This window comes from Aquimarina litoralis, assembly GCF_039523995.1.
GTDB classification, from domain to species: Bacteria; Bacteroidota; Bacteroidia; order Flavobacteriales; family Flavobacteriaceae; genus Aquimarina; species Aquimarina litoralis.
The window spans coordinates 2117451-2175121 of record NZ_BAAAGE010000001.1; the positions used below are offsets into that span (position 1 = coordinate 2117451).

The window sequence follows — 57671 nt, forward strand, 5'->3', positions numbered from 1 at the left end:
TTGTATTGGGTTTCCATTCATAGTTGAATATTCCGGAAGCATTTTGTTTGTCTAAGCCAATGTTTTGTTGGGTGTTGATACCGAAAATAAGATTGGTAGTCGGAGACATGTATTTAGGGATGATTCTCCTCGTTTGAAGTGGGAAAATAATTTTCGGAAATGATAATTTAAGATCGACCCCAATTTCGGAAATGTCAAAAAATTGCCCATTTGGATCTACGGGATCTTTAGAGGATCCAACACTACCTCTTCCTGAGATTTCAAAAATTTCAGCTCCACCAAAAACATTTCGTATTAAGAATGAACCACTAAAACCAATTCCGAATACCTGAATATTAGACGTGGATACGTCGAATTCTACATTAGTACTGTATTTTTTTCTGGGTGTTAATAATACATTGGCAATAAGGTCGGTTCCTTTTGGATCATCTGGATCTACAATGTATCGGATGTTTGGATATTTAAAAGTTTTTAAATTATTAATCTGATTATATGTAAGGGTTCGGTCTTTATCTCTAAAAATTTCTCCTGGTGTTATCAGTATAGAGTTGGCAATAGCTTTGCGAGTATATCTCAACTTGTCATAACTATAAATGTTATATCCATTGTATGAGGCACTGTCTTTTGGAGTTTCATTTCTGTTTTGATAGGAGTAATCCGTAAATACATTTACTTTGCTAATCTTATGTACCTGAAAAGGTACTCTTTTTGTTTCTTCATCTTCCGTAACTTGTCTGTCCTTAATAAGTAGATTTAGGTGTATTTTTTGATCTGTATTTACAGTATCGGCGTCAAATTTTATGTATTCTTTTTCGAAATGATATAGCCCAGAATTTCTGTATAAGCTGGTTAAGCGTTCTCTTTCGGATTCGATATCTAAGGTTCTATATTGTTTTCCAACAACGATTGCAGATTTGTCTTGATTTAGTTTGTAAATAGAATCAGCTACTTTAGAGTCGATTTTAGTATTTAATGTGTCTATAAAGTAAGGTTTGTGAGGTCTTACATAATAAGAAGCGGATGCTCTTTGATCTTCTTTATAATCGATGCTGTAGTCTGTTTTTACATTAAACCAACCATTATTCCAGTAATAGGACTGCAATCTTTTAACAGATCTTTTTGCTTTTGCACTATCAACTACAACTGGAGCTTCTCCAGCTTTTTTTAACCAATTATTAATTCCAGAATAGGCTACACCTAATCGATTAACCTGTTTTTTAGATAAAAAATTAACTAATTTTTGTTCTCTTTTAGGATTCTTATATAGCCAGTTTTGATAAGAGGAATCAGGATTTACCTTTGCCATATTATAGAGGTGAAGTCTAAAAGGAGTCCATGCAAGTTTTGAATTCGGTTTTTGGTATAGCTGATTGTAAAGTTTAGTATCATTACTTTTAATACTATCTACAAAAATTTCATTTTTAACCAATAAAGAATCTTCTTCAGATACTCTTTTAATTGCGTTACAGGAAATTAAAAAAATTGTAGATACTACAACAAATACTATTTTTGTGAACAGGTGTTTCAATCTAGATTCATTATTGTGTCAAAAATACATTATTTGTATGGTTAGCAAAAACCAAAAGAAATTAATAAATAGTTTACATCAAAAAAAGTACCGAAAACAACATGGATTGTTTGTTGCAGAAGGTAAAAAAGTGATTCAGGAGTTTTTAGATGCTGATTTAGAGCTTCATTCTCTTTTTTCCATGGATGAGTCTTTTTTTAATACACCCAAAGAAAAAACGTTTATTGTAAGTGAGGCTGAGTTAAAAGGAATTACTTTTCTTAAGACACCACAGTTTGCTTTAGCGCTTTTTTATATCCCTAATGCTAAGTTGATTGATACCAATAATTTGATTGTAGCTTTGGATGATGTTCGTGATCCCGGTAACCTTGGAACCATTATCCGTTTATGCGATTGGTTTGGGATCACTAATTTGGTATGTTCTGATCAAACTGTAGATTGTTATAATCCAAAGGTTATTCAGGCTACTATGGGGTCTATCACACGTGTTAATATAACGTATACTAACCTTTTTGACTTTTTGAGTTTGCATAAAGATACAGTATCAGTGTATGGAACGTTTATGGATGGTGAGGTTATTTACAAAGAATCGTTGTCTAAAAAAGGAATTATTGTAATGGGCAATGAAGCTAATGGTATTTCTGGTGAGATAGCATCACTGGTTTCAAAAAGAATAGCGATACCAAGATTTGGTGAAACCCAAATAACCGAAAGCTTGAATGTGGCCACCGCTACTGCAATAATTCTTAATGAATTTAAACGTTCTTAATTTTTTATTGAAATGTAAAGTTGATAAAAACTCCTCTGGAAGACATTTTATCAATAGCCGATGTATAAGGACTATTAGGATCAGTATCAGCTACTAATTCATCTGTCATAGCAAACACACCGCGTATCGAAGGTGTGAATTTGAAATAAAACAAGTAAAAGTCAACCCCAAATCCAAGTTCAAAATAATTGGTGTTTGTTTTTGTTCTAAACTGTCCTACACTATTGTCATCTGGATTACTCTCATTACTGGATAAATTTATAGAAGTAGATACTCCACCAACAATAAATGGTTTAAAATTATTAAGTCTCTTGGTGGAAACTTTTAATAGTAATGGTATATGAACATAGGTAGAAGTTACTTCTCTGAATCTTTGATTTTCATCGAAAAAAGGCCCCGTAAAAGTTAGGTCTCTCCTTACAAATGATACTTGGGGCTCTAATCTAAGATCTAGGTAGTCGTTGATTCTTAAATTCCCTAATAGACCTACATTAAAACCAATGGATTTAGCCACTTCTACATCATTGTCCAGTATTGGATCTTCACCTTCTGGAGTAGCTTTATAGTCAAAATTAAAGTCATAGGTGTTAAATCCAAGAATATATCCCCAACTTAATCTTGGCTTATCATAGTTTTGTAAATTTCTAACACGTTCTTTAGAAAATAACTGTGCACTCATATCTTGAGTACAAACGATCACAGCTATGGCAATAAAAATTCTTTTCATATTATTTTGTTGCTGTATAAATTGTAGCGACACCAAAAGTTTGTGGATGATCCTCGACTTCTATAAACCCAATTTTTCTCAAAATATTGTTGAAAGCATTTCCATAAGGAAAAGCTGCAGCACTTTCACTAAGATAAGAATACGCAGATCTATCTTTCGAAAAGATCTTTCCAATTAATGGTAGTATTGAGCTGGTATATAGTTTGTAACCTTGTTTATAAGGGGTTTTGGTAGGTACTGAGGTTTCCAGAACAACAAATATTCCTTTTGGTTTTAATACTCGATATATTTCTGATAATCCTTGTTCTAAATCTTCAAAATTTCTTACACCAAAAGCAACAGTGATAGCATCAAAATAATTATCCCCGTATGGTAAACTCTCACCGTCACCTTTCACCATTGTGATAATCTGGTCTAGTTTTTTTGCTTTGATTTTATCTTTTCCTACTTCCAACATCCCTGCAGAGATATCTAAGCCAACAATCTCGGTAGCTCCCGTTTCTGCTAGGTTAATTGCTAAATCTCCCGTTCCTGTGGCTACGTCTAGAATGTTTTTTGGTTGCGTTTTAGAAACTATTTTGACAACTTTTTTACGCCATTTCACATCGATCCCGAAAGAAATGACTCTGTTTAGGCCATCGTAATTACCAGAAATAGTATCAAACATTTCTGTAACCTGTTCTTTCTTGGTAGTAGTTTTATCCTTGTATGGCGTTATCTTTTCTGACATTCAAAAAAATTTAGGCAAATATACATTTTTGATAGGTATCGTAGGAAAAGAATGTCATTTAGTTACAGTAATGCGAAATGTTTTTTAATATCACTCTTATTGGGTAGCAATGAATTGTGAATGATTTTACTTTTTAAGATTAATGTTTAAAATGAGAAATCCAACAACCCTTCCTAATTTTATGACATTAAAAGTACTTAAGAAAGAATTGTTGGATTGTCTTTTAGGTTCTATTGGAAAGCTTATATTTTTGAGTTGTAAACTTTTTTTCTGATACCATTTTCAAAAAGAACAATAATAATTTGGTCGGTAGAATCTAGCGGAACTTCTTGTCCTAATAAATTATGGGCTTTTACGATTTTTTGATTTACTTCAGGAAGTTGAATGTCCTCTACTGATAATAAAGGGTCATCTGCCGTGCTTACAATTGCTCCATAGTCTCCGGAGGATAATGTCGGCATACTAAAAGAGTTTTCTGTTCCAGTATCTATACTGTATTTTAAAACTAAAGTTTCTGAAAAACCTATGATCTCTGAAGTTTCTGGACTGTAAGTTAAACTTTCTACAGCATCAAATCCTGGAAATGTAGCGGTATAGTCATAAGTGCTAATGACGCTGCCATCTGTCTGGTTTAATTCTACCAAAGAATGAATATAGTTATTAGGATCTGTGAAATCTCTTCTAGAAACATATAACCTATTATTTGCAATGACTACATCCTGATAATCCCCTGAAGTTAGCGATGGTAATGTAAACGATCCTTGATTACCTGTTTCTATGTTGTACTTCAAAATTAGATTATCGGAAATACCGAAAATTTCTGAGGTTTCTGAATTGTAAGTCAAACTTTCCACAGAATTGAACCCTGGAAATGTTGCAGTATAATCATATGCGTTAATAACGCTACCATCGGTTTGGTTTAATTCTACTAGAGAATGAATATAGTTGTTTGGATCTGTAAAATCTCTTCGAGAAACAAATAGTCTATTGTTGGCAATGATCACATCCTGATAATCTCCTGAAGCTAATGATGGAAGGGTAAAAGAGTCTTCTGTACCGCTTTCCAGATTGTATTTTAAAATCAAATCGCCAGAAATTCCGAAAACTTCTTTTGTTACTTGATTATAAGTTAAACTTTCTACTGCGTTAAACCCTGAGAATGTAGCGGTATAATCATAGGTGTCTAAAATAGTCCCGTTGGTTTCATTCAATTCTATAAGAGAATGTACGTAGTTGTTTGGGTCTGTAAAATCCCTTCTCGTGATTTGTAGGTTTTGACTTAAAAGGGTGTTTGTTGTGATAAATAATAATAGTAAAATAGTAGTTGTTTTTTGCATGTTTTAGGGTTTATTGTGAATATTAAGGTTGATTATTAATATCAGTAATCATGAAATTGTTACCCAATATTAATGTTTTTTGTTTTAAAATTATTAGGACTACTTTAGGTGCTGATATTATATTACTATTTGTAAAAGTTTTACATATATGTATTACCGTTATATTCCGGAAGATAGAAATTAGTTGATCTAATTTTTTTCTTTTAAAGTAATCGCTTGGTTCAAAACAGATGAATCTTTTTAATTAATATGTAAACATTCAGGACATGTTTTTTGCGGAGGTTATCTAATAATTTTACCAGTTTATTAAATTCCATTATCTTTGTAGACTTTTATTTTTTAGTAGAAATTTTTCACCTTTAAAAATAGGGTTTCTGCTGAAGTTTAATTTTATCTTTTGATGATAAATAATAAAAAACACCGATGAAAATTATTATTGCCGGAGCAGGCGAGGTAGGGTTTCATTTGGCGAAATTACTTTCATTTGAGTCTCAGGATATTACACTCATAGATCCTGATAAAGAATGTTTAAATTATGCGGATAGTCACTTGGATATACGTGTAATAAAGGGAGATGCAACTTCAATAAGTATTCTTAAAGATGCCAGAGTAGAAAATGTTGATATGGTAATAAGTGTTACCTCTAGTGAGACCACTAATATTACTGTATGTGTTTTAGCAAAACAATTAGGAGCAAAACGCACGATCGCCAGAATATCAAATACTGAGTTTATTGAAAATAAGGAAGAAGTAGGTTTTATTAAGTTTGGAATAGATGAATTAATTTCTCCAGAAGCATTAGCTGCTAGTGAAATTGAACTATTACTTAATCAGTCTGCTTTTAGTGATAGTTATGAGTTTGAAGATGGAGCATTAACCATGGTGGGGACTACACTTTCTGAGTCAGCTCTTTTTGTAGATAAGACGGTTAGGGAAGCAGCAGAGATTTTTCCAGAATTACATTTTATGCCAATTGCTATTCAGCGATCAGGAACTCAATATACTATTATACCTAGAGGAGATACTAAGTTTAAGGAAGGGGATCAGGTATATTTCGTGACTTCAAAAGGAGGTGTGGAAGAACTCTATAAGTTAACCGGTAAGGTTAAGGAGCAGATCAAGAAAGTGATGATTCTAGGAGGAAGTAAAATAGGTCATAAGACAACTTGTGATTTATGTGATCATAAATTTAGAGTTAAACTCATAGAAAGTGATAAGGACAAAGCTTTCGATCTAGCAGATGATCTTCCAAATGCTTTGATTATCAATGGTGACGGACGTAATGTAGAGTTGTTAGAAGAGGAGAATATAGATGATATGGACGCTTTTATTGCTGTAACTGGTAATTCAGAGACGAATATTATGTCTTGCTTAGTAGCAAAATCGAAAGGTGTTCGGAAGACGATAGCTTTAGTAGAAAATATGGATTATTTTCAATTATCACATTCTATAGGTATCGACACATTAATTAATAAAAAACTCTTAGCAGCTAACAATATATTCAGGTTTATTAGAAAAGGAGAAGTAGTAGCGATGACAAAACTGAATAACATGAATGCGGAGTTGCTAGAGTTTGTGGTAAAACCTACATCTGAGGTAAGTGATAATCTAATTAGAGATCTTGATTTTCCAAGATCTGCAATTATAGCAGGTGTTATTAGAGATGGAGAAGGAATGATTCCTCTGGGAGGTTTTTATATAAAAGCAGGAGATAGAGTAGTAGTGTGTTGTTTGCCAAAATCTATTAAGAAAATAGAAAAACTTTTCCTCTAAGATGTCTAAGCTCAACTTTAAAATTATTACTCATATTATGGGGCTTTTATTGCTCTGTAATGGAGGTTTTATGCTGATAGCAACTATCATTAGCTTTATCTATAAAGATGGCGTTACGATGCAAATCATGTTAGCAGCATTATCTACCATGTTTGTAGGAATAATTTTAATGTTTCTTACTCGTGAGCATCAAAAATCGATTAATAAAAGAGAAGGTTATATAGTCGTTACTTTTGGATGGATTTTCATGTCCTTAAGTGGTACGTTGCCTTATTTGTTTTCTGATGCCATTCCCTCGTTTACCAATGCATTTTTTGAGACCATGTCTGGTTATACTACCACTGGTGCTTCTATACTTAATGAAATAGAAATTGTGCCAAAAGGAGTGCTTTTTTGGCGTAGTCTTACCCATTGGATAGGTGGTATGGGAATTATTGTGTTAGCGGTAGCAATCTTACCATTATTAGGAATTGGAGGTATGCAGTTATTCGCTGCAGAGGCTCCTGGACCTAGTGCCGATAAGTTACATCCTAGAATTACAGATACAGCAAAAAGACTTTGGCTTATCTATTTTGGATATACAGCGGCAGAAACCATATTGCTTAAAGTAGCTGGGATGGATTTCTTCGATGCTATAAATCATGCGTTAAGTACTTTATCTACAGGAGGTTTTTCAACTAAAAATGCTAGTGTAGCTTATTGGAATGATCAACCACTAATTCAATATATTATTATTGTATTTATGTTTTTAGCTGGAATGAATTTTATTTTAAGCTATTTCGGTTTTAAAGGGAAGTTTGGTAAATTCTTAAAAGATGAAGAGTTTAAGTGGTATGTAATTTTTATGGTTGTGTTTACCGCAGTTTCTGCTATTATTATTTATTTGAAAGCGGATCCTGCAAATTCGGTTATAGATCACCCGATGGTGTTAGGAGAAGCTGAGAGTGCTTTTAGGCATGCATTATTTCAGGTTTTGGCGGTTGTAACTACAACGGGATTTGTCTCGGCTGATTTTACAGTCTGGACACCTTTCTTAAAAATAATATTTTTTGGTTTAATGTTCTTAGGTGGATCTGCTGGGTCTACAGCAGGAGGTATGAAAATAGTAAGACATTTAATTACTATTCGTAATGGTATTTTAGAATTTAAAAGAACATTGCATCCAAGAGCAGTATTGCCCGTACGTTATAATACTAGGGCTGTTTCTAAAGAGATTGTATATAATATACTTGCGTTTTTTATATTGTATATGTTATCTTTTATAATTGGTTCTTTGGTTTTAGGAATGCTAGGGTTGGATTTTGAAACCGCGATTGGAGGAGCAGCTTCCTCACTTGGAAATGTTGGACCAGCTTTAGGAAAACTTAGTCCTGTGAATAATTTTGATGTACTGCCAGCATTTGGAAAATGGTGGTGTTCCTTCTTAATGCTTATTGGGCGTTTAGAATTGTTTACTGTTCTTATACTGCTTACTCCTTTCTTTTGGAGAAATAGATAAATTGTGTGTTAAAACGCAGCTTCCCAGGGGCCTACAGCATAAGGATTGATATGCCAAAGCTCCGCAACTTTTTTAATGGTGTCTTTTACTTTGCCTTGTACACTCTGTAAATAAATAGGTTCTATAAAAAAGATATCAAGTATTGCTTCGTAATAGGATGTTGAATTATCGATATCCGAAGGGGTGTAATTTAGAATCTCATCATCTGAATGAGGGCTTTGAAAATTTTCTTTGAAAATTTGAAGCACATTTTTTTGAACAATACGTTCTTTTTCTAGGATGTCCATAAATACAAATACGGGTTTTAAGATTGTTATTTATGTCCAAACTACAATTATTTCTTTCTTCAGTGTTTTCCCCAAAACATTTTAGAATATCACCACTTATAACTCCAAAAACGGGAATTTATTTTGAAAAAAATAAAAACCGATGATTTTTACGGAATCATCGGTTTTTTAATAAAAGATATATGATTTTGATAAATTAGCTAACAGCTTTTTTGATTCTGTCTACAGCTTCAGTAATTTGCTCTGTACTTGCCGCATAAGATATTCTGATGCAGTTTCCGTTTCCAAAAGCATCTCCCGTAACAGTAGCAACATTTGCTTTTTCTAATAAGAACATAGAAAAGTCTGAAGCATTATTAATGGTTGTTCCATCGATTGTTTTTCCGAAATAATAAGAAATATCTGGGAACACATAGAAAGCTCCTTCAGGTTCATTGCATTCAAAACCGGGTATCGCTGCCAATAAATCTAAAATTAGTTTTCTACGGTTTTTAAACTCATCAACCATATATTGGATATTACTTACCGGAGCTTCTAAAGCAGTAATAACTGCTCTTTGGGCAATACAATTAGCTCCACTAGTTACCTGACCTTGCATTTTGTTACATGCTCTAGCAATAGCTTGTGGTGCTCCAATATAACCTATTCTCCATCCGGTCATCGCAAATGCTTTGGCAACGCCGTTTACCGTAACAGTTCTATCGTACATATCTTCAAATTGAGCCATAGAAGCATGATCTCCTACATAGTTGATGTGCTCATAGATTTCATCACTAACTACGATAATGTCTGGATATTTTTGTAAAACATCTGCCAATGCTCTTAATTCATCCTTGCTGTATATAGATCCGCTAGGATTACAAGGAGAACTGTACCATATCATTTTAGTCTTAGGTGTAATGGCGTTTTCCAGTTGCTCAGCAGTCATTTTAAAATCATTCTCTATAGAAGTTTTTACCTCCACAGGGACTCCTTCTGCAAGTTTTACAATATCACTGTAGCTTACCCAATAAGGACAAGGAAGTATAACTTCATCACCAGAGTTTAGGTATACCTGTGCAACATTGTACAAAGATTGTTTTGCACCCGTAGATACTACAATCTGAGAACGATCATATGTTAGATTGTTATCTCTTTTGAATTTTGTGATGATTGCGTCTTTTAATTCTACATATCCATCTACCGGTGTATATGAATTGTAGTTATCGTTAACAGCTTGAATGGCTGCGTCTTTTATAAAATCTGGAGTATTAAAGTCTGGCTCCCCCAAACTTAAACCGATAATATCTTTACCTTCTGCTCTTAATTCTCTAGCCTTAGCTGCCATTGCTAAGGTTGCAGAGGCCTTTAATTTGTTGATTTTGTCTGATAATTGAATACTCATTTCCGATACTTGTGTGCTCATTTTGGTAATTGATAAATAAAAGTTATGATCGCATAGCAGGTTTCATTCCCATCTGTTTTAGATGTTTAAAATGGGCGATAATCGCTTTGCGAGTAGTCTTGTACTCATTATACGGTAAATTAAACTCCTGTGCTGTTTGTTTTACAATCTTAGAAATTTTGGTATAATGAATGTGACTAATATGTGGAAAAATGTGGTGTTCCACTTGATGATTTAATCCTCCGGTAAACCAGTTTATTATTCTGTTTTTGGTTGAAAAATTTACAGTGGTAAATAATTGATGTATTGCCCATGTATTTTTCATAGTACCAGTAGTGTCAGGTAAAGGCATTTGAGCTTCTTCTACCATATGTGCCAACTGGAATATGATACTTAATATCAAACCAGCTACATAATGCATTACGAAAAAACCGATGAGGATTTTCCACCATGCGATGGACATAATCACCATTGGTACTACGATCCAAATTAGAAGGTAAATAATTTTTGTTATAACAATAGTGCTCCACTGTTTAATTGGACTAGGTAATTTACCATAAGCTAATTTTCGAGCTAAATATCTTTTAGTTTGTTTAAAATCCGTTGTTAATGCCCAATTAAAAGTGAGTAAGCCATATAAAAAAACAGAGTAGTAATGCTGAAATTTATGAAACTTCATCCATTTAGCATGTTTTGTAAAACGGATAATTCTACCAGCATCCATATCTTCATCATGACCGTGAATATTGGTATAAGTGTGATGTAAAACATTATGTTGTACCTGCCAGTTATATACATTTCCAGCAAGAATATACATGCTACTTCCCATTAGTTTGTTGATCCACTTTTTAGAAGAATACGATCCGTGGTTTCCATCATGCATAACATTCATACCAACTCCTGCCATACCAATACCCATTATAACGGTAAGCAAAAGCATCCACCATTGTGATATATCAAGGGTGAGTATTAGAAAATATGGGGTCAAGAATATAGAAAACATAATAATAGTTTTCAAATGTAGCTTCCAGTTTCCCGTTCGTTTAATATTATTTTCTTTGAAATATTGATTCACTCGCTTATTCAGAGTTCTGAAAAATTTTGCTGAATCAACTCTGCTAAATTTCACATTAGGTGTAGTCATGGGTTTCATATTTATGACTTAACGGTATTCGTCATACTTTATTCGGTAAAGTTAGGTATTTATATTTTTTTAACTTCTTAAAAAGTAGTAAAATATATCCAAGTTTAGATGTATTTTTGCGCTTTAAAAATTAGTCCATGGATATTCTACATAAATATTTCCCCAATCTAACTGATGATCAAAAAGAAAAATTTGAAAGGCTTGGTGATTTGTATAAAGATTGGAACGCTAAGATTAATGTAATATCCAGAAAAGATATTGATTTATTATATGAACGCCATGTTCTGCATTCCCTGGGTATAGCAAAAGTCGAACAATTTAAACCTGGTGCTAAAGTTTTGGATGTTGGAACTGGAGGAGGATTTCCAGGTGTGCCTTTGGCTATTTTATTTCCAGAAACTGAATTTTACTTAGTAGATGTGATTGCAAAGAAGATTCGTGTTGTAAATGAAGTAATAAAAGCATTGGGGTTGACTAATGTAAAAGCGGAACAAAGAAGAGCAGGAACCTTCGATGAACGTTTTGATTTTATCATAAGCAGGGCTGTAACTAATATGCCAGATTTTGTGAAATGGATTAGAAAGAATATCACTAAAAAGTCTAATCATCAATTGTCTAATGGAATATTGTATTTAAAAGGAGGTGATCTTACCGAAGAACTTTCTGCATTTCCAAAAGCTAATCAATACGATTTGTCAGATTATTTTGAAGAGGAGTTTTTTGAAACTAAAAAAGTGGTGTACATGCCATTAAAATATAAGTTATAATAAAAAGAGTAAACTTGGAGAGTTCCTTATCAATTAGTAATTGCTAAAAACTACCGAGAAAACATACTTAACCACTTAAGAATATGAGAAAAACGCTGAGTATACTTCTAATTATTTTTTGTTCATTAACTGTTTTAGGCCAAAAAATCAAAACAGCTTCTGGAGATATTTCTGTACTTGCGGGAGAAAAAGAACTGTCAGTTACTTTTGGGTATGATAATATCAAAGTGCATGGCTATGAAACAGAAGAAGAGTTTATAGAAGATAAGATGCGAATACGAGAAAGACATAAACCTGGATCTGGCGCTGGCGAAAGGTTCAAAGGTTCTTGGTTTGCTGATAGAGATACTGTATATGCACCAATGTTTATCGAAAACTTGAATTATGCAATACCTAAAAAAAGAAAAATCAAAGTTTCAGAAAATAATCCTGAGGCAAAATATAATTTACATGTAGAAACATTATGGGTTTATCCTGGGTATAATGTAGGTTTTTCACAGCCTTGTAAAATAGAAGTGGCACTTAAAATATATGAAATAGCCAATCCTGAGAACGTTGTCTGGGAGTCCAAATCACCTTTGCGTATTGAGGCTAAGTTAGCTCCGTATAAGAGAGAAATTAGAATAGGTGCTGCTTATGGTGCTTTAGCTATGAAACTGTCTTGGTTTTTAAGGAAAAAAGCAAAGTGAGGTTTCTTGTTTTTGTAAAGTCAAAGAAAATAAAAATTCATTTTTTTAATAGAAAATAAACAATAACTAATTCTGAGGGTCAATCTTTTAAATTCACTCTCATTTTTACAAGATATTTTTCGAAACCTGCTTTTTCATACGCCTTAATGGCTCGAGGATTTTGATCATATACATCTAAGTGGAGTTCATAGATGTTTTTTGATCGAAACCAATCAGATAAGTGTTTTATTATATTTTGACTTACTCCCATTCCTCGATAATCTTCCTTAACAAACATAAATCCTATATATCCCATCGCCGTTTCTTTAAAAAACACTTTTCGGTCTCTTATCTGTCCATAACCACTACCTACTATTTCTCCATTAATTTCTGCTACAGCTACCTCTGTATGATCGGCTTTAATGTATTCAGAAAGGTCATAGTAGTTTATTTTTTTTGAAGTTATCAAAGTTGGATCCATTGGGATTTCTGTTTTTATAATTTCTTGCTCAAAATCTAACAGAATAGGCAGATCTTCAATTTTTGCTGTTCTAATTTTTATATTCATTGTAAAAAGGTATAAAAAAAACAAAAGCGCCATTTGGCGCTTTTGTTTTTTAAGAATACTATAACTATTCTCCTAAAAATGGGTATCTATAGTCTGCTGGCGAAACAAATGTTTCTTTTATCGTACGAGGAGATACCCAACGTAATAGGTTTAGGTATGATCCTGCTTTATCATTAGTACCCGAAGCTCTTGCTCCTCCAAATGGTTGTTGTCCTACCACAGCACCAGTTGGTTTGTCATTGATATAGAAGTTTCCAGCAGCATTTTCTAACGCTTTAGTGGCTTCTGCAGCTGCATATCTATCTGTAGAGAAAATAGCACCTGTTAAAGCATATTCACTAGTTTGATCAACTAATTTTAAAGTTTCTTCCCATTGATTGTCATCGTATACATAGATTGTAATCACAGGTCCAAAAAGTTCAGTACACATAGTGGTGTATTTTGGATCTTCTGTAAGAATTACCGTTGGTTCTATAAAGTATCCTTTTGACTTGTCATACCCACCACCAGCAATAATTGTAGCATTATCATCTTCTTTAGCTTGATCAATATACTTAGCAAGTTTATCGAATGATCCTTCATGAATTACAGCAGTAATGAAATTACTCATATCCTCAGGAGATCCCATTTTGAAGGATTTGATGTCTGCCAATAAGAATTTTTCTACATCACTCCACAAGCTTTTTGGTATATAAGCTCTGGAAGCAGCACTACATTTTTGTCCTTGGAATTCGAAAGCTCCTCTAGAAATACCAGTTGCTACTTGTTTTGCATTCGCACTTGGATGTGCAACAATAAAATCTTTACCTCCAGTTTCACCTACAATTCTAGGGTAGGTTTTATAGTTGTGGATATTGGTTCCAATTTTAGCCCAAATGTCTTTAAATACATGAGTACTTCCCGTAAAGTGGATACCAGCAAAATCTGGACTTGCTAATACTGTATCTGTTATCATCACAGGATCACCATATACTACATTGATTACTCCATCAGGAACTCCTGCTTCTTTGAAAATATCAACAATTACTTTTGCAGAATATATTTGACTATCACTTGGTTTCCATACAACAGTGTTTCCCATTAACGCAGCACTCGCAGGTAGATTTCCTGATATTGCAGTAAAGTTAAAAGGGGTAATAGCATATACGAAACCTTCTAACGGTCTATACTCTAATCTATTCCAAGCTCCAGAAGTAGAGTCTGGTTGATCTTCATAGATCTGAGTCATAAATTCTACATTAAATCTCAAGAAATCTATAAATTCACAAGCTGCATCGATTTCAGCCTGAAAAATATTTTTTGATTGCGCTAACATCGTCGCTGCATTAATCTTTGCTCTGTAAGGACCAGCAATTAATTCTGCAGCTCGTAAGAATACAGCGGCACGTTGTTCCCAAGCAAGATTTGCCCATTTTGTGCGAGCTTCTAACGCTGTGTCGATAGCTTTTTGTATATGCTGTTTTTCAGCTTTATGATATGTTCCTAAAACATGTTTATGGTCGTGAGGAGGTGACATTGTTTCTGTGTCTCCAGTTCTGATTTCTTCTCCGTTTATATAAAGAGGTACATCAATAGTAGTATTATACATTGATTTATAGGTTGCCAGAACTTCTTCTCTTTCTGGGGTTCCGGGAGCATATGACTTTACAGGCTCATTGATAGCTGTTGGAACTTGAAAAAAACCTTTTCCCATGATCTGATATATTTAGTTTGTAAGATGAGTACGTTTACTTAAAGCGGCAAAGATAGGAAATTAAAAAGGGCAATATTGATTTTAACCTTTTATAAACATGAGTAAAGTATTGTATGTATTTTTTTCGTAAGTTGTACAAAATTTATCCGACCCAAAAGACCTATGTGTACAGTAACTTTGATCCCCACCCAAGAAAACGGTTTTATATTAACCTCTAATAGAGATGAGGCAATTAATCGAAAAACACTGGTTCCAGAGTTTTATCAGATTAATAAGACTAGAATGCTTTTTCCTAAAGATGCGGTGGCTGGTGGTACTTGGATTGGTATCAGTGATAAAAATACGATGATTTGTTTGCTTAATGGAGGTTTTAAAATCCATGAAAGACTTATTTCTTACAGGCAAAGTCGAGGAGTAGTGGTTAAGGACTTATTGGAAGCGGATGATTTGGAACAAGCAATAGAATCATATGATTACAAAGGAATAGAACCATTTACCATCGTTGCAGCAAATTGGAGTTCGGATTTGAAGTTTTATGAATTAGTTTGGGATGGAAAACAAAAACATTTTAAACAGTTAGAAAAACAAACGCATATTTGGTCATCTTCAACTTTGTATACTTCAGAAATGAAAAGTACAAGAGAAAATTGGTTTGATGTATTTGAGCAAGAAAATACGTTGACTTCCCAATCTCTTTTGAATTTTCATAAAAATGCTGGAATAGGTGATAAAAATATCGATTTACAAATCGACAGAGGCTTTCTTAAAACTCGAAGCATTACTCAGGTAGTAAAGGATAATGAAGAAGAGCTTTCTATGCGATACGAAGATCTTCAAAATTCCAAAGTTCATACCATAGCTTTTGGTGCTATTACTGCTTAGTTAAATAGTATCTTATTGTAATATAAAAGAATTAAGGTTATTAATATTAAAATGTGAAATCTGTGATGGATTACACGGGTAAAATAATTTCATTAGCATTTCCAGATACGTTTGTAAGATTTTCTGCGGAGGAAACAAAATCTACGAGTGTTTTGCAATTCTTTGGATTTGGAAAAAATGGTGTCATTAAGGCAGGGCATGCTGCTTTCGTATTGATTGAAAATAAAACTGGAAATGCCGAGTACTACGATTTTGGTAGATATATTACGCCTCATGGAAAAGGTAGGGTGCGTAGTGCAATTACAGACGTGGAATTAGAAATTCCATTTAAAGCTACGTTCTCTGATGATGGTGCTTTGACTAATCTAGATGAGTTTCTTATTTGGTTAGAGGCGCATCCCGAGAAAACGCATGGAACGGGAAGATTGGTCGCTTCTGTTTGCGATTATATTAATTATGAAAAAGCTAAGTCTTACGTAGTTGATATGCAGGATCGAGGAAGTATTCCGTATTCAACTTTTAGAAAAGAAGGTAGTAACTGCTCTAGAATTGTTACCGATACCATTCTGAATAGCACGGATAAATCTCGTATCAGGACACCTTTACTCAGAAATAAATTATTTACACCTAGTCCTTTAGGAAATGTAGAAAAAGGATCTTTGAAGAATCGGATATTTCAGGTAGAGAATGGAATTTTAATGGAGTATCCAAATTCCGTTTTAAAAGAAAATCTTACGAACTATTTTGATAAAAGAACTCCTGATATGGAATATTCTACTAATATAGAGTTGCCAAATTCTTTAAAAAATGCTCAGTATCTTTCTGGAATCGGGAGTAGTGCTTATTTTACGATAAAGAAGTCATCAGAAGTTTCAATGTTTGAAATTAGTAGATATACCGAATGTGGAATTGAGGATTTTAGAGGTGTATTCAAACCGAGAACTGTTTTTAATCTTGCCAAAAAATATAAGTTTGTATACGATTCTAATTGTAAGTATTGTCACGTACAACAAGAAGGGAATAAAATACGTTTTGATTTAGTTAAGAAACTTAGTTTAGAGCAAAAGGGGCACTTAGTTTAAAACTAGGAATGATGACTTTAAACTTTCTTGTAGAAGTGAAGTTTACCATGTTGTAGTGTCCTTTCATCGCTCCGAAAGGAGAACTTAAAAGGCATCCGCTATTATAAGTATGAGACTCTCCTGGTTTTAAGACTGGTTTTTTGCCTATAACACCTTCGCCTTCTACAATTTCAGTATTACTCAATGCATCTTTTATTTTCCAAAATCTGGAAGTAAGTTGAACCGAATCTTTACTTTGATTTTCTATGGTGATGCGATAACCAAAGGCAAAATGAATCTTGTAGTTCTTAAAGAACGTTCCTTCAAAGGTAGTATCTACCGAAATTTTTATACCTCTTGTTATTTGCTCAACCATTGTTAAAAAATAAATATAGATCCTATTATTGCAACCAAAGAACCGATACTTGCTAAGATAAAAAATAATATGTTTACTAACAGAAATTTAACAATAGTTTTGGCTCTTTTTTGCTGATAAAAGTTACGCATAGCCTTATACAGATAAAAAAGAAAAACAAACATAGCGATGCTAGAAGCGATTTCGCTATTTGTAATTTGATCTAGTAATATAGCTATCCCCATGAGAATAAAAAACATGGTTTGAGTATGAAAAGTAAATACCAGATGTTCCATGTAGTTAAAGGAGCGTCTAACGTAGATCAACCAAATGGTTAAAGCGAAAAAAGGAAGAAAGAAAAAAATGATAAATGGAAGTTTGTTAAATACAAATTTCAAAAGTTCCATTGGATTTTCATTAAGATCTCCGGTTCTAATACTTCTTCTATATAGGTATTTTGTGTATCCGCTTTTATTATGTTGTAAGCTGTCTAGTGCCAAACTAGCTGATAACTGCCCTGTTTTTTTATAATGAGACTTATAGGTTTTCCAACGGCTGTTCACAGCTTTAAACATATCCATGGTGTCTAATTGAGCTTCATTAAAGTATACAAAATCTTCTTGTTCTTTGTTTTGAGCAATAGAATCGATTTTGTTGCTTTCATCAGCCAATGAAGGGCTCGATATTTTGACTTGAAATGCTTCTTTTTTATCTCTTTCCTCATGGTCTTCAAGGATTAAAGTGTCAAAATCGATAAACAATCCACTAATGATAAAAAATATGATGGAGACGCTTAAATAAAACCTAAATGGATTGGCGTATTTTATTCGCTTTCCTTCTACATATTCTTTGGTAACGACTCCCGGTTTGAAAAGTAATCCTACGATGGTGTGTCTTAATCGAGAATCATAAGAAAAAATACTGGCAAAGAATTCATTAAAAAAATCTTTAAACGAAATTTTTTTGGTAGTGTTTATTTGACCGCAATTATGACAATAACGATCTATAACGTCCAGAGGAACACCACAGTTTAAACATTCGTTACCTCTATATTTTTTAAGAAATCTCCCCTTTTCTTTCATGGTTAGCAGATGGTTTGCATAATGAGACTAAAGTAGTTGTATTTCGTTACAAAATAAAACAATTTGCCATGTCTTTAAAACAAGGGGTATGGCTACAATATTTAAGTTCGAAATACGCAAACGATAGAATAAAAATGTAGGAAAAAATGATTATAACGTTTTAGTTAAATTTTGATAGTGTTTTTAAGCAATGTTTTTAGGTTTTTATCGAAAAAAATAATTTTAACTTTATCGATTTAGGGAGATTTAAGTGTTTGAAAATCATTGTTTTGTGTTGTATTTAAGCTTATGAAGAAGTAGTGTTTGGAGAAGATGAATGGTACTTTTGAGTAGTTGAATTACGGTTTAACAATAATACTTTTTTAACAACTTAATAAACCTTTCATATGATTAAATCTAACCTAGTCTTTAGCATAGCTTTATGGTTATTTATTTTTTTTAGAGTTACTATTGGAAATGCTCAATATAATGCAGATGCACCATGGATGTCTGAAATTGTTCAAAAATCAACATCCGATACTAAAAACACATTAAAATTTAATGACTTGGTCAATGCGTTTGATCGATATTGGGAGAATAAAGATTTTGATGTAAAAGGAAACGGACATAAGCCTTTTAAAAGATGGCAGGAGTTTCATAAGAACACAGTAATGCCAAATGGTACACTACCAACATCTGATTTTTTGTGGGATGTATGGGAAGAAAAACAAAATAAGAAGGCGTATAGCAATAAAATGACGGCAAGTTGGCTTCCGATTGGGCCTTTTGATCATGATCCTACAAATTCTTGGTCGCCAGGTCAAGGGAGAATAAATGTTGGGATCATTGATCCTAATCAATCTAATGTCATGTACGTGGGAGCGCCTTCTGGAGGAATTTGGAAATCTATAGATAATGGAGAAAATTGGGAGCCTTTATCTGATGATTTGCCTCAAATTGGAGTTTCTGGTATCGCAATTAACTATAATAATTCTAATGTAATTTATATATCCACTGGCGATGATGATGCTAGTGATTCTTATGGGATAGGTGTGTTGAAATCCACTGATGGTGGAGTTACTTGGAATAAAACTGGTCTTGAAGCTTCTGATCAATACGAAATTGGGAATGATATTTATATAGATCCTGATAATTCTAATAAATTATGGGTGGCAACTAGCAGAGGTGTTTATAAAACAGAAGATGCTGGGGTAAATTGGGTAAAAACATTAGTAGGGAATATTAAGGATATAAAGATAAAACCTGGTGATTCCAATACTATCTATGCAGCAACTTCTAATACTTTTTATAAATCTACTGATGGAGGTAATAGTTTTTATGTAGTACAAAGTGGATTACCCACCAATTCTTCGCGACTTGTAATAGATGTTACTCCTGCAGATCCGAATTATGTATATGTGTTAAGTGCTGCCATTGGAAACTCTTTCCAGGGTTTGTATAAGTCAACTGATGCTGGTTCAAGCTTTCATAAAACTCAGGAAACTGAAAATATTTTAGAAAGTACGCAGGCATGGTATGATTTGGCATTAGCAGTTTCGGATCAGGATCCAGATATGGTTTTTGTAGGGTGTCTTAATGTATGGAAATCGATTGATGGAGGAGATAATTTTATAAGAGTAAATAGGTGGAATAATCCAACGGAGCCTACTTATACACATGCAGATATACATTTTTTACGTTTTTATAATGGCCGACTTTTGTGTGGAAGTGATGGAGGGATTTATGAGTCTGTAAATAACGGGATATCGTTTACAGATTTGACAAAAGGTCTTCAAATTGGCCAGTTTTATAAAATATCAGTTGCAGAGAATAGTTCCTCTGATCATTTGGTTGGTGGTTTACAAGATAATGGAGGCTATGCTTTAGATGGTTCTCAATGGAATATTTATCATGGAGCAGATGGTATGGATTGTGCTGTTCAGGGTAATGATTCAAATACATATTATGGATTTATTCAATACGGAATTAGCTTGTATAAAACAGAAGATCGAGGTAAAACTCGTAGATATTCTGGAGGAGGACCTGAAAGAGGAAATTGGGTAACGCCTTTAGTATCGGATCGTAATGGAAATATTTATGCAGGATTTAAAAGCTTCTATAAATTAGACAATGTTTCTTTTAGAAAACAAACTGATTTTGATTTTGGAGGTAGTAATATAGATCATATAGAGTTAGATCCTACAGATATGAATATAATCTACGCTGCTGATTTTAGAGATTTATATAGAAGTAAAGATCGCGGTGTGAACTGGGAGAAGATATATTCATTTCCTTCTTCAATTACTTCTATCGAAGTTCATAATGATAATAATCAAATTGTTTATGTATCAACATCAGGATCTATTAGCGGAAAAGTTTTTAGATCAGAAAACCAAGGAGTTAGTTTTCAAGATATTTCTGGGGATTTACCACCAGATGCCAAATTCGTAGTGAGACATCACAAAGGAACAGAATCTATTTATTTAGGAACTTACTTAGGAGTATATTTAAAAAATGGAGAAGAACCGTGGCAAGATTATTCTTCCAATCTTCCTAATGTAGCTGTAAGAGATTTAGAGGTAAATCTAAAGGATAATGTGTTATTAGCAGCAACCTATGGTAGAGGAGTTTGGAAAGTTCCGTTAGCTATAGAAATTCCATTAGATGAAATAGCGCCGTCTAAGCCATTAGAAGTTGTGGCATCAGAAATTGATCAGGTTTCGCTAACATTAACTTGGAATGCGTCTATGGATAATATTGCAGTTACTAGTTATGAGATTTATGAAGGAGATGAGTTTGTGAAATCGGTAAATGGTACAACTACAAATATTACAGGACTATCTGCGAATACCAGTTATGAATTTAGAATTATAGCATTAGACAGAAAAGGAAATAAATCTATTCCAAGCGATGTTACTTTCGTTACGACAGAAATGGTTTCCGAAATTACTGTAAACTTTTATAAACCATGGGGTTGGAGTGATCAGGTTCAGGTTTACTTTTTTAGTGCTTCTTTAAATACAACACTTTCTGGAACTAATGAATGGCCAGGGCAATCCATGAGTTTGTTTCCAACAACAAATTGGTATTCTTATACAGTGCAGTTGCCTGCTGGTGTTCATGAAAATGATATACGTATGGTGTTTAATGCCGATGGTAATCAAACAGATGATTTGATGCGTTCATCAGATGGTTGGTATCATGAAGGTGTTTGGAGTGCTGAGTGTCCGATAGATTGTGATGGTTTAAATGCAACAGTTATAGATATTTATTTTAATACGCCTACCTACAGCTGGAATGGGCCTTCGAATATTTATGTGTTTGATAGAAATCGAAATATTACTTTAGAAAATACCGTAGCTTGGCCTGGTCAAGCGATGGCCACTATATCAGGAACTCCATGGAAGAAATGGTCATTCATCGTTCCTAATGAAGTGTCTCCTGATGATATAGGTATTGTATTTAATGATGGTAATGGAATGCAGACGGTAGATTTAGCAAGAAATAGGACAGGATGGTTTACAGCTGGATATATCGATAATGGAAAATATGTTGGTTTCTGGAGTGATTCTTGTCCGTCATCATGTGATCAGATACCGTCAATTGATGAGGTAGAAGAATCAATTTCGACAATAGCATCTACTTCGGAACATACCGTAAAGGCGATGATTATACCTAACCCGATTAAAGAGGATTCATTTTTAAGGCTAGACTTGCCAAGTAATGGAGTCTTAGAAGTTAACCTAATAAACATATTAGGGCAAAAAAGATCAATATTTAAGGGCAATGCTATTTCTGGAAGAATGGATATTCAGCTAAATCATTTAGATAATGAACGAAAAGGAATATACTTTTACGAAATCAAACTCAATGGAACTAGACTGCATACCATAAAAGCAGTTGTGCAATAAATTTTGCAAAGAGTTTAAAAAGGGTAAAGTTTCTATTACTTTACCCTTTTTTTTAGTTTGTAATATTCCTTGAATTTCCCATTCCTTTTCCAATCGCACGATCATAACGAGCACCAGGAGCACGATAATAAGGTATAACTACGTATTCATTTTCAGTTTCATCGAAATTACCGCTAATAAAACCAGGGTCAATGGTTCCGTCAGGACGTACCAGTACATATTTGTAATTGTTGAACCCCTGTTTAAATAATTTTTTACCTGTGTAAATTCCGTTCTCTTGATCATATGTTAAGCGAGTAGACTCATCGGTTATATAATTATTGAAATTTCCGAAAAGATGAATTTCGCCACCATCTAAAGGCTCATAGCACTGCAACGCAAAATGCATCCACACGTAATCCGCTTCTGTATTGCTGTTTTCTGCTCTTAGATTTCTAACAACAAAACTACCGTTGATATCAGGATAATAAGTATAAATTCTATTACCACGTACCACATCTGTATAGAGGTAATTGTGGTAAATATCTCGTAAATCGATTCCTCTGATGTTGGCTGTAGGAGATCGTACTTCTTTATTGTCAAAGAAAAGAAATTCATTACCTGCCCAGAAGCTAGATTCAGTATCATATTTGTATACTAGATTATTGGCAACGGTAAATTGTGGAATTAAATCTGTTATCGCATTTTTCAAATCATTATTCTGAATCACTAAGGTTTTTACGTTGCGTTTAGGATTCTTCAGAATTTCATTTGGTGAGCTTATTTCGAATTGTACAGATTGTCGTGTATCGATAAATTTTAAATCTCTGGATCTTTTGGTATACACTTTAACGTTAGTCAGATTTTCATAAACAATGAATTTTCTGGAAAACACAATTTCGCCGTCGTCATCATAAATTTCGATCATATAATTCCCGCTTACTTTTAACCCTCTAGTGTCTTCATTGGGTATTCTTAAGGTATAATGACTATACATCTGTAAGGTGTTAAAAGAATTTTCGTAGTTGACTATTCTAATATCATCAAATCCGTTTAAGTATTCATTTTTGTATAAGGGAGAAGGGGTCCAGTCAAAATTATAATAGGTGATTTTGTAATAATAATCCACTTCGTCTCCATTGATATCATCAAACCTAATGGTTAATGGATCACCGAGTTTTAAAATTGGTGTGCCCGAAAATTCTTCACTACCAAAAAGTTGAATCGTTTTTATATGGTCTGGAGGCGCAACCTCTTCTGTGGTTTCTTGAGCGACAATAATTGATGGAAAGGAGCTGAAAATTCCTAAAATCAAAAAGAATTGTTTAAGTTTTTGTGACATTAATAGAATTGTTAATTGTGTAAAGATAAACAAAATGTGTGCCTAAAGATAAGTGTAGATTTTTTAGGGGTTAAATCTCTTATTTAGAAACATTATAAATAAAATCTTATAACATCACCAGCTTTCACTTACGTGTTTTAATTAGTAAATTTGCACGATTTTTTTAGTTAATTAACATAGACTACTAATATGTCAAAAGACATTCGTATCAGAAAGGGCTTAGACATTAAGCTGGTTGGTGAAGCAGAGAAGGTTACTTCTGAGGCTACCAAGAGCAATGTTTACGCAATTAAGCCTGACGATTTCCACGGTATTGTACCCAAAGTTATTGCCAAACAAGGTACAGAAGTAAAAGCCGGCGAACCCCTTTTCCACTCAAAAACTAATGAAAATATGCTTTTTCCTTCTCCGGTAAGTGGTGAAGTTGTGGAAATTGTTCGCGGTGCTAAACGAAAAATATTAACGTTCAAGATTTTAGCGGATAAAGAACAACAATTTGCCGATTATGGTGCAAAAGATGTAAAATCAATGAGTGGAGAAGATATCAAATCTCACTTATTAGCTTCTGGTTGTTGGCCGTTTATAAAGCAACGTCCGTATGATGTAATTGCTAATCCAGAAGTTGCTCCAAAAGCAATATTTATTTCTGCATATGCAACTGCACCATTGGCTGCAGATCTTGAATATGTTTTAACAGGTAAGGAAAAAGAACTACAAGCGGCTGTTACGGCATTGAGCAAGTTAACAGAAGGTGATGTCCATGTTTCTATTGGAAAAAATGGAAGTTCTCCTTTTACTGGTTTAGATAATATCACCATTCACAATGTAAGTGGCCCACATCCTGCTGGAAATGTTGGGGTACAGATCGCTAAAGTAGATCCAATTAACAAAGGAGAAGTTGTATGGGTAGTAAATCCTCAAGACTTAGTGATTATTGGAGAGTTGTTGTTAACGGGGAAATTTAATGCTGAGCGTATTATTGCGCTAGCAGGATCTTCTGTTAAAAGCCCTAAGTATTTTAAAACAAAAATAGGTGCAGAAGTATCTTCAGTAGTATATGATTCTGGTGTAAATGATAATAATATACGAGTGATCAGTGGTAATGTTCTTACCGGAGATAATGTAAAACCTGATGGTCATTTAGGTTTTTATCATGATATGATCACTGTAATTCCGGAAGGAAATGATTATGAGTTTTTTGGATGGAATAAGCCAATTTTTAATAAAATTTCTCCTTCTAGAGCATTGACTTTTTCTTGGTTATTCCCAAATAAAAAGTATGATTTAAATACGAATACGAATGGAGAGCATAGAGCGTTTGTAGTTACTGGTAACTACGAAAGTGTTTTTCCAATGGATATTTATCCGTTACAAATCTTAAAAGCTTGTGCTGTAAATGATTTGGATGCTATGGAACAGTTAGGAATGTATGAAGTAGCTCCTGAAGATTTTGCGTTGACTGAGTTCATATGTGTGTCTAAACAACCACATCAGCAAATCATCAGAGAAGGATTAGATTTAATGTTAAAAGAAATAGGATAGAGTCATGAGTTTAAAAAGTAAATTACATAACTTAAAACTTAAGTATAAAGGGACAAAGATGGCACCTGCATTTAATGCAATCCATACTTTTTTGTATTTACCGGACGAAACTACACATTCTGGAGCTCATGTAAGAGCTGCTGATGATCTAAAACGTACGATGAATACAGTGATTATGTCACTAGTTCCATGTTTGATATTTGGTATGTTCAATGCAGGATATCAGCATTATTTAGCACTTGGAGAAATAGAAGCGGCTTCTAATGGTTTTTTTAGTGCTGCTTTTTGGTCTTTGGATAATTTAGTTATTGGATTGTGGAAGATTTTACCGTTAGTAGTAATTTCCTATGGAGTTGGATTGGCAGTAGAATTTTTATTTGCGGTAATCAAAGGACATGAAGTAGAAGAAGGGTATTTGGTAACAGGTATGTTAGTTCCATTGATCGTACCAGTGGATACTCCATTATGGATGTTAGCAGTTGCAGTAATTTTTGGAGTAGTTATTGGTAAAGAAGTGTTTGGTGGTACGGGAATGAATATCTTAAATCCCGCTTTAACGATTAGAGCATTTTTATTCTTTGCGTATCCAACATGGATGTCAGGTGATAAAGTATGGGTACATGGAGCAGTAGAAAGAGCAAATGAAATTGCTGGTGGAGCCCAATTAGATGCAATATCAGGAGAGACAATTCTTGGAGGACTAGCTCAAGGAAAAAATATCATAGGGTCAGGTGATGCTACATACTCAGTTATGGATGCTTTTTACGGATTCATTCCTGGTTCTGTAGGAGAAACATCTGCATTGTTGATCTTATTAGGAGCAGCGTTTTTGATCTTTACTAAAATTGGAAGTTGGAGAATCATGTTAAGTGCAGTTATCGGAACTTTAGTGATGGGATTAATATTCAACGGAGTTACAAATGCAGGTTGGATTTCGGAATCAAGTAAGTTTTATGCTTTAATGAATCTAGAATTCTGGAAACACCTTATTGTAGGTGGAATTGCATTTGGTATAGTGTTTATGGCTACAGATCCAGTAACAGCTTCACAAACGAATAAAGGAAAATGGATTTATGGATTCTTGATTGGATTTATCTCGATATTGATAAGAGTATTTAATCCAGCATATCCAGAAGGAGTATTCTTAGCAATATTATTAATGAATGTTTTCGCTCCAACTATTGATCACTATGTGGTTCAAGGAAATGTGAAGAAGAGAATGAAACGTCTAAAATTAAAAACAGCTTAACGATGGCGATTAATACAGATAAAAATTCATATACGATCATCTTTGCGATTGCAATGGTGGTTGTAGTAGGCGCCTTATTAGCAGGAATATCTTCAGTTTTAAAACCTAATATCACTGCTAATAAAATTACAGAGAAGCAGCAAAATATTTTGTTTGCTATGGGAGTTACTGATACCGAAGATCCTAATGAGTTTGTTCCTGCAGAAAAAGCGGAAGAACTTTTTAATAAGTATGTAGGTGATGAAAAATATATCATTGTAGGTGATGTTGCAGAGAAGACTGAAGATGCTTTTAACATCGAGGTGAAAAAGGAGAATGATAAATTAAAGCAAGACCCTAATTACAAACGTAAAATGCCTTTATTCATCGGTAAAAAAGATGGAGAGGAGTTTTATATTGTTCCAATGAGAGGAAATGGTCTTTGGGATGCGATCTGGGGATATGTGTCTTTAGATAAAGAGTTTAAGAAGGTAAAAGGAGCATTTTTTGATCATAAAGGAGAAACTCCTGGATTAGGTGCTAATATTAAAGAAGCATATTTTAGAGATGACTTTATTGGAGAAAGCATATTAGATGCTGCTGGAAACTATAAAGGGATTACGGTAAAGAAAGGTAATGGAGATCCTAAGAATGTGAGAAAAGATGATAATGCTGTGGATGCTATGGCGGGAGCTACGATCACTGGTGATGGTGTTACAGCTATGGTAAAGAAAGGGATTAAAATGTATCAACCTTATTTCGCAACTTTAAAAAAATAACAAATGGCTGAAGTAACAGAAGAAAAAGTTGAAGTTAAAGCAAAAGAGCCTAAAGAGCCATTGTTTTCGAAGAAGAATAAAAAGCTATTAACAGATCCACTTGCAGATAATAATCCTATTACAATTCAGGTATTAGGTATTTGTTCTGCATTAGCAATTACTGCGCAGTTAAAGCCATCTATCGTAATGGCAATTTCGGTAGTATTTGTTTTAGGAATCGGTAATGTGGTAATCTCATTGATGAGAAATATCATTCCTTCTAAGATTAGAATTATCGTACAATTGGTAGTTGTTGCTACCTTAGTAATTGTGGTTGATCAAGTACTAAAAGCATTTGCATATACGCTCAGTAAAGAACTTTCGGTATTTATTGGTTTGATTATTACCAACTGTATTATCATGGGACGTTTTGAAGCATTTGCTTTGGGTAATGGTCCTTGGAAATCTTTCCTAGATGGTATTGGTAATGCAGCAGGATACGGAGTATTGTTGATCATCGTTGCTTTCTTTAGAGAGTTATTAGGATCAGGAACGTTATTCGGAGCTAAAGTATTAGGAGATCCGATTGAAAAGACTGGAGTCTACGCTTTTGGATATGAGAATAATGGTTTTATGGTGTTAGCACCAATGGCATTGATCACGGTGGGAATCATTATCTGGATCCAAAGAAGTAGAAATAAAGCATTAATTGAAGATCATTAAAATAAAGAAACATGGAATATTTAGAGTTATTTTTAAAATCGATCTTTATAGATAATATGGTATTCGCATTCTTTTTAGGAATGTGTTCATACCTTGCGGTTTCCAAAAAAGTATCTACTGCGGTAGGTCTTGGAGCAGCCGTTATATTTGTTTTGGCAATTACAGTGCCTTTAAACTTTTTATTAGATAAGTATATTCTTAGAGAAGGTGCTTTGGTTTGGTTAGGTCCTGAATATGCAGATTACGACCTAAGTTTCTTAACATTTATTTTATTCATTGCTACTATAGCAACTATGGTACAATTGGTAGAGATTATTGTAGAGAAGTTTTCTCCGTCCTTATACAATTCATTAGGTATATTTTTACCACTTATCGCGGTAAACTGTGCGATTCTTGGAGGATCATTATTTATGCAACAAAAAGAATTTGCAACGATTTCACATGCTGCGGTTTATGGAATAGGATCCGGGATAGGATGGTTCTTAGCAATTTTAGCGATTGCCGCTATTAGAGAAAAGATCAGATATTCTAATGTACCTGCTCCGTTAAGAGGATTAGGAATAACCTTTATACTTACTGGTTTAATGGCGATTGGTTTCATGAGTTTTGGAGGAATGTTAACAGGTGGAGAAGAAGAAGAGGCCAAAAAGAAAGAAACTGTGCAAGTGAAAGAAGAGACTGCTAAAGAAGTAGCAGAAAATACTAACGTTTCAATACTTAAATAATATGATATTTTTAGCATCTACAGTTGGAACAATCGTTATCACCATTATTTCATTTTTGGTGTTAACATTGGTTTTAGTTGGGATTTTATTGTTTGCAAAAGACAAATTATTACCATCAGGACCTGTAAAGATTACCATTAATGGAGAAAAGGAGATAGAAGTAGCTTCTGGAGGTACTTTATTATCTACTTTGGGTAATGAAAAAATATTTTTACCATCTGCTTGTGGTGGTGGTGGAACCTGTATACAATGTGAATGCCACGTATTAGAAGGTGGAGGAGAAGCATTACCTACAGAAACGCCACACTTTTCTCGTAAAGAGTTACAGCATGGAGCGCGTTTAGCTTGTCAGGTAAAAGTAAAACAAGATATGAATATCGAAATACCAGAAGAGGTATTTGGTATTAAGAAATGGGAAGCAGAAGTAGTACGTAACTATAACGTGGCTTCTTTTATCAAGGAATTTGTGGTTCGTATTCCAGAAGATATGGGATATAAAGCAGGAGGATATATTCAGATAGAAATTCCACCTTGTGAAATTAAATATTCTGATATTGATATTACTGCGCATCCAGAGGAGCATGAAACTCCAGACAAATTCAAAGCGGAATGGGATAAGTTTGGTTTATGGCCATTAGTGATGAAGAATGGAGAAACTGTAGAAAGAGCTTATTCTATGGCCTCTTACCCGGCAGAAGGAAGAGATATTATGCTAAATGTTCGTATTGCTACTCCGCCTTGGGATAGAAGTAAGAATGCTTGGATGGATGTTAATCCAGGTGTGGCATCTTCTTATATTTTCGCACAGAAACCAGGAGATAAAGTGACTATCTCTGGTCCTTACGGAGAATTCTTTATCAATGAATCTGAAGCAGAAATGCTTTACGTAGGTGGTGGTGCAGGAATGGCGCCAATGCGTTCTCACCTGTATCATTTATTCAAAACCTTAGAAACTGGTCGTAAAGTTACCTATTGGTACGGAGGACGTTCTAAGAGAGAATTATTCTATTTAGATCATTTCCAGCAGTTAGAAGATAAGTTTCCTAACTTTAAATTCTATTTAGCTTTATCTGAGCCTTTAGAAGAGGATAATTGGAAAGTAAAGAAAGATATCAATGATACGGAAGGTGATGGATTTGTAGGGTTTATTCACAATTGTGTGATCGATAATTATCTGAATCACCATGATGCACCAGAGGATATAGAATTATATTTCTGTGGTCCACCGTTAATGAACAAAGCAGTTCAAAAAATGGGAGAAGATTTTGGTATTCCTGATGAGAATATCAGATTCGATGACTTTGGAGGATAGGACATCTAGTGTCTATAATATACTTTTAAAAACCGATACAAAAATGTATCGGTTTTTTATTTGCCTTGATTTTATATTCGATATAGAACTCCAAAAAACACACTATCCAATCCTATAGAAGTAACAAATCGATCGTTTTCGAAAGAAGATATACTGTTGTTATCCAGGCTTACTGTATTCCCTTTGGTTTTTTCATATCCGATTCTACCGACTTTAGATGTTAAGGATAACCTTTTGTTTAGAAATATGTTAATTCCTGGACTTAAACCAATAGCAAGGCTTTCAGTTTTTCTTTCTCCTGTAGCAACTAAAACTTGGTTGTTGTAAGATTTATTATCTCCAGATAATTTAGTATAAGAGGTGGAGATTTCTGAAAAAAGTGTAATTCTCTTCTGTGGTGTGAAAAAGTATTTGCTAGATATACCTACTATATAACCAGATTCTTCATTTCTAAATGACGTTGGTGATTCGGAGTATTGATTAAGATATCCTAAATTGGCTCCTAGCATAAAATGATCAGATATAAAATATCCAATTTCCGGAACTATAGCTAGGTTACTGCTTTTTTGTTCATTACTAAAAGAATCTATGTCACTATTAAATTCTGAAGAGCTATTCCTTTTTGAGTAATTTATAGATCCAGCGATTGTAAAATCTCCTTTGTTGAACCCATATGTTGTTTCATCTTGAGCAATAGTATTTGAGTACCCTAGTAAAGCTACTAGGATTGATAAAATAAAAGTTTTCATTAGTCTGAAATTTAAGATTAAAATTATATTCAAATACCGGTATTGTTGCTTCTAATGACGTTTCACTTAAAATGGTGTTTGTTAATAAAATCCCAAATTTGATGGTTGTTGTTTTTTTATGTTTATTTCTGCAACGGATAGTAAATATTGGTGTTCTTTCTTAATTAGAGTGTTCTTAAATTAGTCGGTTTCGTATGAAAAAATATGTTTTTGTTGGATTGGTAATAGTTGTTTTAATTCTTTTGATTAGAACCACTTCTAAAGGTAGACATCTAACAAATCATGTAAAGGGAACAATAACAGAAATGGTTTCCTCTCCTAATTATATCAATAAAGAAGGTGATTCGATTCTTACCCGAGTAGCGTTGCCTGATGGTTACAAAAGGAAAGAATATTCTAAAGGTTCTTTCCAGGACTATTTACGGAATTACCCATTGAAAACTTACGGATCGCCAATTATAAATTATGATGACAGTAAGTATTTTGCTCAGCATTGGCATGACGCTATTTTAGAAGTTCCAGTTCCAAAAAATGGATTGCAACAATGTGCTGATGCACTGATGCGATTAAGAGCTGAATATTTATGGGAGAAGAATCGGAAAGACGAAATTGGTTTTAATTTTACTTCTGGGCACTATTGTTCATGGAAAAAATATGCTGAAGGGTATAGACCAAAAATAAATGGCAATAAAGTTAGCTTTCATAAAACAGCTGCTGCAAACTATTCTGAAGCAAGTTTTTACAAATATTTGAATTTGATTTTCACCTATGCTGGCACCTTATCTTTAAGTACAGAACTTCCAAAAGTTGATATAAAGGATTTAAAAATAGGAGATATGTTAGTAAAACCTGGAACTCCTGGTCATATAGAGATTATTGTTGATCATGCTGTTGATGAAAATGGGAAATCACTCTTCTTGTTAGCTCAAGGAAATACTCCAGCTCAAAATGTATGTTTACTTAAAAATTTTGAAGATACCAAGATCTCTCCATGGTATAGGTTTACAGAAAATGAATCCGTATATACTCCAAGTTATTATTTTGAAAATCCAATTTTTATTAGGTTTAAGTAATTCTTAGGTTTACTCACTCAAAAGATAACTTCCCTCATTTTTGGTTTTAGTTATCACTACTTATTAGGAGGTTTGTTTTAAATACAAAATAAACCAATCATGAAAAAATCATTTGTACTTGTTGTTTTTTTATTAAGTTTTAAGGTGTTCTTTTCTCAAGAAATCCCTGTCGTTCAGATAGATGATTCTCTACAGTTAAAGCTTTCGACCTTAAAAGTCGAAGTTAAAATTATTGGAAATTTCGCCACTACTACATACGATATGCAATTTTATAATGAATTGGATAGAACGTTAGAAGGAGAATTAAGATTCCCATTAGGAGAAGGGCAAACTGTTTCTGGCTTTGCCATGGATGTAAATGGGGAGATGCGAGATGCAGTTATTGTCGAAAAAGAGAAGGCAAGAGTTGCATTTGAGAATACAGTTAGGCAAAATATTGATCCAGGTCTTTTAGAGAAAACACAAGGAAATAATTATAAAGCCAGAATCTATCCCATTTTGCCTAAACAAAATAAACGAATTACGATTACATATGAGCAAGAACTATTAGATAGAAATCATGTAAAACAATATGAATTACCACTAAACTTCACAAAACCACTTGATGAATTTATAGTAGATTTTGAAGTGTTTAAAGATATAACACCAATTACTGATTCTGATGAATTGACTTTTGTGAAAAAAGATGGGAAATTTAAAGGATCATTACATAAAAAAAGTTACCTAGCTTCTACGTCGATTTTTTTAGAAATTCCAAAGCAAACTGATGCTGAGCACGTAACTACATATCATGATTTTTTCTATTTAAACAAACAGTTAGAGCCTAGTATGAGGTTAAAGAAAAAACCCAAAAGTATAACAATACTGTGGGATGCATCACTCTCTAATAAGTATAGAAAACTGAAAAAAGAGTTAGAGTTATTACAACTATATTTTAATTATTTACAAGATATTAATGTTCAATTTATTCCTTTTGGTCAATCTGTTGTTAGCAATAGAAATTATAAAATTGTTAATGGTGAATGGACAGTTTTGAAAGAAGAAATTGAAAAAGTATGTTATGACGGAGGGACTTCATTAAGTTTTTTAGACGATCTAAATATAAAGTCTGACGAGATTTTACTTTTTACAGATGGATTAGTCAATCTTGGTGGATTCACAAAGAAAATTAAAAAGAGTATTTATACCGTGAATTCTTCTGTTTCTGGAGATCATACATATTTGAATAGGGTTGCTACAAATACCGGAGGGAACTATATGAATCTTAATAGATTTGGTTCCAAAGATGCTTTGCAAATTCTACAGCAAGAAACCTATCAGTTTTTGGGAATAAAGAAAAATGAAAAGGTAGAAGAAATCTATCCTAAAAAAAATACAAATGTGCTATCTGATTTTTCATTATCTGGAAGATTTAAAGAAAATACAGTCATTACACTACTATTTGGTTATGGAAATAAAGTTACTAATATGATTAAAATTCCTGTGATAAAGCAAACTGGTGATAGGACTGTAAAGAGGCTTTGGGCAAAGCAAAAATTAAAGTTTCTAATGGCTGACAAGAAAGAAAACAGGAAACAAATTATAACACTTGCAAAACAACATGATCTGATCACCGAATATACTTCGATGTTAATACTAGATAGGATTGAGGATTATGTTAGATATCGAATAGAACCTCCAAAAGAATTACGAGAAGCTTATAAAGAACGTGTAGCAAACATCGAAGAAGACGAACGATATAAAAAAGAAGAAATAGAAGAGAGAAGGAGAGAGTTATTTGAAAATTATGAAGATTTACATGAATGGTACGCTACAACATTTCCAAGAATAAAAGAAAAAGTAAAACCTCAAAAAAATTCAAGAAATACAAATAATGATCAAAATGCACAACAACATGCTAATACTGATACTTCTCGAGAACCAGAAAGTAATACAAATAATGCAGTTGTAGATACTAATAGAAATAGATTGGATACTACCAAAAGAATAGTCTCTGGTACAGTAACCGACCAAGAAGGTCTTCCGCTTCCTGGAGTAAATGTTTGGGTAGAAGGAACACAAAGAGGGACTCAAACAGATTTTGATGGAAATTTTAAAATTAATGCCGAAACTGAGCAAGAATTAAATATATCATACATAGGTTTTACATCTAAAAAAGTTGTCGCTACCAATTCTAGTGGTTTGCAAATAAAATTGAATGAAGATGAATCACTTTTAGAAGAAGTAGTTGTGATGGGATATGGTACACAACAGAAAAAATCAATTACTGCCTCAGTTGTTAGTGTGAAAAGTGAGTCGTTTTCGGAGGCTGTTGCAGGAGTTGTAACGGGCGTTGAAGTCGATCAAACAGAATCAGTAGTTATTAGAGGTCTGGCATCTATAAATAATAGTAGTTCAGAACCCTTGTATATCGTAGATGGAGTTCCTGTAAATGGAAATCCAACCAAAGATTTGTTACCAGATGATATCGAATCCGTCCAGGTTTTGAAAGAAGCCAACGCTTCTGCAATCTATGGGTCTCAAGGACATAATGGTGTTATTGTTATTACTACAAAGGATGGAAAAGAAAATAATACTGAAAAAATCGATGAGCTCAATCAAAAAATCTCTGAGAAAATTGACTTGAAATCATGGAATCCAGATACTCCATATCTTAAGATCTTAGAAAAAGAAAAAACGGTCGAGCAAGCTTATGCTAAATATTTAGAAATTAGAGAGCAATATCAGAACACTCCAGCATTTTATTTAGATGTCGCAGGTTTTTTTGATAATAAAAAGGAAAAGACTAAAGCTATTCAGATAGTAACGAACCTTATAGAAGTTGACCTAGATAATCATGAACTGATGAGAGCGTTAGCTTATAAATTGGAATATTTTGAACAGCATGAACTTGCGGTTGTTGTATATGAGAAAATATTAGAATTAAGACCAGAAGAACCACAATCTTATAGAGATTTGGGATTAGCATATGAAGCTATAGGTGAGTATCAAAGAAGTTTTGACTTATTGTATAAAGTATATAATGGTGAGCTATTGGAAAAAGATGAGGATGAACGTTTTTTGGGTATTGAACAGCTAGCATACGTAGAAATTTGTAGATTAGTTTCTAAATATCATAAAAAACTTAAATTATCTAAATTGGAGAGGAATTTGTTTAAAGATATTCCTGTGGATATTCGAGTTGTTATCGATTGGAATCATAATGATACAGATATTGATTTATGGGTTATTGATCCAAATGAGGAGAAAGGTTATTTTAGTAATAAAGAAACTGAAATTGGAGGTAGATTATCTGATGATATGACCGAAGGTTATGGACCAGAGGAATATATGCTTAAAAATGCTATAGAAGGTAATTATAAAGTGATGATTGATTATTATACAGATACTGTACAGAAAATATCAGGACCAACGATTTTGAAAGTCACCTTATTTACCAATTATGGGAAGAAAAATGAATCTAAGAAAGTTAGTATTGTTAGACTAGGTAAGGAAGAAGAAGAAATAGAGATTGGCAACTTAAAATTTTAAAACAAATAGCTTAATAAGTATCTTTGCGACCCTATGTCCAGAATTTTAACGAAACAAGAATTGCATAATCTAGCAATGAATATTGTTGGAGAAGATTTAGAGAAGAAAGGTTATGAATTTATCGCTATTAATAGCAAATTAGGTAAGCATCCGCAGTTTGTATGTATCGATAAATCTAATCAGCGTTATTTTGTAATCGTCAAAGCGATTGCGTATCCAGATAATCCACATAATTATGATATGATTTGGATGGAAGCTTTTAAGAAACATGCCAGAGAACAAGAAGCTAAAGTATTTTATGCTGGAGTGGGATTGCAAAACTCGGAGAACCCAAACAAGCCTGTGTTTTTGAATGAAGAATATGTGTTAGAATATGCCGGACTACAAATAATAGAAACACATCTCAATTAATTTTTTTAGAATGAGAAACCTTCTTTTTTTATTTCTTTTTGTAAGTGTATTTTCTTGTAAACAAACTCCAAAAAATCATTTAAACTATACCAATGGAAACGCTTTTGGAACATCATTTTCTGTTCAGTTTATAGCTCCTAAAGAAATTGATCTTTCTGCATCTTATGATAGTATCGTTGCTGTTATCAATACCTCTATGTCAACCTATCAAAAGGATTCTGATATATCTAAAATTAATAGTGGAGATACTACGATAGTTATTGATAGTCACTTTAAGAAAGTATTTCAAGCATCAAAAAAGATATACAAACAAACAGATGGTGTTTTTGACCCTACTATAGGCGTTTTAGTAAATGCTTGGGACTTTGGTCCAGAAGGTAAAGTAATAGCACTAGATAGTATTAAAATAGATAGTTTGTTGGTTTCCGTAGGGTTAAATAAGGTTAGTTTACAAAATGATAAAATTGTAAAACAATACCCTAATACATTTATTGATTTTAATGCTTTGGCAAAAGGATATGCAGTAGATGTTTTTGCCGAGTTTTTAGAAACTAAAAATATAGAAAACTATTTAGTTGAAATCGGTGGTGAAATTAGAGGTAAAGGAAGTAATTTGATCAAAGAAAAGCCTTGGAGAATAGGAGTAGAAGATCCTAATTTTGATGATACTCAGTCTTATAGTAAAGTAATAACTTTACAAGAAGGAGCTATGGCAACTTCTGGAAGCTATCGTAAGTTTAAAATCGACAAAAATGGGAATCGATATGCTCATATAATTAATACTAAAACAGGCTATCCTTCTAAATCAAACGTGTTTAGTGTTTCTGTTCTTGCAAAAAGTTGTATGGAAGCTGACGCATATGCCACAGCATTCATGTCTATGGGATTAGAAAAATCAAAAGATTTTTTAAGCGCACATCCCGAAATAAAAGTGTACTTCATTTACGAAAATGATCAGAAAGAAATAACAACCCTTGCTGTTAATGGTTTTGGAGGTAAAGAGAAATAGAATTAATACTTACACCTTTATTATTTCATGGAAATGATACTGTTATGTTTTTAGGCTCATAGGTGATCATAAAATAAAAAGTTAGTCTTTTCGTTATGTTGCTCACACAACTAACTCAACTAATGAACCTGAAATTTTTATTTTTCATATGCATAGGAAGTATGTATATGGCTTCTTCTCAAACTACTAAGCAAGGCGGTTTTTTATATGGATGGGATCAATATACTTCAGACACTTATACGGGACTTGGTTCTAGAAATGTGAATTGGAATTCTGATGGAATGAATTCAATTGTTCATGCTCCAGAAATCGGAATTCATCCACGAGTGTATTTTGGTCCTTCGGAAATACCAGAAATTAAAAATAGATTAGAAAACACACAAAGTGGACAAGCAATTACATCCGTATTAAGAGCCTATTCTATCTTACTGCATCTTGGTTATCAAGGGTATAATCAAAATGCAGTCTATGCTAAAGATGCTTTTGGCAATAGGTATATTGATAACGCAGGTGCTTGGAGTGCTTCGCCATATTTTCAGAAATTAAAAGATAAAGATCCGACTGTTTGGCAAGGTGTGGATACAAAGAGAAAACATCGTGTTGCTGCTTTAATGTCTATAGAAGCTTTTTTATGTCTTATTTTTCAAAATGAAAGTACTGATCCAGTGATAGCAAAGACCTATCAGGAACGGGCAAATGAACTTGCTGATGCTATGCATTTTTGGGCAACTTTAGCATTAGAAGATGATTCAGTTAATCCCAACGGGCAAAATTTCAATAATTTTGGAGGCACTCATATGGCTTTGTGCTATGACCTCAATTACGAGGCACTTTCAGAAACGGAAAGAGAGGATATGAGAATGGCGTTAAATAAGATTATACCGGATACTCCAAGACACGGAAAAAACTTAGCCTGTTTTGCAAATACTAGTAATTGGAGTACCTTAAATAGTTTCGAGATCATAATAAATCTAGCAATCGAAGGAGAAAATGGGTATAAACCCAATTTAACAAAGGATTGGATGCGATCATTGCATAATTTTATTAATTACGGATGGTACCCATCTGGAGCGGGATATGAAGGGTTAGGGAAAAATTATCAATTTGTTACTACTTTAATCGCTGCAGCTAAAAGAGGATATAGCTTATTACCTCATCCTCATGTTAGAGCTTATGGTGAAAATTATCTTACTGCAATAATGCAGCCTTTTGGAGAAGGATTTACTAGCTATGATGTTTGGGGCGGTTCTGGAGCGCATCCAGTTTTAGGTAAATATAAATTTAATTCTTCCGATGCTGTTGGCCTTAAATATGCCTTTCCAGAGAACGATAAAATAGATTTCGTATGGAGAAATTATATCGACGGTTGGTCTAATAATGATTCCAGAGGATATGTATACGCACAAATACCTCCTGATGATAGTTATAATAACTATTTGATTCCTGCTGCAGTATTTGCTATGGATTATGCAACCGATAGTTGGCAATCACAAGCTAATCAGGTAATCACTGAAGACTATTTAGCATTAGATAGAGGACTTGCGGTTTTTAAGAGTAGTTCAGATAAAGGTGCATTGTCAGTACAATTTCATGCAAGACAAGATATGGGCGGTCATACTCATGGAGACCGATTGGATTTTACATTAAGCGGATTAGGACGAATTTGGATCCGAAAGACATATGGAGGTAGTCAGTTTCAGCCTTCTAAGTATCATTCTATGGTATTGGTAAATGATCAAGGAGTCCCGGTTACAGATAGAGATGGTGATAAAAGTAGACAGCCTGCAACAATTTTGGACTATAATTTTTCTTCTGAAATATCTACCATAACAGCTGATGCCACCCATGCATATTCGTGGGAGTGGCATTGGAATGATAGATTAGCGAGTCAGGATCATCAATGGTTGGATACTGATGGATGGAAAAAGGTGACTGAAACTTTTAATGATTTTTTAAAAGTACCGAAGACAGAGCCTCATTTTAATATTCCCATATATGATTATGAACATTGGCATAAGCCTGAAAATCTCGAGCGAATTGTAAAGAAGGAGGTAAATCCAATGCAAAAAGTAGTGAGGACTATTGGATTGCTTAGAGAAAAACACCCTTTGTTACTTGTTGTAGATGACGTGCAAAAAGATGAGAATGAACAAAATTATAAATGGACTGCTCAAATCGCTAGAGGTTTAGAATTGGAGCGATATGAAGTGAATTTGGATAATGAAGATTATAAAAATGATATAATACTTAAAGAACCTTCAGCAGATGGAAACAGAAGGTTGCTTGTTCGTGTTTTGGAAAATACTAATTATGATGGTACTACCAATCCTGGCTATATAGAAGTGTTAGATTATGTTGATATTTTTACAGGAATCCCATTTACTCCAAATCCTAATTGGGAGCGGAAACGACTAGTTGTAGAAAGTAATAGTGTTTCTCCTGATTTTAAAGTACTGTTATTTCCTTTTAGGGAAGGAGATCAGTTGCCAATTACAAATTGGAATACAGATAAAAGCTTGTTAACAATCACTTTTTCAGATGAAGTAAGAAATATTAAATTTTACAAGAATGACGAAGGAAACACAGCAATAGAACTTGTAGATGATACATTAGGTGTCGAAGAAAATGATGTTGCAGTCAACTTAGTTGTCTATCCTAATCCATCTAGCAAAATATTAAGGATAGATACTTCTGAGACTATTTATGGAATAGAAGTGTATTCTTCTATTGGAAGTTTGTTAAAAACTATTCATAAAAAAGATTCAGCTGATTTTAAAGAAATAGACTTATCTGGAATGGTATCGGGTATTTATTTTTTTAAGGTGTATCTGGATAACAAAAAGAGTGTACTTAAAAAAATTGTAATTGAATAACATTATAGTCATTTAACTGTACCACCAGTTTACTAACTCAGAGGGCAGGTTCCCTAGTTTTGGTTTTCTTTTTACAGGTGCTCCAATTAGTTTTAAGGTGTATTGCAAAAGGGATAGTATAATTAGCAACATAGCTACTTGTTAATTCGTCTTTTGTAGAGAAGCTTACTTTTTATGTAACAATGGAACAAAAATTGATACAGATAAAGTGGGGTATTAACTAACTAATTAATTCATCAATATGGGGCAACATGATGAAAACACTATTTTTCAAGGTATACGAAATGGAGATCCGGAAGTCTTAAAAAGTTTTTATAAAAGAAACTTTAATATTATTCTCAGTTATATTACTCGGAATTCTGGAAATGAGAATGATGCCGAAGACATCTTTCAGGATGCTTTAATTTCCTTATATCAGTTTCTAAAAAAGGAAGATACATTACATTTACGTTGTTCGATTCATACCTATTTTTATAGTATCTGTAGAAATTTATGGATTAGTAAATTACGCAGAGCTGGGAAAGTTTCTTGTTGTGGGAAAATCAATGAAATTGCATTAGAGTTGGAACCTTCCATTCTAGAAGATACAGAGGCAAAAGAACAAGAGCAATTATACCGAAAGCATTTGTTAAGTCTTAATTGTAAGTGTAAGAATATACTTTTTTTGTTTTTTGAAGGAAAGAGTATGAAAGAAATATCTAAACTTACTAATTATTCTGAAGGGTACGTTCGAAAAAGAAAATTCGAATGTAAAGAATATTTAATTCAATTGATTGAGAATGATCCTTTGTATAATGAATTGATGTTGCCGAATAGAAGAAATATAAGAAAAAATGTTTCTTAGAAACTGCGATACTATTTAGAACAAACTGGCAGTATTTCTCCAGGAGCAAGGCAGTATTTAGCCACTTCTTCTTTAGTAAGTCTATTTGTGTAGTCAACTTCTTCTACTTTAAAACCTATGGATCTTAGTTTATCGAAATAATCTTTACCGTATACTCTTACATGATCGTATTGCCCAAAAATCTTTGCACGTTCTTTTGGATCGGTAATACTATTATCTTCGAAGGTAATATCTCTACTTAGGTCTTGAGGTATTTGTAAAATAGCCATTCCACCAGGTTTAAGTACTCTCAATAATTCTTGCATAGCTTTGGTATCATCAGGAATATGTTCTAATACATGATTACAAAAGATAATATCATATTCATTTGAAGCAAAAGGAAGATCACAAATATCTGCCTTAACATCTGCAAGTGGTGAGTTTAAGTCTGTGGTTGTATATTCAAGGTTTTTTAATCTTCTAAACCTTTTATAAAATGCTTGTTCTGGAGCAAAATGTAAAACTTTATGTTTTTTAGTGAAAAAATCGGTCTCATTTTTAAGATATAACCATAATAATCTATGGCGTTCTAACGATAGTGTTGATGGAGAAAGTACATTTTCTCTTTGGTTGCCATATCCATAAGGAAGAAACTTCGAAAAGCTTTTATCGTCAATTGGATCCGTAAAAGTGTTTCCTTTTAAGAAAAAAGAAATGACAGGTCGAACCAAATAGCTAAGACGAATTAATATTGGTCTAGGAATGGTGTTTAATATGAATTTGAAGAGTTTTTTCATCACTGAAAAAAACTAAACTACTAATAATTCTTGTCTAAAAGCATCTTCCTCATCAGATTTAATGCCTAAAGCCTGGTAGATATATTTAAATGTAGAAAGTATTTCTGGTTTACCGTCTATAATAGCAACATCATGCTCAAAATGTGCACTTGGTTTTCCATCAGCGGTTAGGATTGTCCAACCATCTCGTAATTGTTTAATACGCTGTGTTCCCATATTAATCATGGGTTCTATGGCAACTACCATTCCTTCTACAAACTTTTTGCCTCTTCCTCGTCTTCCATAATTTGGCATTTCAGGATCTTCATGCATTTTACGACCTAATCCATGTCCTACCAATTCTCTTACGACACCATAACCAGCTTCTTCTGTATATTTTTGAATGGCATATCCAACATCGCCCACTCGTTTTCCAACCCTTAGCTCTGCGATACCTTTATACAAAGATTCTTTGGTGATTTTTAGAAGTTGTGCTACTTCCGGAGCAATTTCTCCAACTGGAAATGTATAGGCATGATCTCCATAAAAATCATTCTTAATAGCTCCACAATCAATCGAAATGATATCGCCTTCCTCAAGTGGAGTATTATTAGGAATACCATGAACTACTTGCGCATTCGGACTCATACAAAGCGTATTCGGAAAATCATACAATCCCAAAAAACCTGGAATCGCACCATGATCTCTTATAAACTCTTCCGCTAATTTATCTAATTGTAATGTAGTAACTCCTGGTTTTACTTCTGTTGCAAGCATTCCAAGGGTTTTAGATACAATTAATGCACTTTCGCGCATTAGTTCAATTTCTTCACGTGATTTAGTTATGATCATAGTATCCTTTGTTATGGGAAGGCAAATTTACAAAGAATATTAAGATTCAACCGATGGATCTAACTTTAATATGATTTGGTAAAATTTTCTGATATCTGTGGGTGTTAATATCAAGGATTTGCTACTAAAATTATAAGAATTAAGATATGATGTATATTTTTTTTAAAAAAAAGTATCCTTGAAATCCCTTGTGTTTAAAGGCTTTTTTTGAAAAAAAGGAAAAGAAAAACATAAAAAAACAAAAAAGTACGCAGCGTTTTTGAGTTTTCAGGTTTTAGTAATAGAAAACCCATTGTAAAATTCATTAAAAAAAGTAAACCATGAAAAAATTATTGATTTGTATTGTAGTTTTAGGATTAATCGCGAGTTGTGCTGTAGAGGATATGGATGATACTATAGCTATTCAGAATTCTGATAAAGAAAATTTTGAAATGTATAATAGCTTAGATGGAGCTATGGATAATTTTGACTTAATTTCAGAACAAGCTTTTAATGAAGTTCAAGCTTCTTCTAAGAGTTCTTCTAGCAGTTGCGAATCATTAGAATTATTGATTGCCTATAACGAAAACCCTATACCTGGGTTTGCAAACTATGATTACTATAGCAAGATGGTCTTAAATTATACCGAAGAACAATGTCAGTTTGATGATTGGACCGGAAGATTAGAATATTATGTAGCAGGAGTGTTTCAGGAAAAGTGGAAAGACTCAACTGTTTTTAAGAATGTAAGAGGAGATGAAGGTTATAGTTTTGACGGATATAGAGTGGCAGAACAAAATGCGGATTTAAGTACAGAAACAACAAAAGTTTTCGATGTAATTATCGATGGTGTTATTACCGAGCCTGATGGTGATTCATATCGTTATACAGCAAATAGGAATTTTACATTCGAGAATAGATTTACTGCAGATGAAGTAATTACTTTAGAAGAATCTTCTTTGGTAGAAGGGATTACACAAACTTATTTTATGAAATCTGAATCGGTAAGTGGTAACCCACTGGTGTATAAAGTAGCATGTTTTGATCGCCCTATTTTCTTAAAATATCCAGTACAAGGATCATTGGATTTCTCTAGTAGTTTTGGAGTTAACTTTAATATAGATTTTGGAGATGGGTCTTGTGATAAAGAAGTGGTGCTCAATGGAGATAATGGAGAATCTATTGTTTTTGATTTATAATAGATAGTTTAGTTAAATTTAAGAACTGCTTGAGATTATTTTCAAGCAGTTTTTTTATGCGCTTTTTTTAGAAAGCTACTTAGTTTTATATATTCTGGTATGAAGGTTTTATTATGATTTTTATTTCTCTATTCTTCAGAATTAATAAAATGTTGTCTTTTAGAGTTTGATATCTTACAGGGAACTTATGTTGTCTAAGTGGTTTAGTTTAATACGCGCCCATCAGTACTTATTTGATGTGTTAGCTGTTAATGTTATCAAATGGAATACTGTCTGCTAATATCTTCTAACAATACGTTTTTCTTTTATAGATAGTAAGAAATGATCTTCGTTTTATTTCAAATTGATATGATGTTATTTAAAGCTTTTAAGGGCAGATTATAGATCACAACCTTTTCCTTCTATTAGGAATATGCCGTCTTTTTTAGATAACTTTAATTTCAAAGAAGTCGTTAGTTCTTTTAAGATATTTGCGATGTTGTCGTCGGTAAAAGTACCGGAATATCTACAGTTAAGAATGTCGCGATTTTTGAGTATGATTTTAGCATCATAATTGTCTCCTAAGTCTTGAATAACTGAATTCACAAGAGCATTATCATAATTAAGTTCTTTAGTTTTCCAGGCGAATTGATTTGGAGCTTTTTTGAGTGTTGTGATTCCATTATTATTCGCTTTGAGGCTTTCTCCAGGAGTTAAATCTTTTATTTGTTTGGTTTTATTGTGTACAACTTTTGCAGTACCCTGGATCAAAGTCATTATATCAGCTTTAGTATTAGAATGAATAGCAAATGAATTACCAGTAACTTGTATTTTACAATGTTTTCCGAAAATGATAAATGGTTGATTTTCGTTGTCTTTTACATTAAAAAATACAATTCCATTAATATCCGCTCTACGAAATCCTTGTTTGGTGGCGGTGAAGTTTACTTTACTATTTTTTCTAACTACAATAGTGCTCGAATCTGGTAGTTGATTGTATTTAGTTTTTTCTGTGGATGCGTATTTGCTCGATGCAGTGTAGGTAATTGTAATTACTCCTTTTTCGATAATTTCATCTTCTGCTCTAAGCGTGGTAACGTCTACTTTATTCGGGATTTGATTTTCTTTGTTCGTTTGAATGGGCTGTACTAGTGTATCAACTGTAATTTCTTTTTCATTCTTATTATATACACTGTCTACTGGTTTTGAAACGAGATTTTTGTTTTCTGTAGGAGTAGAAATTTCAGTAGTTACCTCTTTTTCCTTAGTAGTCTTAATATTTTTAAAATAATAGAGCGTAAATACCCCAATAGACATTAAGAGAATAATACCTATGGCGTACCAGTAGAATAGTTTTTTATCATCGGATTTATTCTGAACAGCATCGAAAATTTGGTTAAAATTATCCCTAGAAGATATAATGGTATCATCCTTAAATTTTGACTGTAAAAGTTCTTCAAAAAGATCTTTATCTTGTTTCATTTTATTCCTATTTCTGCCGAATAACTAATATTTTTTTATTCCTTTAGCTCTCATGTTCTCTAAAAGCTTTTTTCTTGCTCTTGTATAATTAGACCTAGAGGTACTCTCTTTAATCTTTAAAATCTTTCCAATTTCTTTATGTGAATATCCTTCTATAGCATAAAGGTTTAATACATATTTATATTGTTCTGGTAAATCATTAATAAGGTTTCTAAGTTTTTCTGTAGATAGCTGTTTGGCTAATTCTTGTTGTTCGATTTCATTTAATTCATGGGGTTCTCGTTCTTCTATCAGTTCTGCATTATCTACAAGTACTGTTTTTTTCATTTTATGCCAGTGATCAATAGCGCAATTAATTACAATTCTTTCGATCCAACTTCCTAATGTTCCTTGATCCTTATATTTTTTTATGCTTTTAAATACTTTAATAAAAGCTTCCTGAACAATATCTTCTGCGTCTGATCTGTTTTTACAATAGCGCAGACTTACCGCGAGCATTCTCGGCATAAAAGTATTGTATATTTTTTCCATGGCATACCGGTCGTTCTTTTTACAAGCTTTTACCAGTTTGCCTTGCTCTTGTTTATTCATGAATAAGGGTTAGTGCTTACTCTCATAAAATACAACTGAGAATTCAGGAATACGCTGCGTGTAATTCTATAAATATTGCTAAAATTACTTTAAAGATACTAAAATGAGTATTGAATTAATAAATGCTTTTTCATTTATCTTATGAAAACAGCATTTGATCTTTATTCAGATATGACTTGTCGAAAAAATAAATTCTAGCGAGGAATACTGATTAATTTTGGAGTATAACTTAAAATAATATAGTCATGAAGTATTTATACCCCTTTTTTCAGTTCAGTTTTAAAATGTGTGCTAACTTTATCAATGAGCTTGCTCAAGGATCAGCGTATGCGCTAAGAAGATAAATACATTAATTAATAAAATAAACAGATATGTATTTTATCTTTATAACAATGAGTCATAAATAAAGATGAGTCTGTGATTGAGAACTCATCTTTATTTTATGGATTTGTTTTTATTTTACCAACAATGTCTTTTGAGTCATTGCCTTTGGTTGTTCTATACCTATTAAGTCTAAGATAGTCGGAGCAATATCGCCTAGTACTCCATCCTTTACTTTTATTTCTTCCTTATCTATCATGATCATTGGTACTGGATTAGTGGTATGCGCAGTATGTGGAGATCCATCTGGATTAATCATAGTTTCACAATTACCATGATCGGCAATTAAAATGGTAGTATATCCATTTTCTAAACCATTTGTAACTACATCTTTTACGCACTCATCTACCGCCTCGCAAGCTTTTATTGCCGCATCCATTACTCCTGTATGTCCAACCATATCACCATTCGCAAAATTTAAACATACAAAATCGGTATCTCCTTTTTGTAGTTCAGGAACAAGGGCATCCCTTAGTTCATAAGCACTCATTTCTGGTTTTAGGTCGTAAGTGGCAACTTTCGGAGAATTTCTAAGAATTCTGGATTCTCCCTCAAATGGTTCTTCCTGGCCTCCAGAAAAGAAAAATGTAACATGTGGATATTTTTCTGTTTCAGCAATACGAATTTGTTTCTTACCAGCTTTAGATAATACTTCTCCTAAAGTTTCAGTAATATTATCTTTATCATAGATTACTTTAATATCATTAAAATTTTCATCATAGTTTGTCATAGTTACATAGTATAACGGTAACTTTTTGGTATCGTAATCTGGCATATCTGATTGCGATAACATCTCAGTGAGTTCTCGTCCTCTATCTGTTCTAAAATTAAAGAATAGGACAACATCATTCTCTTTAATAGTTGCTACAGGAGTGTCTCCTTCTACTAAAGCGATTGGTTTTATGAACTCATCTGTAATGTCCTCGTCATAATTTTTCTGGATACTTTCTATGATGTTAGAAGAGGTCGTTCCTATACCATTAACAATAAGATCGTAAGCTAGTTTTACGCGTTCCCACCTTTTATCTCTATCCATGGCATAATATCTACCTACTACAGAAGCTAATTTACCCGTAGTCTTAGTCATATATTCTTGAATATCTTGTATATGACCAATTCCTGATTTTGGATCCACGTCTCTACCATCTGTAAATGCATGCAAGAATACATTTTCAAAGCCCTTAGAATGTGCTACATCCAATAAACCTTTTATATGATTAATATGAGAATGTACACCACCATCACTAACCAATCCTAACAAATGAACATTTTTACCATTTTCTTTTGCATAGTTTAATGCATCTATAAGAGCAGATTCATCTTTGAGTGTATTATTTTGTATGGCCATATTTATTTTAGCCAAATCTTGATATACAATTCTTCCAGCACCTAAATTCATATGTCCTACTTCGCTGTTTCCCATTTGACCATCCGGTAGCCCTACATGAAGACCATCGGTTCGTAAAGCAGCATTAGGGTATTTAGTATATAAGCTATCTATAAATGGAGTTTTAGCATTGTCAATGGCAGAAACTTTTGGGTCTGGTGAAGTTCCCCATCCATCAAGAATCATTAGGATTACTTTTTTGTTCATTTTTCTTTAGATGATTTTGGTGTATGTTTTACTAGAATTTCATATTCTCTTAATCCAGAATAGGAAGCTAAAGTACAATATAGAATAGAAGTGCCCAAAAACAGATACTGCTTAGATCTTAATTTTAAATATGGATTATGTACGTTTTTAGTTTTTTTTTGAGGAACTATTAATAGATTCTTTTCAATGGTGCTTAAAATAAGTAATTCATATAATTCATGGGGTTTAGCTAATGATAATTTAATTCTTATTCGGTTAAAAAAAAGAAACTTACAATACACATAATCTTCCACAGTTTTGATGAAGGTTATTTTATTTCTTATTTAAATATGTATTATTAAAGAGTTAATTTTTTAAAATATTATTAGAATTTTAAGTGAATTATTAAATAATTATCTGTAAATTAAAAACGTTTTATAAATCAAGATGCCGTTTAGGGTCTCTAAAGTTTAATTCATATACTAACTATAATAATTCGCAACATTATGAAAAAATCAATTATGACAGTATTGATGATCCTTTTCATCAGTTCTGTAAACTTCGCTTCAGAAGACTTACAGGTTTTAGATATTTATGATTATGAACTCGTAGATAATAACATAGATCCTTTTTTTAAGGCAGTTATTAAAGGTGATTTAGAAACTGTGGCAAAAATGATAGAAGATGGAAGTGATGTAAATCTAAGAATAGGTGGAAAAACACCATTAATGTATGCAGCTCGCTATAATCGAGCAGATGTGATAAGATTATTGGTTGGAAAAGGAGCTGTGGTAGGAGCAAAAGATAATCAGGGTAATACAGCAATGAAGCTCGCTGAATTAGCAAATGCTAAAGAAGCTATGGAGGTTTTAAAGGAAATGTCCTAAGTGCGCTACTGACAAAGACGGTTTAAATCGGACAAAAAACTTCGATTAGTTCTCGCTAATCGAAGTTTTTTATTGTATGCTATACTCTTCAATAGCTTCTTGTATTTTTTCGATGCGGTTATCAGGATCAGGATGCGTACTTTGAAATTCTGGAGTTCGATTAGGGCCAGCAGCTTTTTTTAGTATTTCCATAACCCCAACCATTTCCTGTGGGTTATAACCAGATTTAATCATAAATAACACTCCTAATTTATCACTTTCTAACTCATCATCCCTTCCATTTCCCAGTAAAATATTCTGTCCAATTCCACTAACTAATCCACCAGCGTCTGCACCAACTGAAGCTCCGGTAGAAATGGTTTTCCAGAATTCATGTTCTGCAATACGTTCTGCAGAATGTCTTCCTAAAACATGACCAATCTCATGCCCTAAGACCCCAGCCAACTGATCTTCATTTTGTAATTTTGAATATAAAGCATAAGTGATAAATATTTGACCACCTGGTAATGCAAACGCATTAATCGTATTCGGATCTGCTAATAGATGAAATTCGTATCGATAAGGAGATTCTCTAGCCATAGTATTGTCAACTAGTTTATTTCCGACATTGTCAACATAATTTTGTAATCTCTCATCTGGATATAGACCACCATGTTGTCTTGCCATTTCTGGTCCGCTTTGAAGTCCAATAGCTATTTCTTGGTCGGTTGTCATATTTATATTTTGGACTCTATTGGTATATTCATTAAGTGTTTTGTTGTTACACTTTTTTATGAAAGCAAAGGCTACAATAGCCAGACCTATGAGTATTCTAATTTTTAAACCACCGCGTCTCATGGAGTTATATATTGGTTAGTATATGGCTGTTTTCTAATGTATAAAGTTACTAAATATAAAAGTTGCTTACCAATTAATGTTTTTATTCATCTTTGGTAAGCAACTACTAGAGGTTTTGTGATTAAGCTATTGAGCTTGTGTAGTGCTAACTAGCATAGCGGATGCATGGTTATCGATAAAAAAGTTGTGTATAGTAGTATCTACCATTTTCATCTTTAATAGCAGCAATACCTGTATAGGTATAATTACCTTCAATATTGTCTTTGTGGCCAGAACTGTTAAGCCATCCATCTACAACGCTCTGAGCATTTTGATAAAATCTAGCCACATTTTCAGCGCTGGCGGTAGCATTTTCTTGATCATTTAGAGCATCACTTCTTTGAGCAAAATCATCATGATTAATTTGCTCTACTGAAATCATGTATCTGGTATGATCAATTGCTAATTGCTCCGCCGTATTATTTTTAGATAAAGGAGATAATCCCTGATTTTGTCTATGTTGATTTACTAATGTTAAGATAGCATCTGCAATATTCAATTCATTAACAAGTTCTGAGTTTTGCTCACTTAGATTGTCAACATCATCTTCAGAAGAACATGAGGTAACGAATGCAATAGCTAATACTACATATAAATATTTTAAAAAGGTATTCATAAGATTGAGGGCTTTGTTTTATATAACTAGTATATCATAAATTTAGTATGTGTTACAATAATTTTGGATTGATGTCAAGAATGTTTTCATTCAAATATTTTTGAATGAATTTAGAAGTGAAATTAGTACTACCCATTAAAACGGCTTTTTGAAGTTCGGTTTTAATGTCTAATTTTCGAAATTCTTTAAGCATAGGAACAGAACTGGGAGCATAAGAATAATGCCATGGTTCATATTTAAATCCTTTTCTTCCTTTTTTATTGGTATATACTAAATAAAAACCATAATCATTAGCGTTATGGTCCATCCAAGTTTTAAATCTAGAAAAAGGACCTCCATTATGAAAATGTTTTTCTAAAAGAACATCTCTAGGTTGTTTTACACTACCATCTACGATATCTAAATCAGTACCCCAATGATGTCTAGAAGTACCAGGAATCGTAGAGTATTGAATTATTTTTTCAATAGCTTTAATAGGAGAGAGGCCACTTGCTAGGTATCGTTCGTATTTTCGTTCCCAAATTCTATTTTGGTGTGCGTAATCTCTATAACTAGAAACAACTTTTAGCTTTATACCTTGCTGTAAGGCTGCACTTTTCATTTTAGAAAATGCTTGGTTGGCCTTTTTTCTGAGTTTATATCCTTCGCCAACAAGTACAGGATTTCCTTTACCCATCAGATCTTTCTTGGAGATGCTAGATTGTAAATCAGCAAAGGAAACTGATGATAAGCCTATAACTCCAAGTGCACTTACTTCAATGAATTTTTTTCTTTTCATGATGTCTAACTGTTTAAATTACCAGAAGTTATTAAAGTTGATAAAGCTTTAACTAGATACAATTAAGATAAGATCCCGTCAACAATGCCGTAGTCCAAAGATTCTTGAGCATCCATCCAATAGTCACGATTAAAATCTTTCAGTACTTTTTCAATATCTTGTCCGCAGTTGTCTGCTAAAATTTGAGCACTCAGCTCTTTAGTTTTTAAAATTTCAGTTGCCTGAATTTCTATATTAGAAGCTTGTCCCCTTGCTCCACCACTAGGTTGATGTATCATAACTTTAGCGTTTGGTTGAATAAACCTGCGACCTTTTTCGCCAACACTTAGAAGTATAGACCCCATCGATGCGGCTAATCCTGTGCATATGGTGGATACAGGACTTTTTAGGGCTTTTATAGTATCATACATGGCAAAGCCCGATGTAACATACCCACCTGGACTGTTAATATATAGTTTGATTTCTTCATCATTGATCATGTCTAAATACATCAATCTATCTATGACGTGCTTTGCAGATTTATCATCTACTTGCCCCCATAAGAAAACGCTACGTTCTTCTAAAAACTTCTTATCTATAATATCCTGGATTTTTCCTGATTTTTCTTTCATAAAAAATAATATCTGTTTTAAACTTTAGCTAAAATTAAAACTATTTAGAAGAAATTACGAAATAATAATCAACAAATTCGGTCTATAAAATAGAGAAGTTCTTTTTTTAACAAGATTTATGAAATTATATAGTTTTAGAACAAGTTTGGGTCGAATATTCCTCATCCTTATGGAACTGGAAAATAATTACTATGTGTATTAAGGATAAGAATATTATCTGTTTAAGTACAGATAACCAGCTCTATCTTTAATACCTTCGACATTAAGAACATAATAATAAGTACCTACTGGAAGCTCTTCTCCTTTGGCTACAGTAGCTCGACCTTGTGAAATGCCATTAAATGCTTCTTCAGATTGTTGAACTTCGTGATATCCTTTTTTATTGTAAACAAGAACTCCCCAACGGTTATAGATAAAAAGTTCATTATCTGGAAATTGAGCTAAACCTTGAATAACAAAAGTATCGTTAAATCCATCACCGTTTGGTGAAACAGCTGTAAAGATTTCTAAGTCGCCATCAAGGATAACACTAGAAGTTCCAAAAGTTAGTACTGTGTAATTATCCGGTACGATAATCTCTGATGTAATTTCTCCATTATCAAGATCTCCTGTGAAACCTGCATTACCAAGATTAACCCACTGTCTTAAATTCGGCTCCCATCCTACAACCCTAAGGTCTTCTAAATCTTCTACCAAAGTAGGTATATTGCTGTTAGCATCCCAAGTTAGTGTAACTCTTGTTTCTTGATCACCATCTACGTCCCAAAATTCGAAAATACTTATACCAAATAGTAAGTCACCAAATTCATTAGTGTCGAAACTTTCAGAAAAGAAGTTTGGGAAATTAGGATTTTCAAAATAGTATGCTGCTTTTGCTGTATTAGTAGCAGCAAAACTTTCGATACGTGCAGGTCTTAAACGAAAATCATCACCAATCGGAAAAGTAAAATCTAACTCTCCAGTGATAGAAGCGTAACCATCTACATAGCGATCGTTATTTTCTCCTAGGTAAGGAGCGTCGTTTAAATAGTCCAAAGAAACATTTTTTTGGTCTCTAGGAGTAATTACTCTACCATTTGTAAATTCTTGGAAATTTGTAACTCCCATAGCAACCTCGAGAAATAAATCATCTTGTACATCAACCTCAACATCATTAAAGACAGGTCTATTTGTTCCAGATACTGTTAAACTGTTTTGATTATAAAAACCAGTAAATCCAGCATTTTGATCAAAAGTGCCATCATTTTCTAAATCCATATGGAAACCCACTTGACCTTGATCATGTATTTGCACATTTCCGAAATTGTGAAAAGATTGTTGTGCTTGAGCTAAAAAACTAGCAAATAAAAGAGCAACTATGTAGAATTTTTGTAGGGGCATCAAATTCAAAATATTGTTTTTACGGGTTAACCGTAAAATTGTTACTGCGAATATAAAAAAATTATTCATACATAATAATTTTTTGCTAAAAAATTTTCCCAAAAGTATCGTTGAAATGCAAATTATAGTCGACGAATGGTTTTTATGACACGATTAGCTGTTTTGGCCTACTTTTAATCTTACAAAAAGTTTAAAAGCATATTATCCTAACAAACTAAAATTTAGTCTGTGTGATAGATAAATTGATCATAAATTGGTAATAAAAAATGAAGAATTCTGGAGTGTTTAAAGCCCTGAATTGTATTTTTTAGTGAATATGTTACATTGATGACGATGTTTATGCATAGTGTTTTGGTGATCTCAATTTTTTAGTTAATAAGGGTTCTATAATGTTTACGTTTTATTTTTTAATTTAATAGTTAATAGTTAGTAAATCGGAATTGCTAGTTAGGATTTACTCTATAGGTTATTTTTCTATTAGTTATCACGGTAGCTCCTCCTACGATCGTTCCATTTCCAAATTCCGAGGTTGAGTTTGATAAAGTTGCTGTTGAGGTTACTAAGCTTCCTATTGGGATTGCTGAGGATAAAGGTATAATGATATTAAATCTATTTGTGGTATCCGTACTTCCATCAGCATCATTGTAAAGCGATACGTTTGTGTCAGAGTCAGAACCACCTCCTTCAACTCCAGAACCAAGATATATCTGTCCTTCACCATAATCCTGAGTAAGCCCAAGTTGATTATCTCCAGCAGTAGCCGTACCTTGATTAATATCGGTTAAAAAGACTTCTATGGTAGCTCCAGGTCTAGACCATCCAACTATCCTAAGGTTTGTTCCAGATATTGTTACAGACTGCAAAATGGGGAAGTTAAGACTTCCGTTAGGCCCTGCATCCACATCACCTGCATCATTAAGAGTAACTCCATCATTGGCTATATCGATACCTAGCGCATCTGAAACAGTTCCATTTGCAAAAATAGAATTTTGCGATATAAGATTTCCAGAAGTTGTGCCACCTGATACAATTATTCCAGCACCAGCATTATTAGTAATAATATTATTAGTTACGGAAGAATTGCTTTGTACTAAATTGATTCCACTGAGATCGGTACATCCGCCTCCACTATTACTACCGGATGTAGTAATTGTATTTTCAGAAATAACTACATTTCCTTGGTTATCAAAAATTCCAGTAGCTGCAGAGCCATCAATAAGATTGTTTCTAATGATAACACCGCTTCCGTTTGCAATTCTTACGTTATATTCACAGGCTCTAAACCCATTATTCGTAATATGATTATTTTGTATTATGGATGAAGTTCCTCCATTAACAGAAATTCCGAAATCTGTATTGGAAGCAATATAATTACCGTCAACAGTAACCGTTCCTCCACTTATTTCTATTCCATCATCTTGATAACTTCCAACACCTACTGTACCAACAACTCCTAAAGCATTTACCCCTAATAAATTTTGAGTAACCAAATTTCCTGATCCGGAATCCTGACGAATACCTCTTAGGTTTCCACCATAAATTGATAAATTTCTAATCACTAGATTCGAGGCTTGTAATTGGATAATTTCTCCTCCATCTCTTCTTACTTGAATTTCAGGCAGATTATAGTTTGGTAAAGTAGTGGCAGATACACCAACGTTTGTGCCACCTGATCCAACGGTTCCAGCATTTGTATCACCAGAATAAGCCGTTTGAGTTCTTCCATCAATATGTGTCGCATCGTCGGTAATAATATCAAGTGGATTTGCATTAGGCAAGTTGATATCAAAGAATCCCGTGGCAAAGTTTGCATCTGCTGTTCTACCTAATGGATCACCAGTAGGAGGTATCATAAAGATAGATACGTCTTCACCTGCAGCAGGATCGAATATGCTATTCGTTTCAATATCTAATCCTGTTTCATCTAAATTATTAGCATTTACTACAAACTGACCAAGAGAACCTTGTCCTGTAGCATTGGTATTTACAATAGTATTAAAATTGAAACCAAAATCTACATCTACAGCACCTTCATTAGCTATTGTAATTGTAGATACAGTTTGCGCACCGATAAGGGTTCCGGCAGCAACATCTTGATTAGCAGGATTAGCTCCACCCACTTCATTGGTTACAGGACTTAGAGTGCTGGACGCAAATGTTGATTTAAAAGTTTGAACAGGTAAACAATTGGCACATGCGGTTCCTCCTCCTCTTGTTGAGTTTACAGTATTATTAACTACACGTAATGAATAGGTTCCGTTAGCCATTCCTCCAATATTGTAATCTCCGTTAGCGTCTGTAATGTCAGAATCAACAAAAGTACCAGTATTATCATATAATTCTACTAATACACCTTCGATACCAACACCGGAAGAAGTCGCTAAATCCCTTCCTGCTCCACCTGGGTAATTGATGTCTTCGAAAACAGTTCCGGTTATTAGGTTACTAGGTACTTTTAGTAATACAGAATTAAGTATAACAAAGTCTCCAGCGGTCTGGACATTCGTAGTTGCGGTCGTTTCACCTTGTGCGATAAGTGATGAAATGTCATAAGTGTCTAAATCAAAACCAAACAAAGAAGAATCATTAATTACTGGACTGGCAGTATCATCATAAATGGTAGAATTAAATACATTTGCTAGAGTAGGTGAGTTATTACCATCTCCTGTTAAATTTGTAGTCCCCGCACCGGTGGTCACGGATATAATTTCATTTCCAGTTCTCGTCGGGTCTCCTTCCCAGGATAGTACAGAAGTTTTGGATCCAGACGATCCAATGGCAAAGAAACCATCAAGAGTGTAACTCGAAGTTACTACCGCTCCTGTTCCTCCTCCCTGTGCGTCGAAACCATTATACATATTAATACTTACAGCCGGTAAGGTAGGATTGGTATAGAAAATATATAGAGACCAACCTCCAAATACAACCGATCCACAGTATGTAGTGCTATTATCAATTGCTAAATCGGTAAATGTATAAGTTGCAGTAGAAGGATCTGGTAAACTAGTAACTATAGAGGTTACATCACTAACCATCCCATAGTAAAAGCCAAATGCTGTGTTTACTACATCTGCAGTAACAGATTGCCCTTGAAATGTAACTACATCATCAGCAGCTAAACCGGAGTGTCCCCAAGTTAAATAGGCTCTTTCTATTGTAGATCCAGCTAAAATTGGAGTTGTTAAAGTATTGGAAGAAGAGGTTGTTATCGAACAAGGATCTACACCTTCATCTGCTGTTCGCAATGTGCCTGCTGTAAGGGCATAGTCATAATAACCATTAAAATCTTCAAAAATAGTAAGAGGAACATCATCTCCAACGGCAGCATCTCCATCATCCAAGATAGTTCCAACTCCATTTATTAATCCTACTAAAGGGGAAGTAGAATTACTTAAATTCACAAAGAATGTTTCTGTGTTTTCTCCGAAAATGTTATTGATTATAGGTACTGTAATTGTTTGAACTTCTCCGGAAGTTCCAGAAAAGTTTAACGTTCCTGTTGTATTTACAAAGTCAGAATCAGCATAAGCAGTATCATCTAGTGTGGTATAGCTTACAGAAAATCCACCAGGTACATTTGCACCTGTGTGAGTAGCAGTAAACGTAGCAGTGCCAGCATTTTCATTAACAGTAACATTATTAACTGTTACAAAACTTGAAGAAGAACTACACGAAATAGTAGCTTGCCAACCATTTCCGGTAACAGAACCATCGGAGTCAAAGATAAAAGTTAAACATCCTGAAGGATCCGTTGATACTATCGAGGTTGGAATGTTGCCATTATCATATGTGTCAATCAGTGTGGTAGTGGTTGTACCTTCATATACTTGTAAAAAGTCAAAACCATCTTCGACATCAAAAGAAGTGAAGTTTAAAACTATCGAACTTCCTGGAGTATCTGGACAAAGAGTGTAGGTGATCGTTTCGTTATTACTATATTGTCCGGTTACAGAGCCACTATCTACAAAAATCCCACTACAGGTATTATCGGTTACTGTATCTGTTATAATAAAAGGTGCTTCATCATCAATAATGGTACCTAAACCTTGATTGTCTGTAATTGTTACTAAGGAATTACTAGAACTAATAAGATTTATAAAATAAGTTTCTGTTCCTTCTACATCAATATCATTAATAATTGGAACAACAATAGTTTCAGTTTCTCCACTGGTCCCTGAAAAGGAAAGGGTAGGGTTAGGTGATCCTGTTCCTGTAAAATCACCAGGAGAAACAGCTGTGTTATTAGCAGTCGCATATTCTATGGTAAATCCTCCAGAAATATTTCCTCCACCTGAATGTGTAACTGTAAACGTTGCTGTTCCAGCTGCTTCGTTAACAGAAATATCATTAATACTTATGTTAGCATCATCATCATCAGTAATAGTTCCAATTCCTTGGGCATCTGATAGTGTAACTGATCCAACACTTGGGTTGCTTAGTGTTACTAAAAAGTTTTCTGAATTTGGTTCTACAATATTATCATCAATAATAGGAATTGTAATCGTTTCAGTTTCTCCATCAGTACCGGAAAAGCTTAGAGTAGGGTTTGGAGTTATAGTAGCAGTGTAATCACTAGGTGCAGTGGCGGTGTTGTTTGAAGTAGCATATTCAACATTAAATCCACCAGAAACTGAGCCTGTTAGAGTAACAGTGAATGTTATATTTCCAGCATTTTCATTAACTGATACATCGTTAATACTAATTCCTGCATCATTATCTTCAATTGTTCCTAAACCTTGATTGTCGGTGATTGAAACAAAGCCACTACTAGGATTACTTAAATTGACGAAATAAGTTTCTGTACCCTCAATATCTGTATCTTCTAAGATAGGTACAGTTATGGTTTCGGTCTCTCCTAAACTTCCAGAAAATGTTAAAGAACCACCTGTTGCAGTATAATCATTATCCGCAATCGTAGCAGTATTATTTGCAGTGGTAAAATCTATGGTATACCCACCTGGTAAAGAACCTCCTGAAGAAGTTACAGTAAAAGTGGCTGTTCCGTCTGCTTCACTCACCGAAATATTATCAATCGTTATGGATATTGCGTCACTGGCATTGATTGTTCCAATTCCTTGAGAGTCTGTTATGGATACAGAACCATCACTTGGGTTACTTAAATTAACAGAAAAAGTTTCTGCAGCTTCAGCTATGGTATCATCCAAAATAGGAATAGAAATGGTTTGAGTTCCTAAACTGGTTCCAGTAAATGTAATAGTACCTGAGGTACTACCATTAAAATCTGCTGCTACTGTAGATATATTGGTAGTACTATAATCAATAGTAAAACTTCCTGCAGTAGTTCCTCCAGAATGAGTAACTGTAAGATCAAGGGTTCCTGCATCTTCATTAACAGCTAAGTCGTTAATGGAGATTTCTGGGGTAGACCCGGTTGCAGTAATAAGAACATTATCAATAAAAACAGTTTCACTACCTCCCCAGTTTCCACTATTAGAAAAGAAAAGTAAGGATGAACTTGCGTTTATATAT

At 33.5% G+C, this 57671-nt stretch carries 46 protein-coding genes (2 of these 46 cut by a window edge); 22 read left to right on the top strand and 24 right to left on the bottom strand.

Going from position 1 to position 57671, the window contains the following annotated elements:
• Positions 1-1528, bottom strand: partial view of a translocation and assembly module lipoprotein TamL gene (tamL, locus tag ABD077_RS08655; RefSeq protein WP_343911920.1) — the 5' portion only. The gene continues 1037 nt to the left of window position 1, outside the view; the window shows 1528 of its 2565 coding nt (coding positions 1-1528); the start codon lies at positions 1526-1528; its stop codon lies beyond the left edge, outside the window.
• Between the two features lie 37 nt (positions 1529-1565).
• Here tamL and ABD077_RS08660 point away from each other — a divergent pair, with 37 nt between their 5' ends.
• Positions 1566-2297 (top strand): TrmH family RNA methyltransferase, encoded by a 732-nt coding sequence (locus ABD077_RS08660; RefSeq protein ID WP_343911921.1) that lies wholly within the window; start codon positions 1566-1568, stop codon positions 2295-2297.
• A gap of 4 nt (positions 2298-2301) precedes the next feature.
• On the opposite strand, the gene porT is transcribed toward ABD077_RS08660, so the two are convergent.
• From porT to ABD077_RS08675, 3 genes are all read right to left on the bottom strand, one after another.
• On the bottom strand, positions 2302-3024 hold the full coding sequence (gene porT, locus ABD077_RS08665; RefSeq protein ID WP_343911922.1) for a type IX secretion/gliding motility protein PorT/SprT: 723 nt from the start codon (positions 3022-3024) through the stop codon (positions 2302-2304).
• Position 3025: 1 nt separating this feature from the next.
• Positions 3026-3754, bottom strand: coding sequence for a bifunctional demethylmenaquinone methyltransferase/2-methoxy-6-polyprenyl-1,4-benzoquinol methylase UbiE (gene ubiE, locus ABD077_RS08670; protein ID WP_343911923.1), 729 nt, complete (start codon positions 3752-3754; stop codon positions 3026-3028).
• 242 nt (positions 3755-3996) lie between these two features.
• Positions 3997-5091 carry an NHL repeat-containing protein gene (locus ABD077_RS08675; RefSeq protein WP_343911924.1) on the bottom strand — a complete coding sequence of 365 codons (1095 nt, stop codon included), beginning with the start codon at positions 5089-5091 and terminating at the stop codon, positions 3997-3999.
• 423 nt (positions 5092-5514) lie between these two features.
• Between ABD077_RS08675 and trkA the strand changes: the two genes are divergently transcribed.
• Together trkA and ABD077_RS08685 are read left to right on the top strand one after the other, a co-directional pair.
• A complete protein-coding gene (gene trkA, locus ABD077_RS08680) occupies positions 5515-6864 on the top strand; it encodes a Trk system potassium transporter TrkA (RefSeq protein WP_343911925.1) in 1350 nt (449 codons plus the stop codon).
• 1 nt (position 6865) lies between these two features.
• Complete coding sequence (locus tag ABD077_RS08685) at positions 6866-8362, top strand: TrkH family potassium uptake protein (protein ID WP_343911926.1); 1497 nt, start codon at positions 6866-6868, stop codon at positions 8360-8362.
• An 8-nt stretch (positions 8363-8370) separates the two neighbouring features.
• Here ABD077_RS08685 and ABD077_RS08690 read toward each other — a convergent pair whose 3' ends face one another.
• From ABD077_RS08690 to ABD077_RS08700, 3 genes are all read right to left on the bottom strand, one after another.
• The gene (locus tag ABD077_RS08690) at positions 8371-8649 is read right to left on the bottom strand and encodes a hypothetical protein (protein WP_343911927.1); all 279 of its coding nucleotides are present in this window, start codon (positions 8647-8649) and stop codon (positions 8371-8373) included.
• A 196-nt stretch (positions 8650-8845) separates the two neighbouring features.
• Positions 8846-10033 (bottom strand): pyridoxal phosphate-dependent aminotransferase, encoded by a 1188-nt coding sequence (locus ABD077_RS08695; protein ID WP_343911976.1) that lies wholly within the window; start codon positions 10031-10033, stop codon positions 8846-8848.
• 43 nt (positions 10034-10076) lie between these two features.
• On the bottom strand, positions 10077-11177 hold the full coding sequence (locus ABD077_RS08700) for a fatty acid desaturase family protein (RefSeq protein WP_343911928.1): 1101 nt from the start codon (positions 11175-11177) through the stop codon (positions 10077-10079).
• Between the two features lie 137 nt (positions 11178-11314).
• Between ABD077_RS08700 and rsmG the strand changes: the two genes are divergently transcribed.
• Positions 11315-11944: a 16S rRNA (guanine(527)-N(7))-methyltransferase RsmG gene (gene rsmG, locus ABD077_RS08705; RefSeq protein WP_343911929.1), complete on the top strand. Its 630-nt coding sequence runs from the start codon at positions 11315-11317 to the stop codon at positions 11942-11944.
• An 83-nt stretch (positions 11945-12027) separates the two neighbouring features.
• Positions 12028-12633: a hypothetical protein gene (locus tag ABD077_RS08710; RefSeq protein ID WP_343911930.1), complete on the top strand. Its 606-nt coding sequence runs from the start codon at positions 12028-12030 to the stop codon at positions 12631-12633.
• A gap of 79 nt (positions 12634-12712) precedes the next feature.
• On the opposite strand, the gene ABD077_RS08715 is transcribed toward ABD077_RS08710, so the two are convergent.
• On the bottom strand, positions 12713-13180 hold the full coding sequence (locus ABD077_RS08715; RefSeq protein ID WP_343911931.1) for a GNAT family N-acetyltransferase: 468 nt from the start codon (positions 13178-13180) through the stop codon (positions 12713-12715).
• Positions 13181-13244: 64 nt separating this feature from the next.
• A complete protein-coding gene (gene pruA, locus ABD077_RS08720) occupies positions 13245-14873 on the bottom strand; it encodes an L-glutamate gamma-semialdehyde dehydrogenase (RefSeq protein ID WP_299602713.1) in 1629 nt (542 codons plus the stop codon).
• Between the two features lie 162 nt (positions 14874-15035).
• Between pruA and ABD077_RS08725 the strand changes: the two genes are divergently transcribed.
• Together ABD077_RS08725 and ABD077_RS08730 are read left to right on the top strand one after the other, a co-directional pair.
• Positions 15036-15755: an NRDE family protein gene (locus ABD077_RS08725; protein ID WP_343911932.1), complete on the top strand. Its 720-nt coding sequence runs from the start codon at positions 15036-15038 to the stop codon at positions 15753-15755.
• Positions 15756-15820: 65 nt separating this feature from the next.
• On the top strand, positions 15821-16837 hold the full coding sequence (locus ABD077_RS08730; RefSeq protein ID WP_343911977.1) for a DUF6695 family protein: 1017 nt from the start codon (positions 15821-15823) through the stop codon (positions 16835-16837).
• Here the strand turns inward: ABD077_RS08730 and apaG are convergent.
• The gene (gene apaG / locus ABD077_RS08735; protein WP_299602706.1) at positions 16806-17192 is read right to left on the bottom strand and encodes a Co2+/Mg2+ efflux protein ApaG; all 387 of its coding nucleotides are present in this window, start codon (positions 17190-17192) and stop codon (positions 16806-16808) included. The genes ABD077_RS08730 and apaG overlap by 32 nt on opposite strands.
• 2 nt (positions 17193-17194) lie before the next feature.
• On the bottom strand, positions 17195-18253 hold the full coding sequence (locus ABD077_RS08740; protein WP_343911933.1) for a DUF3667 domain-containing protein: 1059 nt from the start codon (positions 18251-18253) through the stop codon (positions 17195-17197).
• Between the two features lie 386 nt (positions 18254-18639).
• Between ABD077_RS08740 and ABD077_RS08745 the strand changes: the two genes are divergently transcribed.
• The gene (locus ABD077_RS08745; protein ID WP_343911934.1) at positions 18640-22143 is read left to right on the top strand and encodes a starch-binding protein; all 3504 of its coding nucleotides are present in this window, start codon (positions 18640-18642) and stop codon (positions 22141-22143) included.
• Positions 22144-22195: 52 nt separating this feature from the next.
• Here the strand turns inward: ABD077_RS08745 and ABD077_RS08750 are convergent, their stop codons facing one another.
• Complete coding sequence (locus ABD077_RS08750; RefSeq protein ID WP_343911935.1) at positions 22196-23464, bottom strand: type IX secretion system plug protein; 1269 nt, start codon at positions 23462-23464, stop codon at positions 22196-22198.
• Positions 23465-23653: 189 nt separating this feature from the next.
• Here ABD077_RS08750 and ABD077_RS08755 point away from each other — a divergent pair, with 189 nt between their 5' ends.
• From ABD077_RS08755 to nqrF, 6 genes are read left to right on the top strand one after another with little or no spacing between them, the layout of a single operon-like run.
• Positions 23654-25006, top strand: a complete 1353-nt coding sequence (locus ABD077_RS08755) for a Na(+)-translocating NADH-quinone reductase subunit A (RefSeq protein ID WP_343911936.1) — start codon at positions 23654-23656, stop codon at positions 25004-25006.
• 4 nt (positions 25007-25010) lie between these two features.
• The gene (locus ABD077_RS08760; RefSeq protein WP_343911937.1) at positions 25011-26255 is read left to right on the top strand and encodes an NADH:ubiquinone reductase (Na(+)-transporting) subunit B; all 1245 of its coding nucleotides are present in this window, start codon (positions 25011-25013) and stop codon (positions 26253-26255) included.
• A 2-nt stretch (positions 26256-26257) separates the two neighbouring features.
• The gene (locus ABD077_RS08765) at positions 26258-27013 is read left to right on the top strand and encodes a Na(+)-translocating NADH-quinone reductase subunit C (RefSeq protein ID WP_299602690.1); all 756 of its coding nucleotides are present in this window, start codon (positions 26258-26260) and stop codon (positions 27011-27013) included.
• A 3-nt stretch (positions 27014-27016) separates the two neighbouring features.
• The gene (locus tag ABD077_RS08770) at positions 27017-27715 is read left to right on the top strand and encodes an NADH:ubiquinone reductase (Na(+)-transporting) subunit D (protein WP_299602688.1); all 699 of its coding nucleotides are present in this window, start codon (positions 27017-27019) and stop codon (positions 27713-27715) included.
• An 11-nt stretch (positions 27716-27726) separates the two neighbouring features.
• Complete coding sequence (gene nqrE, locus ABD077_RS08775) at positions 27727-28440, top strand: NADH:ubiquinone reductase (Na(+)-transporting) subunit E (RefSeq protein ID WP_299602685.1); 714 nt, start codon at positions 27727-27729, stop codon at positions 28438-28440.
• Position 28441: 1 nt separating this feature from the next.
• Complete coding sequence (gene nqrF, locus ABD077_RS08780) at positions 28442-29752, top strand: NADH:ubiquinone reductase (Na(+)-transporting) subunit F (RefSeq protein WP_299602683.1); 1311 nt, start codon at positions 28442-28444, stop codon at positions 29750-29752.
• 71 nt (positions 29753-29823) lie between these two features.
• Here the strand turns inward: nqrF and ABD077_RS08785 are convergent, their stop codons facing one another.
• Positions 29824-30501 carry a hypothetical protein gene (locus ABD077_RS08785; RefSeq protein WP_343911938.1) on the bottom strand — a complete coding sequence of 226 codons (678 nt, stop codon included), beginning with the start codon at positions 30499-30501 and terminating at the stop codon, positions 29824-29826.
• Between the two features lie 194 nt (positions 30502-30695).
• On the opposite strand from ABD077_RS08785, the gene ABD077_RS08790 reads away from it, so the two are divergent.
• The 6 genes from ABD077_RS08790 to ABD077_RS08815 all read left to right on the top strand — a co-directional run bounded on the left by ABD077_RS08790 (position 30696) and on the right by ABD077_RS08815 (position 40242).
• Positions 30696-31574: a DUF4846 domain-containing protein gene (locus ABD077_RS08790; protein ID WP_343911939.1), complete on the top strand. Its 879-nt coding sequence runs from the start codon at positions 30696-30698 to the stop codon at positions 31572-31574.
• A 99-nt stretch (positions 31575-31673) separates the two neighbouring features.
• Positions 31674-35105 carry a VIT domain-containing protein gene (locus ABD077_RS08795; RefSeq protein WP_343911940.1) on the top strand — a complete coding sequence of 1144 codons (3432 nt, stop codon included), beginning with the start codon at positions 31674-31676 and terminating at the stop codon, positions 35103-35105.
• A gap of 33 nt (positions 35106-35138) precedes the next feature.
• Positions 35139-35516: a Na(+)-translocating NADH-quinone reductase subunit F gene (locus ABD077_RS08800; protein WP_343911941.1), complete on the top strand. Its 378-nt coding sequence runs from the start codon at positions 35139-35141 to the stop codon at positions 35514-35516.
• Between the two features lie 10 nt (positions 35517-35526).
• Positions 35527-36525 (top strand): FAD:protein FMN transferase, encoded by a 999-nt coding sequence (locus ABD077_RS08805; RefSeq protein ID WP_343911942.1) that lies wholly within the window; start codon positions 35527-35529, stop codon positions 36523-36525.
• Between the two features lie 167 nt (positions 36526-36692).
• Complete coding sequence (locus ABD077_RS08810; protein ID WP_343911943.1) at positions 36693-39398, top strand: T9SS type A sorting domain-containing protein; 2706 nt, start codon at positions 36693-36695, stop codon at positions 39396-39398.
• 241 nt (positions 39399-39639) lie between these two features.
• Positions 39640-40242 carry an RNA polymerase sigma factor gene (locus ABD077_RS08815; RefSeq protein ID WP_343911944.1) on the top strand — a complete coding sequence of 201 codons (603 nt, stop codon included), beginning with the start codon at positions 39640-39642 and terminating at the stop codon, positions 40240-40242.
• 11 nt (positions 40243-40253) lie between these two features.
• Here the strand turns inward: ABD077_RS08815 and ABD077_RS08820 are convergent, their stop codons facing one another.
• Both ABD077_RS08820 and map read right to left on the bottom strand, forming a co-directional pair.
• Positions 40254-41018: a class I SAM-dependent methyltransferase gene (locus tag ABD077_RS08820; protein ID WP_343911945.1), complete on the bottom strand. Its 765-nt coding sequence runs from the start codon at positions 41016-41018 to the stop codon at positions 40254-40256.
• A gap of 12 nt (positions 41019-41030) precedes the next feature.
• A complete protein-coding gene (gene map, locus ABD077_RS08825) occupies positions 41031-41849 on the bottom strand; it encodes a type I methionyl aminopeptidase (RefSeq protein ID WP_343911946.1) in 819 nt (272 codons plus the stop codon).
• A gap of 320 nt (positions 41850-42169) precedes the next feature.
• On the opposite strand from map, the gene ABD077_RS08830 reads away from it, so the two are divergent.
• Positions 42170-43027 carry a hypothetical protein gene (locus ABD077_RS08830; RefSeq protein ID WP_343911947.1) on the top strand — a complete coding sequence of 286 codons (858 nt, stop codon included), beginning with the start codon at positions 42170-42172 and terminating at the stop codon, positions 43025-43027.
• Positions 43028-43405: 378 nt separating this feature from the next.
• On the opposite strand, the gene ABD077_RS08835 is transcribed toward ABD077_RS08830, so the two are convergent.
• The 3 genes from ABD077_RS08835 to gpmI all read right to left on the bottom strand — a co-directional run bounded on the left by ABD077_RS08835 (position 43406) and on the right by gpmI (position 47054).
• Entirely contained in the window at positions 43406-44488 is a 1083-nt protein-coding gene (locus tag ABD077_RS08835) for a FecR family protein (RefSeq protein WP_343911948.1), read from the bottom strand.
• Positions 44489-44512: 24 nt separating this feature from the next.
• Positions 44513-45079 carry an RNA polymerase sigma factor gene (locus ABD077_RS08840; protein WP_343911949.1) on the bottom strand — a complete coding sequence of 189 codons (567 nt, stop codon included), beginning with the start codon at positions 45077-45079 and terminating at the stop codon, positions 44513-44515.
• 454 nt (positions 45080-45533) lie between these two features.
• The gene (gene gpmI / locus ABD077_RS08845) at positions 45534-47054 is read right to left on the bottom strand and encodes a 2,3-bisphosphoglycerate-independent phosphoglycerate mutase (protein WP_343911950.1); all 1521 of its coding nucleotides are present in this window, start codon (positions 47052-47054) and stop codon (positions 45534-45536) included.
• 485 nt (positions 47055-47539) lie between these two features.
• Between gpmI and ABD077_RS08850 the strand changes: the two genes are divergently transcribed.
• Positions 47540-47920: an ankyrin repeat domain-containing protein gene (locus tag ABD077_RS08850; RefSeq protein WP_343911951.1), complete on the top strand. Its 381-nt coding sequence runs from the start codon at positions 47540-47542 to the stop codon at positions 47918-47920.
• 69 nt (positions 47921-47989) lie between these two features.
• Here the strand turns inward: ABD077_RS08850 and ABD077_RS08855 are convergent, their stop codons facing one another.
• The 6 genes from ABD077_RS08855 to ABD077_RS08880 form a co-directional block, all read right to left on the bottom strand.
• Positions 47990-48757 carry a M48 family metalloprotease gene (locus ABD077_RS08855; RefSeq protein ID WP_299602646.1) on the bottom strand — a complete coding sequence of 256 codons (768 nt, stop codon included), beginning with the start codon at positions 48755-48757 and terminating at the stop codon, positions 47990-47992.
• 169 nt (positions 48758-48926) lie between these two features.
• Entirely contained in the window at positions 48927-49412 is a 486-nt protein-coding gene (locus tag ABD077_RS08860; RefSeq protein WP_343911952.1) for a CAP domain-containing protein, read from the bottom strand.
• Between the two features lie 52 nt (positions 49413-49464).
• Complete coding sequence (locus ABD077_RS08865) at positions 49465-50190, bottom strand: M15 family metallopeptidase (RefSeq protein WP_343911953.1); 726 nt, start codon at positions 50188-50190, stop codon at positions 49465-49467.
• Positions 50191-50252: 62 nt separating this feature from the next.
• Entirely contained in the window at positions 50253-50801 is a 549-nt protein-coding gene (locus tag ABD077_RS08870; RefSeq protein WP_299602640.1) for a ClpP family protease, read from the bottom strand.
• A gap of 213 nt (positions 50802-51014) precedes the next feature.
• Positions 51015-52250 (bottom strand): T9SS type B sorting domain-containing protein, encoded by a 1236-nt coding sequence (locus ABD077_RS08875; RefSeq protein WP_343911954.1) that lies wholly within the window; start codon positions 52248-52250, stop codon positions 51015-51017.
• A 374-nt stretch (positions 52251-52624) separates the two neighbouring features.
• On the bottom strand, positions 52625-57671 hold the 3' portion of the coding sequence (locus ABD077_RS08880) for a beta strand repeat-containing protein (RefSeq protein ID WP_343911955.1). Its footprint extends 443 nt past the window's final position; only the last 5047 of its 5490 coding nucleotides appear in the window; its start codon lies beyond the right edge, outside the window; it ends in the stop codon at positions 52625-52627.

What these genes read in the sequence shown, in the direction of transcription:
- ABD077_RS08660 (WP_343911921.1), top strand. Translation starts at nt 1,566, where the DNA reads ATGGTTAGCAAAAACCAAAAGAAATTAATAAATAGTTTACATCAAAAA.
- porT (WP_343911922.1), bottom strand. Translation starts at nt 3,024, where the DNA reads ATGAAAAGAATTTTTATTGCCATAGCTGTGATCGTTTGTACTCAAGAT.
- ubiE (WP_343911923.1), bottom strand. Translation starts at nt 3,754, where the DNA reads ATGTCAGAAAAGATAACGCCATACAAGGATAAAACTACTACCAAGAAA.
- ABD077_RS08675 (WP_343911924.1), bottom strand. Translation starts at nt 5,091, where the DNA reads ATGCAAAAAACAACTACTATTTTACTATTATTATTTATCACAACAAAC.
- trkA (WP_343911925.1), top strand. Translation starts at nt 5,515, where the DNA reads ATGAAAATTATTATTGCCGGAGCAGGCGAGGTAGGGTTTCATTTGGCG.
- ABD077_RS08685 (WP_343911926.1), top strand. Translation starts at nt 6,866, where the DNA reads ATGTCTAAGCTCAACTTTAAAATTATTACTCATATTATGGGGCTTTTA.
- ABD077_RS08690 (WP_343911927.1), bottom strand. Translation starts at nt 8,649, where the DNA reads ATGGACATCCTAGAAAAAGAACGTATTGTTCAAAAAAATGTGCTTCAA.
- ABD077_RS08695 (WP_343911976.1), bottom strand. Translation starts at nt 10,033, where the DNA reads ATGAGTATTCAATTATCAGACAAAATCAACAAATTAAAGGCCTCTGCA.
- ABD077_RS08700 (WP_343911928.1), bottom strand. Translation starts at nt 11,177, where the DNA reads ATGACTACACCTAATGTGAAATTTAGCAGAGTTGATTCAGCAAAATTT.
- rsmG (WP_343911929.1), top strand. Translation starts at nt 11,315, where the DNA reads ATGGATATTCTACATAAATATTTCCCCAATCTAACTGATGATCAAAAA.
- ABD077_RS08710 (WP_343911930.1), top strand. Translation starts at nt 12,028, where the DNA reads ATGAGAAAAACGCTGAGTATACTTCTAATTATTTTTTGTTCATTAACT.
- ABD077_RS08715 (WP_343911931.1), bottom strand. Translation starts at nt 13,180, where the DNA reads ATGAATATAAAAATTAGAACAGCAAAAATTGAAGATCTGCCTATTCTG.
- pruA (WP_299602713.1), bottom strand. Translation starts at nt 14,873, where the DNA reads ATGGGAAAAGGTTTTTTTCAAGTTCCAACAGCTATCAATGAGCCTGTA.
- ABD077_RS08725 (WP_343911932.1), top strand. Translation starts at nt 15,036, where the DNA reads ATGTGTACAGTAACTTTGATCCCCACCCAAGAAAACGGTTTTATATTA.
- ABD077_RS08730 (WP_343911977.1), top strand. Translation starts at nt 15,821, where the DNA reads ATGGATTACACGGGTAAAATAATTTCATTAGCATTTCCAGATACGTTT.
- apaG (WP_299602706.1), bottom strand. Translation starts at nt 17,192, where the DNA reads ATGGTTGAGCAAATAACAAGAGGTATAAAAATTTCGGTAGATACTACC.
- ABD077_RS08740 (WP_343911933.1), bottom strand. Translation starts at nt 18,253, where the DNA reads ATGAAAGAAAAGGGGAGATTTCTTAAAAAATATAGAGGTAACGAATGT.
- ABD077_RS08745 (WP_343911934.1), top strand. Translation starts at nt 18,640, where the DNA reads ATGATTAAATCTAACCTAGTCTTTAGCATAGCTTTATGGTTATTTATT.
- ABD077_RS08750 (WP_343911935.1), bottom strand. Translation starts at nt 23,464, where the DNA reads ATGTCACAAAAACTTAAACAATTCTTTTTGATTTTAGGAATTTTCAGC.
- ABD077_RS08755 (WP_343911936.1), top strand. Translation starts at nt 23,654, where the DNA reads ATGTCAAAAGACATTCGTATCAGAAAGGGCTTAGACATTAAGCTGGTT.
- ABD077_RS08760 (WP_343911937.1), top strand. Translation starts at nt 25,011, where the DNA reads ATGAGTTTAAAAAGTAAATTACATAACTTAAAACTTAAGTATAAAGGG.
- ABD077_RS08765 (WP_299602690.1), top strand. Translation starts at nt 26,258, where the DNA reads ATGGCGATTAATACAGATAAAAATTCATATACGATCATCTTTGCGATT.
- ABD077_RS08770 (WP_299602688.1), top strand. Translation starts at nt 27,017, where the DNA reads ATGGCTGAAGTAACAGAAGAAAAAGTTGAAGTTAAAGCAAAAGAGCCT.
- nqrE (WP_299602685.1), top strand. Translation starts at nt 27,727, where the DNA reads ATGGAATATTTAGAGTTATTTTTAAAATCGATCTTTATAGATAATATG.
- nqrF (WP_299602683.1), top strand. Translation starts at nt 28,442, where the DNA reads ATGATATTTTTAGCATCTACAGTTGGAACAATCGTTATCACCATTATT.
- ABD077_RS08785 (WP_343911938.1), bottom strand. Translation starts at nt 30,501, where the DNA reads ATGAAAACTTTTATTTTATCAATCCTAGTAGCTTTACTAGGGTACTCA.
- ABD077_RS08790 (WP_343911939.1), top strand. Translation starts at nt 30,696, where the DNA reads ATGAAAAAATATGTTTTTGTTGGATTGGTAATAGTTGTTTTAATTCTT.
- ABD077_RS08795 (WP_343911940.1), top strand. Translation starts at nt 31,674, where the DNA reads ATGAAAAAATCATTTGTACTTGTTGTTTTTTTATTAAGTTTTAAGGTG.
- ABD077_RS08800 (WP_343911941.1), top strand. Translation starts at nt 35,139, where the DNA reads ATGTCCAGAATTTTAACGAAACAAGAATTGCATAATCTAGCAATGAAT.
- ABD077_RS08805 (WP_343911942.1), top strand. Translation starts at nt 35,527, where the DNA reads ATGAGAAACCTTCTTTTTTTATTTCTTTTTGTAAGTGTATTTTCTTGT.
- ABD077_RS08810 (WP_343911943.1), top strand. Translation starts at nt 36,693, where the DNA reads ATGGCTTCTTCTCAAACTACTAAGCAAGGCGGTTTTTTATATGGATGG.
- ABD077_RS08815 (WP_343911944.1), top strand. Translation starts at nt 39,640, where the DNA reads ATGGGGCAACATGATGAAAACACTATTTTTCAAGGTATACGAAATGGA.
- ABD077_RS08820 (WP_343911945.1), bottom strand. Translation starts at nt 41,018, where the DNA reads ATGAAAAAACTCTTCAAATTCATATTAAACACCATTCCTAGACCAATA.
- map (WP_343911946.1), bottom strand. Translation starts at nt 41,849, where the DNA reads ATGATCATAACTAAATCACGTGAAGAAATTGAACTAATGCGCGAAAGT.
- ABD077_RS08830 (WP_343911947.1), top strand. Translation starts at nt 42,170, where the DNA reads ATGAAAAAATTATTGATTTGTATTGTAGTTTTAGGATTAATCGCGAGT.
- ABD077_RS08835 (WP_343911948.1), bottom strand. Translation starts at nt 44,488, where the DNA reads ATGAAACAAGATAAAGATCTTTTTGAAGAACTTTTACAGTCAAAATTT.
- ABD077_RS08840 (WP_343911949.1), bottom strand. Translation starts at nt 45,079, where the DNA reads ATGAATAAACAAGAGCAAGGCAAACTGGTAAAAGCTTGTAAAAAGAAC.
- gpmI (WP_343911950.1), bottom strand. Translation starts at nt 47,054, where the DNA reads ATGAACAAAAAAGTAATCCTAATGATTCTTGATGGATGGGGAACTTCA.
- ABD077_RS08850 (WP_343911951.1), top strand. Translation starts at nt 47,540, where the DNA reads ATGAAAAAATCAATTATGACAGTATTGATGATCCTTTTCATCAGTTCT.
- ABD077_RS08855 (WP_299602646.1), bottom strand. Translation starts at nt 48,757, where the DNA reads ATGAGACGCGGTGGTTTAAAAATTAGAATACTCATAGGTCTGGCTATT.
- ABD077_RS08860 (WP_343911952.1), bottom strand. Translation starts at nt 49,412, where the DNA reads ATGAATACCTTTTTAAAATATTTATATGTAGTATTAGCTATTGCATTC.
- ABD077_RS08865 (WP_343911953.1), bottom strand. Translation starts at nt 50,190, where the DNA reads ATGAAAAGAAAAAAATTCATTGAAGTAAGTGCACTTGGAGTTATAGGC.
- ABD077_RS08870 (WP_299602640.1), bottom strand. Translation starts at nt 50,801, where the DNA reads ATGAAAGAAAAATCAGGAAAAATCCAGGATATTATAGATAAGAAGTTT.
- ABD077_RS08875 (WP_343911954.1), bottom strand. Translation starts at nt 52,250, where the DNA reads ATGAATAATTTTTTTATATTCGCAGTAACAATTTTACGGTTAACCCGT.